Source organism: Isoptericola sp. NPDC056134, from assembly GCF_042264825.1.
Lineage (GTDB): Bacteria > Actinomycetota > Actinomycetes > Actinomycetales > Cellulomonadaceae > Isoptericola > Isoptericola nanjingensis.
In genome coordinates this window covers 1-57,671 of sequence record NZ_JBHJVM010000004.1, presented here as the reverse complement: position 1 = coordinate 57,671, position 57,671 = coordinate 1, and the positions used below count along the sequence as shown (strand labels likewise).

Here is a 57,671-nt window from a genome sequence, read left to right as displayed (position 1 = left end):
CGGTCGAGGACGACGTCGAGCTCCGGTGCCGGGGCCGGCTCGAGGGGCACCTCGTCCGGCACCGACGCGTGCTTGGCGATCACCGCGCGCAGGGCGTGGAACTTCGCGGTGGGGCCGCCGTGCTCGGACAGCGGGGCGTCGTAGTCGTACGACGTGGTGATGGGCAGGTACGTGCCCTTGTCGTTCGCCCCGTTGGTCAGCCCCAGGTTGGTGCCGCCGTGGAACATGTAGAGGTTGACCGACGCGCCCGCGCCGAGCAGGTCGTCCAGGTCCGCCGCCGTGGTCTCCGGCGCGGTGACGTGGTGCTCGAGCCCCCAGGAGTCGAACCAGCCGTCCCAGAACTCCGTGCACATCAGCGGCCCGGTGGGCTGGTGCCGCCGCAGCACGGCGAGCCGCTCCAGCGACCGCGAGCCGAAGTTCGCGGTCTTGTGCAGCTCGGGCAGGCCGCCGAGCGACAGGTGCTCGTCGTCGGCCTGGTCGCACGTGAACAGGGGCACCTCGATGCCCTGCTCCCGCGTGAGGTCGACGAGCGCCCGCAGGTAGCGGGTGCGCTCGTCGGCGGGCACGCCCGGGTAGGCGCCGTACTCGTTCTCCACCTGCACCAGGAGCACGGGGCCGCCGCGCGTCACCTGCCGCTCGGCCACCAGCGGCAGGAGGTGCGCGTAGTAGGTGCCGATGGCCGCGAGGAACGCGGGGTCGTGCCGCCGGACCCCCGCGCTCCCGCCGGCGAAGAGCCAGGCGGGCAGCCCGCCCCCGTCCCACTCCGCGCAGATGTACGGCCCGGGCCGCACGATCGCGTGCAGCCCCTCCGCGGCGACGAGGTCGAGGAAGCGGCCCAGGTCGCGGCGGCCGGTGAGGTCGAACTCGTCCGGCTCGGGCGCGTGGAAGTTCCACGGCACGTACGTCTCGATCGTGTTCAGCCCCATCAGGCGCGCCTTGCGGATCCGGTCCGCCCACTGGTCGGGGTGCACGCGGAAGTAGTGCAACGCCCCGCTGATCACCTGGAAGGCGCGGCCGTCGAGCAGGAAGTCCTGCTCGCCGATCTGGAACGTGGGCATGGGGCGGAAAACCTCTCCGGGATCGAGGAGCGCGAGGTCGCGCCGGGCGGCGCGAGCGTCTCTGCCGGTCAGGGATCCGGTCCGGGACGCTGACCGACAGAGACGATCGTCGGGACTACTTGTTGACGGTGAAGCCCTGGCCGTTGCCGTACGTGGCGGACTGCTCCTGCCACTTCGCGAGGCCGTCCGTCAGCGTGGTGCCGGAGACGTACGCCTGGCCCACCGTGTCGTTGAAGATCGAGTTCGCGTAGACCTGGAACGGCAGGTACTGCCAGCCCTCGACGACGTTGGCCGCGGAGTCGGCGAGCACCTCGTTGATCTTCTGGCCGCCGAAGTACTCGGACTCGGCGCTGCGGAACTCGTCCGACTCGAGGTCGGCCGTGGTGGCCGGGAACGCGCCGCCGTCGAGGCGGGCCTGCACGCCGTCACCGTTCGTGGCGTAGTCGACGAAGGCGTAGGCGAGCTCCGCGTTCGTGCTGGCGGCGGGCACGGTCAGCGACGAGCCGCCGTTCTCGGAGGTGGCGTGCTGCCCGGCCTCCCACTGCGGCATCTCGGCGACGCGCCACTTGCCCTTGCCCTGCGGGACGCCGGACTCGAGGTTGGCGGGCATCCACGCGCCGATGGTCAGCGTCGCGATGGTGCCGTTGCCGAGGCCCTGGTACCACTCGTCGCTCCACGAGCCGACGGGGGCCAGCAGGTCCTCGTCGATCAGCTGCTGCCACACGTCCGCGAACTTCTGCGTGCCCTGGTCGCCGGCGAAGTCGATCGTCACGTCGGTGCCGTCGACCTGGTACGGGTGCCCGCCCGCCTGCCAGATCATGCTGGTGGTGAAGCCGGCGTCGCCGATGTCGTTGGCGATGTACGCCTTCGGGTCCTTCTCGTGGATGGTCCGGGCGGCCTCGAGGTACTCGTCCCAGGTGGTCGGCACGTCGACGCCGTACTTCTCGAAGACGTCCTCGTTGTAGAAGAGGGCCATGGGGCCGGAGTCCATGGGCAGGCCGTAGACGCCGTCGCCGCTGTGCACGGAGCTCCACGGGCCGGTGCTGAACGTGCCGTCCAGGTCGTCCGCGCCGAGCGGGCCGAGGTTCGTCAGCGCCTCCGAGATGGCGAACTGCGGCACGGCGTAGTACTCGACCTGCGCGACGTCGGGCACCCCGTCGCCCGCCGAGATCGCGTTCTGCAGGGCCGTGTACTGGTCGTTGCCCGTCCCGACGTTCTCGAGGTTCACCGTGACGTTCGGGTACTTCTTCTCGAAGTCGGTCACGACCTGCTCCAGCGTGGGCTCCCACGCCCACACGGTGATCTCGCCGCCCTTCTCGAGGACGGCGGCGGTGTCGACGGGCGCGGCGTCGCCGCCGCCGGAGCCGCCGTCGTCGCCGGAGCCGCAGGCGGCCAGGCCGAGGGCGAGCACGCCGGCGAGGGCGGTACCGCGCGCCAGGTGGCGGGATCGTGCGTTCATGGGGTCCTCACTTCGTTGTCAGACGGGGGATACGCGGGGAGGTACGGGGTCACTCCTTGACGGACCCGGCGGCCAGGCCGGACTGCCAGTAGCGCTGCAGCAGCAGGAAGGCGGCGACCAGCGGCAGGATCGTCAGCAGCGCGCCGGTGATGACGAGGTTGAAGATGGCCTCGCCGCCGGCGGTGGCGGCCTGCGCGTTCCAGGCGTTCAGGCCCAGCGTCAGGGGATACCAGGACGAGTCGCGCAGCATGATCAGCGGCAGGAAGTAGTTGTTCCAGGTGGCGACCATCGTGAACAGCAGCACGGTGACGATCCCCGGCGCGAGCAGCGGCAGGCTCACCCGGAAGAAGGTGCGGAACTCCCCCGCCCCGTCGATCCGGGCCGCCTCGAGCAGCTCGCCGGGGATGGCCTCGGCCGCGAAGGTCCACATGAGGTACAGGCCGAACGGCGAGATCAGCGACGGGATGATCACGGCCCAGGGGGTGTTCGTCAGGCCCAGCTGGCTGAACATGAGGAAGGTCGGGACGGCGAGCGCCGTGCCGGGCACGGCCACCGCGCCGATGACGAGCGCGAACACCCCGCGCTTGCCCGGGAAGTCGAACTTCGCGAGGGCGTAGCCGCCCAGGATGGCGAGGAACGTCGCGCCGCCCGCGCCCACGACCACGTACAGCACGGTGTTGCCGAACCACCGCACGAAGACGCCGTCGTCGTAGGTCAGCGTGGTGACGATGTTGTCCCACAGCGAGAACGAGTCGCCGAACCAGAGGCCGAACGAGGAGAACAGGTCCTCCTGCGTCTTGGTCGCGTTGATGAGCAGCCAGGCCAGCGGCACCAGCGAGTACACGAGCACGACGGCGGTGAGCACCGTGAGCAGCGGGCTGCGGCGCGGCCGGGCCACCGAGTGGTGGCGCGGGGTGCGCAGCCTCGGGGCGGGACGGGCGGGGGCGGTCAGCGTCGACACGGGTCACGCCTCCTTGCGCATGCCGCGCAGCTGCACCACGTAGGCGATCACCATGGTGATCAGGCCCATGATGATGGCCACGGTCGCGGAGTAGTTGTACTGCTGGCCGGAGAACGACAGCGAGTAGGCGTACAGGTTGGGCGTGTACGACGTCGTGATGGCGTTCGGGGCGAGCGACTGCAGGATGCTGGGCTCGTTGAAGAGCTGGAAGCTGCCGATGATCGAGAAGATCGTCGCGATGACGAGCGCGCCGCGGATGGCGGGCAGCTTGATGGCGCTGATGACGCGCCACTGGCCGGCGCCGTCGATCTCCGCCGCCTCGTACAGCGAGTGCGGCACGACGCGCAGCGCGGAGTAGAAGATCAGCATGTTGTAGCCGACGAACTCCCAGGTCACGATGTTGCCGATCGACGCCAGGACGAGGTCCGGCGACAGAGGGTTCGGCAGGCTGACGCCGAAGGCGTCGTTGATGTTGCCCACCAGGCCGAAGCGCGTGCCGTACATGAAGCCCCACATGAGGGCCGCGACGACGGCCGGCACCGCGTAGGGCATGAAGATCGAGATCCGGAAGAAGCTCTTGCCGTACAGCCGGCCGCTGTCGATCGCGAGGGCGACCAGCAGCGCGATGCCGAGCATGATCGGCACCTGCACCAGCAGGAACAGGCTGACGCGGCCGAGGCCCTCCCAGAACTGCGGGTCGGCGAGCGCCTGCGCGTAGTTCTCGAGCCCGACGAACGTGGTGCCGCCCACCATCTGCGTGCGGAACACCGACAGGTACAGCGAGTAGGCGATCGGGGCGAGGAACACCAGCGCGAACACCAGCATGAACGGGCCGACGAACATCCATCCCGTCCAGCGCCGACGGCTGCGGCGCACGGCGGGCACGGCGGTCGGGGCGGGCGGCGAGGATGCCGGAGCGTCTGCGGTCACGAAGCAACTCCCAGGAGGACGGAGCCAAATGTTTACGTAAACATCATGGCCGGACTAGAGTGTCGCGAGGCGCCGGGGATGTCAAGCCCCGCGCGTCGGCAGAGTCACGCGATGCCGCACGAGAAGCGGCACGAGAGGCGGCGATGGTGGAGACGAACGGCGCGCCCGGCGTGCAGACCCGAGGGCGGGCACGCCCCCGGACGGCGCCCTCGATGGCCGAGGTCGCGGCGCTCGCGGGCGTCTCCTCGCAGACCGTCTCCCGCGTCTCGATGGGGCTCGACAACGTCAAGCCCGCGACGCGCGACCGCGTGCTCGCCGCCATGGCCGAGCTGGGCTACGCGCCCAACACCGCCGCCCGCGCGCTGCGGTACGGGAGCTTCCGCACGCTCGGGGTCATCGCGCACCAGCTGGCCCGCACGGGCGAGTCGCGCACCGTCGAGGCCGTCGTCGAGGCCGCCCGTGCGGAGGGCTACACCGTCACCATCGTCGACGTCGAGAGCCCGTCCCCCGACGACGTCTCCGCGGCCGTCACCCGCCTCTCCCACCAGGCGATCGACGGGCTCGTCATCGTGCGCGCCGAGTCCGCCACCCCGGACACGCTCGCCCTGCCCGCGCAGCTGCCCGTCGTCGTCTCCGACTCGCGCTTCGTCGGCACGCACCCCGCCGTGCGCGCCGACCAGACGGAGGGCGCGCGCCTCGCCGTGCAGCACCTGCTGGACCTCGGTCACCGCACCGTGCACCACGTCGCGGGCCCCGACGACTCGCTGCCCGCCCGGAGCCGCATCGACGCCTGGCGCGCCACGCTCGAGGCCGGCGGCCGAGCCGTCCCCGAGCCCCTGCACGGCGACTGGACCGCCCGGACCGGGTACGCCGTCGGCCGCGAGCTGGCCACCGACCCCGACGTCACCGCGGTGTTCTGCGCCAACGACGAGACCGCGGCCGGCGTGCTGCACGCCCTGCACGAGGCCGGGCGCCGGGTGCCGGACGACGTGTCCGTCGTCGGCTTCGACGGCATCACCCTCGCCGAGCACCTGTGGCCGCCGCTGACCACCGTGGAGCAGGACTTCGCGCGCATCGGCAGCAGCCTGGTCGACCTGCTGCTGCGCCAGGTGCGCGACGAGGTCGACCTGAGCGGCACGCACGAGACCGTGCCCGTACGGCTCGTCGTGCGGGAGAGCACCGGTCCGGCGCCGCGACGGCCGTGACGCCCGGCCCGGTCAGAGCGCGATCGCGGCCCGGGTCGTGACCAGGCCGACGTCGCCGAGGAAGCGCTCCAGCGCGATCATCGCGACCCCCGTGGCCACCGAGTTCCCCCGCACCGTCGAGATCTCCAGGCTCAGCCCGGCGGCGGACACCCCCGGCGCCTCCTCGACCAGGCGCGCGCGGGCGAGCGGCAGCAGACGGTCGCCGATGGCCCACGTCGTCCAGCCCGTGAGGGTCACCCGCTCCGGGTTCACCACCGCCACCAGGTCCGCGAGCGCGGACCCGAGGTAGCGCGCGGTCGTCGCGAGCGTCTCCTCGACCGCCGGGTCGGGCGCGTCCGCCGCGCTGGCCCTCGCGAGCGCCTGGATGAACTCCCGCTGCAGGTCCAGGTCGCACAGCGCGTGCTCGGGCGCGATCTCGCGGAGCGTCTGCTGGATGCCGGGCGCGCCGACGTACGCCTCGACGCAGCCGCTCCGCCCGCACCGGCAGCGCCGGCCGTCGACCGCGAGCAGGGAGTGCCCCCACTCCCCCGCGGCGTTGGTCGCGCCGCGCAGGATGCGGCCCTCCAGGACGATCCCCGCCCCGACCCCGGTGCCGAGGTTCACCGTCACCATCGAGTCGGCCCCGCGGCCGGTGCCGAACCACAGCTCCGCGGTCGCGATCGCCTTGAGCGGGTTGTCGAGCACCAGGGGCACGCCGATCCGGTCGCGCAGGCTGTCCAGCTCGACCGATCGCCAGCTCCAGTGCGGGACGACGACGGCGACCCCCGACGCGCGCTGCACGATGCCGGGGAGGGCCACCCCGACGCCGAGGACGTCGGCGGCGTCCACGCCGGCCCTCGCGAGGGCGGCGTCGAAGGTTCGGCCGATGCCCTCGACGACGTACTCGGGTGAGCTCTCGTGCTCGTCGCGCGGGGTCTCGGCCGCCGCCACCTCGTCGAGGGCGGCGTCGAACACGATCGCGCGCACGTACGTCTCCGCGACGTCGATGCCCACCACGCGGCCGCGGTCGGCGTTGATGCGCAGGCTGGCGGTGGGCCGCCCGACCCGGCCGGCACTGAGCCGCGACTCGGTGACGATGCCCTCGGAGAGCAGGTCGCCGACGACGGTGGCCACGGTGGCCGGGCTGAGCCCGGTCGAGCGGGCCAGCTCGTTGCGGGTGGCCTCCTCGGCCGACAGCAGGGCGTGCATCACGTCCAGCCGGGACTCGCTGCGGATGTCGCGCGACGTCCGCCTCTCGACTGCCATGGTCACTCCTGGGTGGCGACGGTGCGAAGACGCGCCAGCTGCGGTCGGTTCGGCCCGGCGGTCGCGCGCACGAGCAAGCGTAGCCCGCCCTCGTTCCAGGCCGCAGGAAGCCAGAGGCGGGTCGGCCGGCCCCCGGAGAACCGGGGCGCGGCGGGGTCGTCGAGCCAGACCCGGCCGAGCAGCTCGCCGTGCGCGAAGGCGCTCACACGCACCTGGGTGCCGGCGAACCACAGGGACCACCCGCCGGGCGGCAGCGCGACGTCGAACCACGCCTCGTCGCCGGGCTCGAGGTCCAGCGGCAGCCCCACGTCCGCGCCCGGGGCCGGCCGCGCGGCCAGCCCCACGAGCGCCGTGTCCGGCTGCGCCTCGACCTGCCAGCCGCGCACGGGGTCGAGGCGCAGCAGCTCCGCCCCGCTCAGCGCGCCCGGCGTGTGCGACAGCGTGACGACGACGTCCGCGCCCTCCCCGGGCGCCAGGTGGAGCCACGGGTCCTCCGCCGTCACCGTGCGCCGCGCGCCGTCCACCCGTACGTCGACCGCCCCGGGCACGCCGTCGAGGCGCAGGGCGTGGTGCCGGACGCCGTCCACGGGCAGCGACCGCCGGTACGTGACCGGCCGCCCGACCCGCGTGCTGCTCCAGCCGCCGAGCGTGCGCAGCGGCGCCGGGTCGCCCGCCCACTGCTCCCCGCCCCCGACGCTCCAGTGCGCGGACACGTCGTCACGGGCCGCGACCGACCAGACCCGCCCGAGGCCGCGCAGCGACCCGGCGCGCAGGCCGGGCAGCCGGGCGTCGTCGAAGTTGGCGTGGCCCCAGGTCTCGACGGTCGCGGTCAGCCGGCTCGCGCCGCCGGTCGCCACCACCGTCGTCGCGCCGAAGCGCGCGAGGGTCGGGCGGACGACGCCGTCGAGGGCGAGGTCGACCATGTCGCCCGCGCCCTCCAGCAGCAGCGCGGCGGCGCCGGTGACGTCGGCCGCGTAGTGCGTGCGGCCGCGGTGGACTCCGACCTCCTCCGACGCCGGCGGAAGGTCGTACGCCTCGGGTCGGCCGTCGCGGACGGGCAGGTCGAGCCGCACGGCCCGCGCCACGTCGGTGACGCGGACCGTCGCGTCCTGCGCGGGGTCGGCGTCCACGTCCCCCGCGGGCACGGGCGGGGCGGAGCTCTCCCCCGGCCCCGGCACGTCCTGCGGGTGGCGCAGGACGACCTCCCACCGGTCGTCGCCGGCACGCGCGGTCGCGCGGACCGGCGCTCCTGGTGCGGGCGCGGCCAGCTCCACGAGCGTCGTGCGGCCGTCGTGCGCCTCGAGGACGAGGACCGCCCGGCCCTCGCCGGCGAGCTCGAGCCCGGTGGGTCCCGCCGCGACGAGGTCGGCGGTCGACAGGCGCAGCGTCCCGGGTGCCCCGAACCGGCCGAGGGGCAGGTCCCGCAGCACCAGCAGGCACGACGCGGGCGGCAGCGCCACCTCCACGGTCGCCGAGCCTTCGGCGTCGACCGGCAGCAGCGCCTCGGCCCACGACTCCCCGAGGTTCGGCACGCCGAGGAGCGAGCCGCCGCCGTCGAGCCCGAGGCACGACGGCGACGCGCTCGTCGGCGCCGACGTCGCGTACGCGCCGGGCGCCGCCCGGGGCACGCCGCGCGCCAGGGCCGGGCCGAGGGTCCGCACGACGGCGGCCAGCACGCGCGCCTGGGCCGTCTCCGGGCGCGGGGCGCCGACCGGCGAGAGGAACCCGCCGAAGTCGTAGTCGTGCGTCATGAAGCTGCCCGGGTCGCCCCAGTTCCCCACCGACGGCGTGTACCCGAGGTCGAAGCCGGACGCCTGCAGGTAGGGCGCGAGGAGCGTCGCGCCGCTGACCAGCAGCCGGCGCAGGGTGACGTGCCGCCGGTTCGTCTCGGTGACCAGGAGCGGCAGCCCCCGGTCGGCGACGAGGTCCGCGTAGCGGCGCACCTCCGCCTCGACGTGGGGCGACCGGTCGTCCGGGTAGAAGTTGAACGCCGGCGCCACGCCGTCGACCCCGCCCGTCGCGCCGACCAGGTCGCCCTGGCCGGCGCACGCGACGAGCGGCACGGTGATGCCGTGCTCGCGCGCCGTGGCCGCGAGCGCCCCGACGTAGCCCGCCCGGTCGTCGCAGTCGAAGAAGTCGAGCTCGTTCTCCAGCTGCACGGCCACGACGCTGCCGCCGCGGCCGTGCTGGCGAGCGGCCAGGATCGGCAGCACCTGGTCGAACCACTCCCGCACCCGGGCCAGGTAGCGCGGCTCGGCCTGGCGCAGCCGCAGCCCCGGCTCGAGCGTGAGCCAGGCGGGCAGCGCGCCGCCGTCCCACTCCGAGCAGATGTACGGCCCGGGGCGGGCGACCACGAGCAGCCCCGCCTCGTGGGCGAGGTCGAGGAACGTCCCGACGTCGCGCCGCCCGGTGAAGTCCCACCGGCCGGGCTCGAGCTCGTGGAAGTTCCACGGCAGATAGACGTCGACGGCGTCGTACCCCGTCGCCCGCACCTGGGCGAGCCGCGCCGCCCACTCCTCGCGCGGCAGGCGGAAGGAGAAGAGGGAGGCGCACAGCAGCGCCTTCTCCTCGCCGTCCACCACCAGGCCCGAGGGGCCCAGCACCACGCTGCCGGTCACGCTGCCGGTCACGCTGCCGGTCACGCTGCCGGTCCCGCTGCCGGTCACGCTGCTGGTCACGCTGCTGGTCACGACCGTCACTTCACACCCGCGCTTCCGACGGAGACGTTCATCTCGTAGAGGTACTTCTGGCCGAGGTAGTACACGACGATCATCGGCAGCGTCAGCATGATCGAGCCGACCATGACGAGGTTCCACGGCGGCAGCTGCATGGCGTTGCTCGTGGAGGTCATGTACTGCAGGCCGAGCGCGAGCGGCATCGTCTCCTCGGAGTTGAGGTAGATGAGCGGCCCCATGAAGTCCCCCCACGCGTGCGTCAGCGTGAAGATCGCGATGGCCGTGAGGATCGGCCACATCATGGGCAGCACGATGCGCCGGTAGATGCCGAAGTAGCCGAGCCCGTCCACCTGCGCGGCCTCGTCCATCTCGCTCGGGATGCGGGAGACGAACTGCCGCACGAGGAACACGTTGAACGCGTTGGAGAAGAAGCTCGGCACGATGAGCGGCAGGTAGGTGTTCACCCAGCCCAGCTCCTTGAACAGCAGGAACTGGGGGATCATCGTGATCTGCGCGGGGATCATCATGGTGGCGAGCACGACGACGAACATGACGTTCTTGCCGGGCGCGCGCAGGCGGGCGAACGCGTAGCCGACCAGCGACGACGAGAGCACCTGGCCGACGGCGGACAGGGTCGCGATGATCACCGAGTTCAGGACGAACCGGCCCACGGGCAGGCCCGTGGCCGTGAAGACGTCGCTGAAGTTCGACCAGAGGAACTCCGTGGGGATCACGGTGAACGCGTTCTGCGCGCTGGTCTGGTCGCTCGCCAGCGCGATGGAGACCATGAGGATCAGCGGCACGAAGAAGACCGCCGAGACGATCAGCAGCACCGCGTAGGTGGCGGGCGACGCCTTGAACGCCTTGAGCGTGCGGGCCGTGGCGCCGCGGCCGGGCGCGACGGCCGGCTCGGCCGCGGCGGCGGGTGGGGCCTGGGTCGCTGCGGCCATCACCGCACCTCCGTCTCGTAGAACACCCAGCGCCGCGACGTGCGGAACGCGAGCGCGGTGAAGCCGATGATGACGACGAACAGCAGCCAGGCGACGGCCGACGCGTAGCCGAAGTGGTAGAAGCCGAAGGCCTGGTCGAACAGCAGCGGCACCACCATCTGGCTGGCGTTGTCGGGTCCGCCCTGGGTGAGGATGTACACCTGGGAGAAGATCTGGAACGCGCCGATCAGCCCCATGATGAGGTTGAAGAAGATGATCGGCGTGATCTGCGGGAACGTGATCGACCAGAACTGCCGGAACGGACCCGCCCCGTCGATCTCGGCGGCCTCGTAGAACTCCCGCGGGATCCCGTTCATGGCGCTGAGCAGCAGGACGGTGGCGCTCCCGGCGCCCCACGCCGACAGCACGACGAGCGCGGGCTTGACCCACAGCGGGTCGAGCAGCCAGTCGGGCCCCTGGATGCCGAGCACCCCGAGCAGGTCGTTCAGCGGGCCCGACGGCGCGAGCACCATCTTGAACACCATCGCGGTGGCCACGAGCGGCACCAGCGTGGGCAGGTAGATCATCGTGCGGAAGAACTTGCGGCCGCGGACCTTCTTGTTGAGCAGGTTGGCCAGCCAGAGGCCGACCGCCAGGCCGAGCGGGACCGAGACCGCGGCGTAGAAGAAGGTGTTCCACAGGGCCTTCCAGAACACCGGGTCGCCGGTGAGGGCCTGGACGTAGTTGTCCAGCCCGACGAACACGGGCGGCGTGAACGAGTCCCACTCGGTGAGCGAGATGTACACGGACGCGATCATCGGGCCCAGCAGGAACCCGACGAAGCCGACGAGCCAGGGCGAGATGAACAGCCAGAAGAACCGGGCCTCCGTCCGGCCCCGCCGGGACAGCTTCGGGCGGGGCAGGCGTGCGGCGCGCCGGCCCCCCGCGCGGCGCGGGCTCTGGGCCCGCGCCGCACCGAGGACGGCGCCGAGGTCGGCGGCCATCGTCAGCCCTGGCCGACGATCGACTCGAGCTTCGTCTGGATCGCGTCGAGCTGCGTCTTCGCGTCGCCGCCCTCGTTCCAGAACGTGCCCAGGTTGTCGTCGAACGTCGCCTGCATCTCGTTCCACTCGGGGATCAGGGGCGACGTGAAGACGAAGTCGGACGACTCCGCGAACGCACCCATGTTGATGTCCTTCGTGGCCCACTCCGGCTCGAGGAACGCGTCCGACTGCTGCACCTGGACGTTGGCGGGCACGTCCTGCGCGTTGTCGATGATGACCTGCTGCGCCTCGGCGTCGGTCAGGTAGTCGATCGCCTCGAACGCCTTGTCCGCGTGCTCGGAGTCGCGCGAGATCGCCAGGCCGGAGCCGAAGGCCGACACGGCCTGCTCGTCGCCCTGCCACATCGGGGCGATGTCCCAGTCGAAGTCCGACTCGAGGAGGCCGCCGATGGCCCAGAACCCGGTCGTGTTCATCGCGACCTTCTGCGCGGCGAACGCCGGGTCGCCGCCCATGTCGGGCCCCATGTCGGCGTACTCGGCCGCGGTCGGCACGACGTGCTCCTTGAAGGTGAGGTCGTTCGCCCACTGCAGCGCGTCGACGACCTCCGGGGTGTTCACCGTCGGGGCGCCCGAGTCGTCGATGATCTGGCCGCCGTTCTGGTAGGCGAAGCTCCACCACTGCGCCCACCAGCCGGCGCCGCCGTAGCCCCACTGCTCGCCCGGCACGGTGAGCTTCTCCATCGCCGCCTGGGCGTCCTCCTGCGTCCAGTCCGCCGTGGGGTAGTCCACGCCGGCGGCGTCGAAGAGGTCCTTGTTGTAGTAGACGATCATCGCGCCGGAGCGGTCCGGGATCGCGTAGACCTTGTCCTGGTAGGAGTACAGGGAGCCGGTGGGTCCGAAGCGCTCGTCGAGGTCCATGCCGGACTTCGACACGTACTCGTCCAGCGGCAGGATCTGGTTCTTGGACGAGTAGACGTTGACGCCCTCGGCGACCTGCATGATGTCCGGGCCGTTGCCGCCCGCGATCATCGTCTGCACCTTCTGCTCGTACTGGTCGCTCGGGATGAGCTGGAGCTTGACCTTGATGTCGGGGTGCGCCTTCTCGAGCATGTCGACGCGCTCCTGGTACGACGTCTTGTCGACGTCGCCGCCCCAGACCGTCATCGTCAGGGTCGTGACCCCGCCGTCGCCCGAGTCCTCGCCAGAGCCGCACGCCGCCAGCGCCGACATGCCCAGCGCGGCGAGCGCCACCCCGGCGACGCCCCTGCTCCATCGCGTCCTTGCGTTCATCGTCTCCGCCTCTCTGCGGTGGGCCGGTCGTCGTCGACCGTCCCCTCGATTACAACGTTGGTAAAACTAACCCCTGGATAAATAGATGTCGACGGTTCAGGGATCACGAAGTGGTCACGGCGGCCGGGCGACCCGGCCCGGCCCCGCGTCAGCCGCAGGTACGTGCCGCGTACCCGACGGCGACCGCCGGCCCGTCGCCCATCGCGACGGTCGCGGTGCCCGCGTCGAGCGCCCGCCCCCGCGTGCTCACCACCGCGGACCCGCTGGCGCCCGGTGCCACGCCCCGCACGGTGCGGTCCCCGACCGCCGTCCGGATCTCGACGTCGCCGGCGCGGTCCGTCGCGTTGCGGACGGTCGTCACGAGCTGGACGCGCCCCTGGCCCACGCAGCGCGCGGCCACGGACGGCTCGACCGCCGTCGGCGGCGCGTCCACCGTGAGCTCCGGGATCTTGAGGTACGAGCCCGGGGTCGCGAAGGTGATCCGCACCGCCGAGGCCCAGACCGGGTCGAGGGCGACGGCCGTCCGGGTGCCGTTCGCGCCCGGAGCCACGTCCTGTGCCGTCGTCGCGTGCCAGGCGCCGTCGGCGTCCCGGTACTCGACGCCGAACCGGGCGATCGTGCCCTCGATGTTCGTGAACGCGACCTGGTCGACGACGTGCGCCGCGGCGGGCTCCACGGTGAAGGTCACCTCGTCCTGCGTCGAGCCGCTCGCCCACGTGGACCACGACGTCGACGCCTTGCCGTCGCAGGCGCTCTCGGCCGGCATCGTCTCCCAGTCCGTCTGGTGGAAGCTCGCCGAGACGGTCGTCCCGTCGACCCCGCACAGCTCGACGACGCCGTCCTCGGACACCTCGATCGCACGGCTGAACGTGCGGCCCGCGGAGAACCGGTCGTCGGCGGCGAGGGTGCCCGTGATCGTGTGCTCGCCGCGCGTGGCGAACGACGTCGCGTCCCAGGTCACGGCCACGTCGGCGGTGACGCCGTCCACCTCGACCGGCACGGTCGCGGGCAGGTCGTCCCCGAAGTCCTCGCCGGGCCCGACCCGCTCGGGCAGGCCGTCGTCGACCACCGACCAGACGCCGTCGCCCAGGCCGCGCGCGCCCCAGTAGCTCTCGTCCCAGCCGTCACCCCAGCGCTCCGGGTCCTCCACGGCGGGGTTGCGCATCTCGGCGCGCCCGTTCTCGCCGATGGTGATCGGCAGCCACACGTACGTCGAGTCGGCAGCACCGGCGTTCCAGCGGTCGCCCATGTAGACGAACCGGCCGCCGCCCAGGTCGAGCACGTTCGTGGACTGCGAGCCGAACGTGGACCGGCGCGTGTCGCCGACGGACAGCAGCCCGTCGCCGCCCTCGGGGATGGAGCCGTACGGGACGTCCTCGTACCGGTCGTCGGGCTCGACCCCGCGGATCCACGGCCCGAGGATGCTGTCGGCCGTGTAGTACGTCTGCGGGTTGGGGTCCCACCCCGTCGCGCCGGACGCGACGGCGTAGTACCGGCCGCCGTGCTCGAACAGCGCGGGCGCCTCGAGCATCCCGCACTCCTTGACGATCTGGAAGTCCTCCCCGCGCACCGGCGCCTCGGCGGTGCCGTCCGCGAAGAGGTACGGGTACCGGCCGTCCTCCGAGTACTGCCCGGCGCCCGCCATGTCCGTGCCCGTGGTGTGCGTGACGTTCGTGTACGTCTCGTCCAGCTCGGCCACGTAGAGCGACCGGTTCTCCTCCGAGGAGTAGACGATGTACGCCGTGCCGTCGTCGTCCTGGAACACGGTCATGTCGCGCGCCTGGCCCGGCACCGCGGCGGAGATGCAGTCCTGGTAGCCCGTCCGGTTCGGCATCCGGTACACGCCCGTCATGCGGAACGGGCCGGTCGGGCTGTCCGACACCGCCACGCCCGCCATGGAGCGCGCGTACATGCTGCCGCCCGACGTCGTCTGGCCGTCCGAGTGCCACCACAGCACCCACTGGTCGGTCGCGGAGTTGTACAGCACCTTGGGCCGCTCGAAGATCGTCGTGCGGTCGGCCGCCTCGTTCGTGTCGAGGTGGTAGTCGAGCTCCGCGATCCGGTCGGCGCGCGGCTGGCCGGCGTCGTCCACGGTGTCGTAGAGCGCGTCGAAGTACTCCGACTCCAGGTCCGACGGGTCGGACACGGACCGCAGGACGACGCCCTCGTCCGTCCAGTTCTTGGTGTCGTACGACTTGTACGCGTGCACGCCGGGGCTGCCGTAGTAGCCGTTGCTGCGGTCCTCGCCGTACCAGTAGTAGACGGTGCGGCCGTCCTCCTCGCTCTGCACCACCTGGCCGCCGTGCGCCTGGACGTGCTCGCCGCCGTCGTCCAGCCAGGGCGGCGAGAAGTAGTCGTCGGCGCCGGTCCCCGGGTCGAGGACGGCGGGAAAGCGCGTGTACCCGGCGGTGTCGGCAACTCCGCCGGAGCCGTCGGAGCTGCCTGAAGGGTCGTCGGCCGCGGCGCCGGCCGTGGCCTGCAGGCCGACCAGCGCGAGGGCGAGGCCGACGCCGCCGGCGGCCGCCCGGCGGCCCAGGGGCGGCGCGGCACCGCGGTCGTCGCGGGGGTGAGGCATGTCGTTCTCCTTCGTCGTCGAAGCGAGACGTGCGTGGGCGGTCGACCGCCGTCGGTCGCCCGCACGCAGGCTGGCACGTCCGAATGTTTACGTCAACATTTGGTCGATGCGCCGTTTCGTTTCTGTTCGCTTCGGCCACACGACCGTCGCGCACCACCGCCGCGGCCCACCAGCGCGTCGGCGAGCGGAGGTTCGCGGCCCGCAGCCGGGGCGACACCGGACCGTCCTCAGCGACGCCGGGCGTCGTGATCTCGCGCGGGAGTCGAGCGGGGCCTCCGTCAGGGCAGGCGCACGGTGGTGCGCGCGCCGTCGGGCCAGACGACGACGGCGGTCGCCCCGTCGACCGTCACGGCGGCGCCGTGGGTCGACGGGTCGCCGGACCCGTCGCTGCGGCGCAGGGCGACGAGGCAGGCGGCCCAGGCGCCGGGTGCCGCGGGCAGGTCGACCCAGGGCACGCGCGCGCCCTCGCCGAGCGGGCTGACGTCGTCGCGCGCGGTGGTGCCGCCCGTCCCGTCGCCGAGCAGCGGGACGACGACGGAGCTCAGGCCGTCGCCGGCGACGGTCGGCCAGCCCGAGACGCGCAGCCGTGCTGCCGTGGCGGCACAGTCCGCACCGGCGGCGAGCGCGTCCGCCCGGACGCAGCGGACCTCCCACGGCCCGCGGACGACGGACACGACCGTCAGGACGCCCGCGTCGACGGCGTCCCCGGTCGCGCCGGACCCGTGGCCCTGCCGGTCCTCTGCGGGGAGCACCCAGTGCGCCGCGACGCGCGACGCCGCCACCGCCGCCTCCGCCTCGCCGGCGGCGGGCTCGACGACGCCCACCTCGAGGGTGGTCATCCCGGTGCGGTGCGTGGCCCGCCCGGTCGCATCGACGAGGCTGACGGACTGGTCGACGGGCGAGAGCCAGCTGTCGTCGTCGAGCCACGGGCAGGTGGCGGTGGAGTAGCCGAGCCGCGCGTACAGGGGCGAGTCGCCGGTGCGGTCGCCCTCGCGGGCGTGGTCGGTGCCGTGGTTGACCACTCGGACGACGCCGTCGGCCCGGGTGCCGCTGACCACCCAGCCGGGCGCGCGGACGACGCGCAGCACGTCGCCGCGCTCGACCGGCAGCGGCTCCTCCGGCGCGGTCCAGGCCGGGTGGTCGGCGGGCAGCGCGAGGCCGAGCAGCCCCTTGCTCGCCCAGTAGGGCGAGCCGGGGCCCGAGTACGACTGCGCCAGGCGCGGCCAGGCGTGGTGCCAGCCGAGCCTGAGCAGGCCGTCGTCGTCCGGGGCGCCCCGCTCGACGAAGTGCCCCACCACGGCGGACGCCGCGCGCCGCAGCAGGCCCGGGGGCAGCGACGGCACCTCCGCCATCGCGCCCACCCAGAACGGCGCGGCCGCCGCGAACCGATAGGTGAGGGAGCGGCCCTGCACCAGCGGCGACCCGTCGCCGCCGACCAGCGCCACCGCGTCCTGCAGGAAGCGGTCGAGCAGCGCGACGTCGCGCTCGCGGCGCGGGGCCGCGAGGTCCGCCGCGCCCGCCATCCGCGCCCACAGGGTCGGGTACAGGTGCAGCGCCCAGCCGGCGTAGTGGTCGAAGGCGCGCTCGGCGCCGTCGGACATCCAGCCGTCCGCGCGCTCGAAGGAGTCGTGCGTCGCGAGGTCCGCGGCCATCTCGTCCAGGGAGTGCGGCCCGCCGACCGAGCGCAGGAACGTCTGCACGACCAGCCGGAACCAGACCCAGTTGATCCGCGGGTAGGTGTCGTCGCCGACCGCCTCCGCGAGGTAGTCGACCACGCGCTCCTGCACGGCCGGGTCGAGCCGGTCCCAGATCCACGGCCGCGTCAGGTCCAGGACCAGCGCGATCGACGCCGCCTCCACCTTGGCCTGCCCGTGCTCGGACAGCCGCACCCAGCGCTCGGGGTGGCGGGGGTCGGTCCCGGCCGCGAGGCCCGCGGCGTACCGCTCGGCGTACCCGTGCGGGTCGGCGCCGCACTCCCCCGCCAGCCGGAACCCGGCGAGCAGGAAGGTGCGGGCGTAGCCCTCGAGACCGTCGACGGCGCGGCCGTAGCCGCCCGCCGGCCCCGGGAGCGTCACGAGCGAGCCGTCCGGCGAGGCGAACGGCCGCACCGAGTCGAGCATCGTGTCCGCGAGCGCCGCCCAGCGGCCTCGGTCCCAGCGGGAGCGGCCGCTCACGGCGTGGTGGCCGGGCGGTCGTGCGCCGCGGACCTCTCGGGTCGCGCCTGCGAGATCCATCGCACCCTTCCTCCTCGAGGGATCCGACCGCCGTGGCGATCACGCCCGACCATCCGCGATCGACCAGGAACAGAGTCAAGCGTTCCGGTTCTCGCCACGTCAAGCACGTGGCTGTACTGTCATGATCGTTTGAGTTCGTTGTCGGTCACTGATCCGAGACGAGGTCGTCGTGGACACCCCGCAGGACCGCTTCGCCGGGCCGCTCGCCGCGACCCTCCCCCTGCCACCACCCGGAGCCGAGCGCGCGGCGGCCCTGGACGCCCTGCTGCTCCCGCCCGACGCGGCGCTCCCCGTCCCGCCCGCCACCGAGCGCGGGCGGTGGGACCCCGCCCGCGGCGCGCTCGACGCGGCCACCGCGACCGCCGTCGTCGACCGCGCCGAGGCCGACCTCGGCACGCCGTGGCCCCTCCCGCTCGCGAGCACCGCGGCCCGCCTGCACCGCGACGGCGACCGCGACACGCACGAGCAGCTCGTGCACGGCCGCGAGCGGCGCCTGTCCCGCGCGGCCGTCGCCGCGGCGGTCTCGCTCGGCGCGCCGGGAGCCGACCGGTGGCTCGACGAGGTGGCGGACGGCGTCTGGCAGCTGTGCGAGCAGAGCTCCTGGTGCTGGCCGGCCCACGACGACTCCCGACTCCGCCACGGGTCGGTGCTGCCCACGGTCACCGACCCGTACCTCGACCTCGGGGCCGGCGAGGTGGTCGGTCAGCTCGCGTGGGTGGACCACCTGCTCGGGGCGGGGCTCGACGCGCGCTACCCGGGCCTGCGTGCGCGGGTGCGCCACGAGGCGCGCGCCCGCGTCGTCGAGCCGTTCCTGCGCCGCCGCGACTGGCACTGGCTGGGGCGGGACGGCGACGTGCACAACTGGAACCCGTGGATCCACGGGAACGTGCTGGTCGCCGCCCTGCGCCTGCTCGACGGCGAGCACGAGGCCGCCGAGCGCGCCCGCGTCGTGGAGCTGGTGCTGCAGGGCCTGGACCGCTACGTCGGGTGCCTGCCCGACGACGGCGCGATCGACGAGGGCTACGCCTACTGGTGGAACGGCGCCTGCCGCGCGCTCGAGGCCCTGGACGTGCTGGCGCACGCCACCGGCGGCGCGGTCGACGCCCTGGACCCCGGGCGGTCGCCCGCCGCGCTGCGCGGGACCGTCGCGTTCCCGCACCGGATGCACCTGGGCGGGGCGTGGTACCTCAACCTGGCCGACGGCCAGGCCAGGCCGCACCTGACGCCGCCCTGGCGCGCCCTGCACCGCGCGGCGCTCCGCACGGGCGACCCCGACGCGGCGGCACACGCGCTCGCGCACCGGGTGGCCGGGGCGGGCGCCGAGGAGCAGCAGGGGCTCGGGCGGCTGCTGCGCGCCCTCACCGACCGCGACTGGCAGGCGACGTCCGACGCGCTCCCGCCGCTCCCCGCCGAGACCTGGCTCGGCTCCACCGAGGTGCTCGTGGCCCGCGAACGCACGGGCGATGCGGCCGGGCTCGCGCTCGCCGTCAAGGGCGGGCACAACGCGGAGGCGCACAACCACAACGACGTCGGGTCCGTCGTCGTCGCGTCCGACGGCGTGCCCGTGGTGGTCGACGCGGGGCGTCCGACGTACACCGCGCAGACGTTCGGCCCCGACCGCTACCGGATCTGGACCATGCAGTCGTCGTGGCACTCGGTGCCCGAGGTCGCCGGGACCGCGCAGGCGGTGGGTGCCGGGGCGCGGGCGCGCCACGTCCGCCCCGCCCTCCGGGGCGACGACGCGGGGGTGCCGTCCGGCGTGACGCTGGACCTCGCCGCCGCGTACCCCGTGGCGGGGCTGCGGTCCTGGCGGCGCTCGGCACGCCTCGAGCGCGGCCCCGACGCCCGCGTCGTGGTGTCGGACGCCTGGGACCTCGACGACCGGCGCGACGACGGGCGCGACGACCCCGCGGCGACGACGGTCCGCTTCCTCCTCGCCGGCGACGTCTCGCTGACGCCGGGGAGCGCCGTCGTCGTCCCGCTCGACGGCGCCCCTCCCCTGCGCCTCACGTGGCCGCCGGACGTCCCCGCCGCGCTCGTGGACCGCCCCCTCGACGACCGGGTGCTGAGCGAGGTGTGGGGCGACCGCCTCGCACGCCTGGACCTCACCGTCACCGCCCGCGCCGACCTGCAGGTCGCCATCGCGCGGGACGTCGACGCGGAGGGGGCAGGACGACCGGGCGGCGGGCCGTCGCCCGCCGCAGCGAGGAGGAAGAGTGACCCCTGATCCGGAGCTGCGCGCCCCGCTCCCGGCCGAGCGCCGGGCCGCCCTGCTCGCCGCCCTCGACCGCGACGGCGTCGTGCGGGTCACCGACGTGTCGCGGGCCCTCGGCGTGACGGCCGTGACCGTGCGACGCGACATCACGCAGCTCGAGCGTGAGGGCCGGCTCGTGCGCGTGCACGGGGGCGCCGTGCCCGCCGCCGCGCCGGCGGGCGGCGGCGCGCCCGCCCCGTCGCCGACCTCGCAGGCCGTCGGGGTGCTCGTCCCCTCCCTGGACTACTACTGGCCCGGAGTGGTGCGCGGGATGGAGGCCGTGGCACGGGAGCACGGGCTGCGCGTCGTGCTCCGCGGCTCCTCCTACGACGCACCGGACGAGCGGCCCGCCCTGCAGCGGCTGGCCGAGGCCGACGGGGTCAGCGGGCTGATCCTCGCCCCGCGCACCGACGGCACCCGGGGGGCCGACGTCGCCCAGTGGCTCCGGGACTCCGGCCTGCCCCACGTGCTCGTCGAGCGCGAGGCCGCGCTCGCTCCCCACCGCGAGGCGCTCGAGTCCGTGGTCTCGGACCACGCCCTCGGCGCGCTCATGGCCGTGCACCACCTCGCCGACCTCGGCCACCGCCGCGTGGGACTCGTGCTGTCCCGCGAGTCGCCGACGTCTCGCAAGATCGCCGCGGGCTGGCGCGCCGCCTGCGCCGAGCTCGGGCTGTCGACCGAGGAGCACTTCGAGCGGCTCGCGCCCGACCGCCGCAACCCCGAGTTCCCGGGGGTCGTGACGGAGGTCGTCGACACCGCGGTCGCCTCCGGCACGACGGCGCTGCTGGTGCACTCCGACCCCGAGGCGTCCGCCGTCGTGCAGGAGGCGATGGACCGCGGCCTCGGCGTGCCGGGCGACCTCTCGGTGCTGTCGTACGACGACGAGGTCGCCGGGCTCTTCAGCCCGGCCCTCACCGCCGTGCGGCCGCCGCGCGCCGCCGTCGGTCACGCCGCCGTCGACCTGCTGCTCAAGCGCCTCGCCGACCCCGAGCGGCCCGTGCACCGCGTGGCGATCAGCCCGCGCCTGGTGGTGCGGGAGTCGACGGGGCCGGTGCGCCCGGGGTAGCCCGCGGCCGCGCACGAGGCGTGCTGCATCGAAAGTTCATCGCGATTCACAGAGGCGGCACGGGGTGCGGCAGGACGACGTACGTCGCGCTCGGCGGGCCGCGACGCCCCGACGAGGCGATCCTGGACCCGGAGGTGACGGCGGATGACAGCACACCGGGCGACGGCCGGCGAAGAGGCCGGCACGCCGCCGACGGGCGAGCGTGCCGTGTACTTCGTCTCCGACGGCACCGGCATCACGGCCGAGACGCTGGGCGGCGCGCTCCTCGTGAACTTCCCGGGCGTCACGTTCCGCCGCCACACCGTGCCGTTCGTCGACACCGACCGCGCCGCGCGCGCCCTCGTCGCCGAGATCGACCGGTCCGCGGCGGACGGCCTGGGCCCGATCGTCTTCACCACGGTGCGGGCGCCGGCCGTGCGCGAGGAGCTCGAACGGTCGCGCGGCGTCCTCATCGACCTCCTCGGCGGGCACCTCGTCGAGCTCGAGCGGGCGCTGGGCACGACGTCGAGCGAGCACCTCGTCCCGTCCCACGGCGTCGGCGACCTGGAGCGCTACTTCGCCCGCATGCGCGCGGTCGAGTACGCCATCGAGCACGACGACGGGCAGAGCCGCCGCGCGCTCGACCTTGCCGACGTCGTGATCATCGCGCCGTCACGCTGCGGCAAGACCCCCACCACGATGTACCTCGCGCTGCAGCACGGCCTCCTCGTCGCGAACTACCCCCTGACCGAGGACGACTTCCCGACCGACGACCTGCCGCCGGTGGTGGCGCCCTACGCCGCGCGGTGCTTCGGCCTCACCACGACGCCCCTGCGCCTGAGCCAGGTACGGCACGAGCGGCGCCCGAACTCGCAGTACGCGAGCCTCGCCCAGTGTCGGCTCGAGCTGCGCCAGGCCGAGGACCTCTACCGGCGCACGCGCGTCCCGTTCCTCAACTCCTCCACCAAGAGCGTCGAGGAGATGTCCGCCGTCATCCTCCAGACCATGAAGCTGCGCGGCTGACACCCCACGATCCGCACCCACGATCCGCACCCACGAAGGGACCGACGATGGCCCACATCCTCTGGTTCGACGAGATCGGCATGGACGACCTGGCCCGGGTCGGCGGCAAGAACGCCTCCCTCGGGGAGATGGTGTCCCGGCTCGCGGCGGCCGACGTCCGCGTGCCGCGCGGGTTCGCCACCACCGCCGAGGCCTACCGCCGGTTCCTCGAGCACGACGACCTCGCCGGCCGCATCCGCGCCACCGTCGAGGGCCTGGACACGGACGACGTCGCCGCCCTCGCACGGGTGGGGTCGACCGTGCGCGGCTGGGTCGAGGAGCAGCCGTTCCCGGCCGACGTCGAGGCGGACGTCCGCGCGGCGTTCGCGACTCTCGTGGCCGAGGACCCCGAGCCGGAGCAGGTGACGTGGGCCGTGCGTTCCAGCGCCACCGCCGAGGACCTGCCCGACGCGTCGTTCGCGGGGCAGCAGGAGACCTTCCTCAACATCGGGGGCATCGACAACGTGCTGCACGCCGTGCGCTCCGTCTTCGCGTCCCTCTACAACGACCGCGCGATCGCCTACCGGGCGCACCACGGGTTCGACCAGCACGACGTCGCGCTCTCGGCCGGGGTGCAGCGGATGGTGCGCTCCGACGTCGGCGCCTCCGGCGTCATGTTCACGGTCGACACGGAGTCCGGGTTCGACCAGGCCGTCTTCGTCACCAGCTCCTACGGGCTCGGGGAGGCCGTGGTCCAGGGCGCGGTCAACCCGGACGAGTTCTACGTCTACAAGCCCGCGCTGCGCGCCGGTCGGCCCGCCGTCCTCAAGCGCTCCGTCGGTGAGAAGGCTGTCGCCATGCGCTACGCCGCCGGCCGGCACGTCGGCGGCAGCACGGTGTTCGCCGACGTCGACCCCGCGGAGCGCGCCCGCTTCTCGCTCACCGACGCCGAGGTCACGGAGCTCGGCCGCATCGCGCTCGTCATCGAGGAGCACTACGGGCGCCCCATGGACATCGAGTGGGGCAAGGACGGGGTGGACGGCAGGCTCTACGTCCTGCAGGCGCGGCCCGAGACCGTGGTCTCGCGCGACTCGGGCAACGTCGTGCACCGCTTCACGCTCCGCGAGCGGGGCACGGTGCTGCTGGAGGGGCGCGCCATCGGGCAGAAGGTCGGCGCCGGCCGCGCGCGGGTGCTGTCCTCCGTCGACCAGATGCACGACTTCGCGCCCGGGGACGTGCTCGTCGCGGACATGACCGACCCGGACTGGGAACCCATCATGAAGCGCGCCGCGGCGATCGTGACGAACCGCGGCGGGCGCACCTGCCACGCGGCGATCATCGCGCGCGAGCTGGGCATCCCGGCCGTCGTCGGGACGGGCACCGCGACCGCCGACCTGCCCGACGGGCGCGAGGTGACCGTCTCCTGCGCCGAGGGCGACGAGGGCCGCGTCTACGAGGGCCTGCTGGCGTTCGACGACGCGGCGACCGAGCTCGACCGGATGCCCGAGCCACCCGTGAAGATCATGATGAACGTCGGCACCCCCGACCAGGCGTTCTCCTTCGCCCGGCTGCCGAACCACGGCGTCGGGCTGGCCCGCCTCGAGTTCATCATCAACCGGCAGATCGGCATCCACCCCCGCGCCCTGCTCGACGCCGACGGGCTGCCGGCCGAGCTGCGGGACGAGGTCGCGGGCCGCGTCGCCGCCTACCCCTCCCCGCGCGAGTACTTCGTGCAGCGCGTCGCCGAGGGGGTGTCCACGATCGCCGCCGCCTTCGCGCCCGAGCCCGTCATCGTACGGCTCAGCGACTTCAAGTCGAACGAGTACGCGAACCTCCTCGGCGGCACGCTGTACGAGCCCGACGAGGAGAACCCGATGATCGGCTACCGGGGCGCGTCCCGGTACCTCTCCCCGGACTTCCGCGAGTGCTTCGACATGGAGTGCGAGGCGCTGCGCCGCGTGCGCGACGACATGGGGCTCACCCACGTGCGGGTCATGATCCCGTTCGTGCGCACCGTGGCCGAGGCCGAGGGGGTCGTCGAGCTCCTCGCCGAGAACGGGCTGCGGCGCGGCGAGAACGACCTCCAGGTCGTCATGATGTGCGAGGTCCCGTCCAACGCCCTGCTCGCCGACGAGTTCCTCGAGCACGTCGACGGCTTCTCGATCGGGTCCAACGACCTGACCCAGCTCACGCTCGGCCTCGACCGCGACTCCGCGCTCGTCGCCCACGCGTTCGACGAGCGCGACGCCGCCGTCCGGGAGCTCCTCGGGCTCGCCATCGACGCCTGCCGCCGCCATGGCAAGTACATCGGCATCTGCGGCCAGGGCCCGTCCGACCACGCCGACTTCGCCCAGTGGCTCGTCGAGCGCGGCATCGAGTCCGTGTCCCTCAACCCCGACACCGTCGTCGACACCTGGCTCGCGCTCGCGGCCGCCGCCGAGGGGAGCACCCATGCCTGACGCCCCGGCCCCCGCCGCGCTCATACCCTCGACCCGACCCGAGCCGACCACCGTCCGGTTCCTCCGCAACGAGATCACGACCCGGTAGGCCTCGGCCGGCGACTACACCTCTCACGACGGCGCCCTGGGGGTGGGCCCGCCCGCGTCCCCGGCGCCGACCGACGGCTCGCGCGCGGACGTCGACGAGAGCCACCGCGTCGTCGAGGTGCCGTAGGGTCCCGCGCATGACCGACCAGCGCGGCACCGCCGCCACCGACGAACGGCCTCGGATCGCGGGGCCGGTGCGCACGATCGACTACCACACGGCGGGCGAGCCGTTCCGCATCGTGCCCGAGCCGCCCGTGCCGATCCCCGGCGCGACCGTCGCCGAGCGTCGCCGGCGCGCGATCGACGACCCGGACGTCGACGGCCTCCGCCGCCTGCTGTGCTTCGAGCCGCGCGGCCACGCCGACATGTACGGCGGCTTCGTCACCCCGCCGGACGACGAGGGCGCGCACCTCGGCGTCCTGTTCTGGCACAAGGACGGGTTCTCCACCGCGTGCGGCCACGGCACCATCGCGCTCGGCGCGTGGGCGGTGCGCTCCGGCCTGGTGCCCGCCGATCCGTCCGGGGTCACCGACGTGGTGATCGACGTGCCGTCCGGGCGGGTGACCGCCCGCGTGCGCACCGGCGAGGACGGCCGGGTGCGCGAGGTCGACTTCGTGAACGTGCCGAGCGCGCTGGTCGCCGCCGGCGTGCCGGTGGTGACGAGCCGCGGCGAGATCCGTGCCGACCTCGCCTGGGGCGGTGCCCTGTACGCGTGCGTCGACGCCGCGAGCGCGGGCCTCACGGTGGCGCCGGAGAACCTGGGCGAGCTCATCGCCCTCGGCCGCGAGGTCAAGGCCGCCCTCGCCGGCGACCCCCGCCTCGAGCACCCGACCGACCCCCGGCTGAGCGGCCTGTACGGGACGATCGTCGTCGACGACCTCGGCACGTCGCCCGACGGGGGCCCGCACCAGCGGAACGTGACGATCTTCGCCGACGGTCAGGTCGACCGCTCCCCCTGCGGGTCCGGCACGGCCGCGCGGGTCGCCGTCCTCGCCGCCACGGGGCGGCTGGGCGACGACCAGGTGCTCGTCCACGACTCGATCGTCGGCACCCGGTTCTGCGCCCGCGTCCTGGAGCACGTGACCGACCACGGCCGCGACGCCGTCGTCCCGGTCGTCACCGGCACCGCCCACCACGTCGCCACGTCGGTCTTCGAGGTCGACCCGGACGACACGTTGACCCCCGGGTTCGTGCTGCGCTGATCGGGCGGGACACGCCGCCGTCCCCCTCAGGGACGACGAAGGCCTCGCCCTCCCGAGAGGGCGAGACCTTCGTCGACGAGCCGTCCGACGCTCGGGTCAGACGTTGAACCCCAGCATCCTCAGCTGCTCACGGCCCTCGTCGGTGATCTTCTCCGGACCCCACGGCGGCATCCAGACCCAGTTGATGCGGAAGCCGTCGACGAGCCCCTCCAGCGCGGTGCCGGCCTGGTCCTCGATGACGTCCGTGAGCGGGCAGGCCGCTGACGTGAGCGTCATGTCGATCGTGGACATGTTGTTCTGGTCCACCTGGATGCCGTAGACGAGGCCCAGGTCGACGACGTTGATGCCCAGCTCGGGGTCGATGACGTCGCGCAGGGCCTCCTCGACGTCCGCCGCCGTGGTGGGCGTGGGGGCCGCGGCCGGCTCGGCGACGGGCGGGGCGGCCGCCTCGGTCGTGTTCTCGGTCATCGTGTCCTCTCAGGTTCAGGTCGGCTTCAGCCCAGCGCGCCGCTGCGCGCCAGCGAGTCCTTGAGCGCCGCCCAGCCGAGCAGCGCGCACTTGATGCGGGCGGGGTACTGCGAGACGCCGGTGAACGCGCTCGCGTCGCCGAGGGCGTCCAGCGCGTCCTCGTCGTCCAGACCCTTGCCCCGCGAGGCCATGAGGTCGTGGAAGACGGCGTCCAGGCGGGCGACGTCGGACAGGTCGTGCCCGGTGACGAGCTCCGTCATCACGGAGGCGGACGCCTGCGAGATGGAGCAGCCCTGGCCCTCCCAGGACACGCCGGACACGGTCGAGCCGTCGACGTCCACGCGCAGCGTGATCTCGTCGCCGCAGGTCGGGTTCACCTGGTGCGACTCCCCCGACCGGTGGTCGGCGGGCGGGTCGACGAGGCCCCGTCCGTGCGGGCGCTTCGCATGGTCCAGGATCACCTGCTGGTACATCTGCTCGAGCGAGCTCACTGCTGTCCTCTCCGCCTACGTCAGTCCACACCGAAGAACGCGCGCACGCCCGACAATGCTTCCCGGAACGCCGCGATCTCTTCGGCCGTGGTGTACGCGGAGGCCGACGCGCGCGCCGTCGCGGCCACGCCGAACCGGCGGTGCAGCGGCTGCGCGCAGTGGTGCCCCACCCGGACGGCGATGCCCTTGTCGTCGAGCACCTGCCCGACGTCGTGCGCGTGCACGCCGTCGACGACGAACGAGACGACCGCGAGGCGGTCGCGCGCGTCGGCCGGCCCGACGATCCGCACGCCGGGGATCTCGCCGATACGCACCAGCTCGGCCGCGAGCTCCCGCTCGTGCTCGGCCACGCGGTCCATGCCGAGCTCGTCCAGCCACTGCGCGGCCACGCCCATGCCGACGGCCTGCGCGACCATCTGCGTGCCCGCCTCGAACCGCTGCGGCGGCGGGGCGTAGGTGGTCTCGGCCATGGTCACGACCTCGACCATCGACCCGCCCGTGGTCACGGGCGGCATGGCCTCGAGCAGCTCGCGCCGCCCGTACAGCGCGCCGACGCCCGTGGGGCCGAGCATCTTGTGCGCGCTGAAGGCGGCGAGGTCGACGTCCAGGGCGTGCAGATCCACCGGCAGGTGCGGCACCGACTGGCACGCGTCGAGCACCGTGACGGCCCCGACCCTCTTCGCGGCGGCGACCAGCTCCGCCACCGGGGCGATCGCGCCCGTCACGTTCGACACGTGGCCGAACGCCACCACGCGCGTGCGCTCGGTGATCACGCTCGCGACGTCCGACAGGTCGATCCGCCCGTCGTCGTCGACGCCGAACCAGCGCAGGACGGCGCCGGTACGGGCGCACAGCTCCTGCCACGGCACGAGGTTGGCGTGGTGCTCCGCCTCGGTGACGACGATCTCGTCGCCCGGGGACAGGCGGAACCGCTCGGCGGCGGCACCGCCGCGCCCGGCCGTCGCGTTGGAGAACGCGTACGCCACGAGGTTGAGGGCCGCGGTCGCGCCCGGCGTCCAGACGATCTCGCCCTCGTCGGCCCCGACGAACCTCGCCACGGCGGCCCGGGCGTCCTCGAACGCCTCGGTCGCCTCCTCGGCGAGCTGGTGCGCGCCGCGGTGCACGGCCGCGTTGCGCTGCTCGTAGAAGTCGACCTCGGCCTCGAGCACGACGTTCGGCTTCTGCGACGTCGCGGCCGAGTCCAGGTAGACCAGCGGCCGGCCACCCCGCACCGTGCGCCCGAGCAGCGGGAAGTCCGCCCGCACGGCCGCGAGCTCCGCCGCGGTGAGCGACGGGCGCACGGTGTCGGTGGTGGTCATGCTGTCCTCCTGGTGACGGCTCCTGGTCGAATGCTCGACGGGGAGGTCAGGCCATCGTCGCGCCGGTGCCGACGTACTTGTCGTAGCCGTTCTCCTCGAGCTGCTCCGCGAGCTCGGGGCCGCCCTCCTCGGCGATCTTGCCGTCGACGAAGACGTGCACGAAGTCCGGCTTGATGTAGCGCAGGATGCGCGTGTAGTGCGTGATGAGCAGCACGCCGACGTCGGTGTTCGACTTGGCGCGGTTCACGCCCTCGGACACGACGCGCAGGGCGTCGACGTCGAGGCCGGAGTCGGTCTCGTCGAGGATCGCGAAGTGCGGCTTGAAGAGCTCCATCTGGAGGATCTCGTGGCGCTTCTTCTCACCGCCGGAGAAGCCCTCGTTGACGGAACGCTCGGCGAAGGTCGAGTCGATGCGGAGGTTCTCCATCGCACCCTTGACCTCCTTGCCCCACGTGCGCAGGGCGGGCGCCTCGCCGTCGATGGCGGTCTTGGCGGTGCGCAGGAAGTTCGCCACGGACACCCCGGGCACCTCGACCGGGTACTGCATGGCGAGGAAGAGGCCGGCGCGGGCGCGCTCGTCGACGGTCATCGCGAGGAGGTCCTCGCCGTCGAGCGTGACGGTGCCGGAGGTCACCGTGTACTTCGGGTGGCCGGCGAGGGCCGAGGCGAGGGTCGACTTGCCGGAGCCGTTCGGCCCCATGATGGCGTGCGTCTCGCCCGAGTTGATGGTCAGGTCGACGCCGCGCAGGATCGGCTTGGCGCCTTCCTTGGTCTCGACGCTGACGTGCAGGTCGCGGATCTCCAGGGTGGGCATGCTTCGTGTCTCCAGGTCTGTGTTGCGAAAGTCTGAGGCAGGTCAGGACGCGACGGCGAGCCGCTCGTCGACGTCCACGAGGATGCGGTCGCCGTCCACGGTCACCGGGTACACCGGCACGGGCTGCGTCGCGGGGAGCTGGACCGGCTTGCCGGTGCGCAGGTCGAACTGCGAGCCGTGCAGCCAGCACTCGACCAGGCAGCCCTCGACCTCCCCGTCGGACAGGGAGACCTGTCCGTGCGAGCAGATGTCCGAGAGGGCGTGCCAGCCGCCGTCGGCGTCGCGGACGACCGCGACCGGGACCGGGGCCCCGTCCGCGCCGTCGAGCTCCACGAGCATGGCCTCCTCGGGGGCGAGGTCGTCGGCCATGCAGGCCAGCTGAGAGGTCATCGCCGCGTCACTCCGCGACGCCGGTGATGGCGCTCATCGACTTCTCCAGCTCCGCCTCGATCGACGCGAGCAGGCGCTCCTCGACCGACGGGACGCCGATCTCGTCGATCAGCTCGGCGAAGAAGCCGCGCACGACGAGGCGACGGGCGTCGACCTCGGGGATGCCGCGGGCCATGAGGTAGAAGAGCTGCTCGTCGTCGAACCGGCCGGTCGCCGACGCGTGCCCCGCGCCCTCGATCTCGCCCGTCTCGATCTCCAGGTTCGGCACCGAGTCGGCGCGGGCGCCGTCGGTGAGGACCAGGTTGCGGTTGAGCTCGTAGGTGTCGGTGCCCTCGGCCTCGGCCTGGATGAGCACGTCCCCGACCCACACCACGTGCGCGCCGGCGCCCTGCAGGGCGCCCTTGTACGTGACGCGCGACTTGCAGCGCGGCACGGCGTGGTCCACGAAGAGGCGGTGCTCCTGGTGCTGGTCGGCGTCGGCGAAGTACAGGCCGACCATCTCGACCTCGCCGCCCTCGCCCGTGAACGTCGCGTCCGGCGTGAGGCGCACGACGTCGCCGCCGAAGGTCACCACGACGTGCTTGAGCTTGGCGTCGCGGCCGATGCGGGCGCGGTGGCTGGAGGCGTGCACGGCGCCGTCGGCCCAGTCCTGCACGCTGACGACGGTGAGGTGCGCGCCCTCGTCGACGACGATCTCGACCGTCTGGTTGAGGGTCGCGTCGCCGCGGTGGTCGATGACGACGACGCCCTCGGCGTGGTGCTCGGCGTGCACCAGCAGGTGCTGCGCCGTGAGGTCCTTCGTCGCGCCCTCGACGCGCACGGAGGTGACGTCGGTGGCGACGGCCTCGGCGGGGAGCGTGACGACGGTGGCCTCGGCGGCCGCGTTCCACGCGGTCACCGCGGTGCGGTCGCCCGGCTTGCCGGTCGTGCCCAGGCGCGGGTCGTCCTTGCCGACGATCTCGACCTTGGCCTCGGGGGCCTCGACGACGGTCGTCAGCACGCCGCCGGCGCCGTGCTCCTCGCCGAACAGCGGCTGGAGCCGCGCCACCGGCGAGAAGCGCCACTCCTCCTCGCGCCCGGTGGGCACGGGGATGTCGGCGAGGTCGAACGACGTCTTGCGCTCGGCGCGCGAGCCCGCCGGCACGACGCCGTGGGAGTGGGCGCCGTCGGCCACGGCGCGGGAGTGATCGGTAGTGATGGCCATCAGCCGACGGACCCTTCCATCTGCAGCTCGATGAGGCGGTTGAGCTCGAGCGCGTACTCCATGGGCAGCTCGCGCGCGATGGGCTCGACGAACCCGCGCACGATCATGGCCATCGCCTCGGTCTCCTCCATGCCTCGGGACATGAGGTAGAACAGCTGGTCCTCGCTCACCCGAGAGACCGTCGCCTCGTGCCCCATGGACACGTCGTCCTCGCGGACGTCGACGTACGGGTAGGTGTCGGACCGGGAGATCTGGTCGACGAGCAGCGCGTCGCACAGCACGGTGGACGCGGAGTGCTTGGCGCCCTCGAGCACCTGCACCAGGCCGCGGTACGACGTGCGGCCGCCGCCGCGGGCGACGGACTTCGACACGATCGACGACGACGTGCGCGGCGCGGCGTGCACCATCTTGCAGCCGGCGTCCTGGTGCTGGCCCTCGCCCGCGAAGGCGATGGACAGCGTCTCGCCGCGGGCGTGCTCGCCCAGCAGGTAGATCGCCGGGTACTTCATGGTCACCTTGGAGCCGATGTTGCCGTCGACCCACTCCATGGTGGCGCCCTCGGCGGCCGTGGCGCGCTTCGTCACCAGGTTGTACACGTTGTTCGACCAGTTCTGGATGGTCGTGTAGCGCACGCGGGCGTTCTTCTTCACGACGATCTCGACGACCGCGGAGTGCAGCGAGTCGCTCGAGTAGATCGGCGCGGTGCAGCCCTCGACGTAGTGCACGTAGGAGCCCTCGTCCGCGATGATCAGCGTCCGCTCGAACTGGCCCATGTTCTCCGTGTTGATGCGGAAGTAGGCCTGCAGCGGGATCTCCACGTGCACGCCCGGCGGCACGTAGACGAACGAGCCGCCGGACCACACGGCGGAGTTCAGCGCGGCGAACTTGTTGTCGCCCGCCGGGATGACCGTGCCGAAGTACTCCTGGAACAGCTCCGGGTAGTCGCGCAGACCGGTGTCGGTGTCGACGAAGATGACGCCCTGGGCCTCGAGGTCCTCGCGGATCTGGTGGTACACGACCTCGGACTCGTACTGCGCGGCGACGCCGGCCACGAGGCGCTGCTTCTCCGCCTCGGGGATGCCGAGCCGGTCGTAGGTGGCGCGGATGTCCTCGGGCAGGTCCTCCCAGCTGGCGGCCTGCTTCTCCGTGGAGCGCACGAAGTACTTGATCCGGTCGAAGTCGATCCCGGTGAGGTCGGCGCCCCAGTTCGGCATCGGCTTCTTGTCGAAGAGTCGCAGCGCCTTCAGGCGCGCCTTGCGCATCCACTCGGGCTCGTTCTTGAGCTCGGAGATGTTCTTGACGACGTCCTCGTTCAGACCGCGCTGCGCAGCCTCGCCCGCGGCGTCGCTGTCGCGCCAGCCGTACTCGTACGCACCGATCGAGTCGATGATCTCGTCATCGGACCGCTTCTCGGTGCCCTGCGCCGAAGCCGCCTGGGCGGCGTCCTGGGTGGGAGCGCTCATCGTGTTCCTTCCTGCGTGCCGCGGGTGCGGTGGGCCGGGGTGGGGAGGTTCTGGGGGGACGTCGGGGTGGAGACGATCGGGACGTTCGTGACGCACGCGTGCGCGCCTCCCGCGATCGTGGCGAGGCGCTGGACGTGCGTGCCGAGCAGCTCGGAGAACGCGCGGGCCTCGGCCTCGCACAGCTCGGAGAACTCCTCGGCGACGTGCTGCACCGGGCAGTGGCCCTGGCACAGCTGGACGGTGGGCAGCAGCGGGCCGCTCACCGGGCGGACCGAGGCGGCATAGCCGTCGGCCGACAACAGGTCGGCGAGCTGGGCCGCGCGCTCCTGCGGGTCGCTGGCGGTCAGGCGCGGCGCGTACCGCGCGACCACGGCGTCGTACCGGTCGGCGGCGAACCGCGCCACGGCGTCCGTTCCGCCGGTCTCGCGCAGGTAGCGCATCACCTGGGCCGCGAGCTCGGAGTAGCCGCCCGCGAGGTCGGACTGCCCGCGGGCACTCACGACGTAGCGGCGGGCGGGGCGGCCCCGGCGGCCCGACGACGGACCGGCCTCGTGCACCGCGATGGTGCCGTCCTCCTCGAGGCAGGCGAGGTGCCGGCGGACGGCGGCGGAGGTGAGGCCGAGCCTGTCGGCGAGCTCCCCCGCCGTCACGGGGCCCTCGCCGGCGACGAGCTCCAGGACGCGGCGACGGGTGGTGCCGTCGGCCTCGGGCGCGCCGTCGAGCAGGCGGGGGTCGACGCGTGCGGGCGTGCGGTCGGTCGTGCTGGTCGGCATGCGCTCACCCCCGTGCGGCTCGTGGACCACCGGGGGCAAACCTCACCCCGGCGACGACGTCGATATAGGGAACATCCTTGTTGCGTAATCCAGGATGTCAAGCAAGGCAAGCCTCACCGGGGCCCGTCGAGAGCCCCGGTGTCGCGAACGTCACTCGTCGGTGACGATGCGGCCCTCGATGACCTCGCCCGGGCGGCCGCCCGCGTCCCCGCCGGACGCCTGCTGCCCGAGCTGGCGCAGCTTGATCCCGAGGGCGATCATCACGATCCCGATGATCACCGCGAACACGCCGATCACGATGGACAGGCCCACGATCGCGTCGGCCGGGTTGACGAAGCACACCACCGCGAGCGCCACCAGCAGCAGGCCCGCGAGCAGGTTCCACACCCACGACGCCCCGCCGCGCCGACGCATGGCCGGGACGACGAACAGCTGCAGGAGGCCGAAGATCAGGGCCCAGATGGCCACGAGGATGAGGACGACGCCGAGGAACACCTTCGGCAGGAGCAGCAGCAGGGCGCCGAACACCAGCGCGACCATCCCGACGCCCGTGTTCACCGAACCCGCCGAGGTGCCGCGCCGGCGGATCCCGTCGACGATGCTCACCAGACCGTCGACCAGCACGAACACCCCGAACACCTGGACGAGCAGCGTCGGCGTCTTGTCGGGCAGGAAGATCGCCAGGAGCCCGAACAGCAGGGCGAGCACGCCACGCACGACCGGCCAGTACCAGAGCCGCCGCGCCAGGGCTGCGACGTCCTGCGGCGGCGTGAACGCGTAGAAGGTCATGTCCGTCGTGCTCCTCGGGTCGTACGAGCGTGCGCCGCCCGGCCGGGCGACGTCCGTAGAATCTTCCGGTGCCCACCTCGATCGCGCCATCGGGCGCGGACGGCGCCACGCCGTCCGCGCACTCTGCCGAGGACCCGCGCGCCGGCTCCGTCGATCCCGCTGCCGGGGCCGCCGTCCGCGTGCGGGGCCTGGTCAAACGCTACGACGGGCGCGACGTCGTCGCAGGTCTGGACCTCGTCGCCGACGCCGGGGCGGTGACGGCCGTGCTCGGGCCGAACGGCGCGGGCAAGACCACCACCGTCGAGTGCTGCGAGGGCCTGCGCTCCCCCGACGGCGGCACGGTGCGCGTCCTCGGCCTCGACCCGGTGGCCGACGCCCGCGCGCTGCGCCCCCGCGTCGGCGTCATGCTGCAGGACGGCGGGCTGCCCACCGGCGCCCGCGCCGGCGAGGTCCTGCGCCACGTCGCCTCCATGTACGCGGCGCCGCGGGACCTGGGCGAGCTCGGCGAGCGCCTGGGCCTCGGGTCGTTCGCCCGCACCACGGTGCGGCGGCTGTCCGGCGGGCAGCGGCAGCGGCTGTCCCTCGCGGCGGCGGTCGTCGGGCGGCCCGAGGTGGTGTTCCTCGACGAGCCGAGCGCGGGCATGGACCCGCAGAGCCGCCACGCCGTGTGGGACCTCGTGCGCGAGCTGCGCGACGAGGGCACCGCCGTCGTCCTCACGACGCACCTCATGGACGAGGCCGAGGACCTCGCCGACCGCGTGCACGTCGTCGACCACGGCCGCCTCATCGCCAGCGGCTCCGTGCCCGAGCTCCTCTCCCCCGACGCCCAGGACGACCGCACGCTGCGCTTCGACGCCGCCGCGGGCCTCGACCCCGCCGCCGTCGCGGCAGCCCTCGACGCCGCCGGCGAGGGGCCTTGGGTGGTCACCGAGCCGCAGCCCGGTTCGTACGTCGTCGCCGGCCCCGCCGGCCCGCGTACCCTGGCCGTCCTCACGGCCTGGCTCGCCGACCACGACGTCCTCGCGAGCCGCCTCACCGTGGGCCGGCGCACGCTGGAGGACGTCTTCCTCGACCTGACGGGACGGCACCTGCGATGACCACCACCACCCCGCACCCGACCAGCGGCACGAGCCGGCCCGGCGCCGCCGCCCCCGCGTGGCGCCGCGTGCTGTCCCAGACCGGGTTCGAGACGCGGGCCGTGCTGCGCAACGGCGAGCAGCTCCTCGTCACGATCGTGCTGCCGGTCATGGTGCTCCTCGGCCTGACGCGCACCAGCGTCGTCGAGATCGACACCGGCGGCCTGGACCGGATCGACTTCGTGACGCCGGGCGTGCTCGCGCTCGCCTGCGTCTCGACGGCGTTCACCTCGCAGGCCATCGCCACGGCGTTCGACCGCCGCAACGGCGTGCTGCGACTCCTGGCGACGACGCCGCTCGGGCGCGGCGGGCTGCTCGCCGGCAAGCTGCTCGGCGTCCTGGCCGTCGAGGTCGTGCAGGTCGTCGTCATCGGGGCGGTCGCGCTCGCGCTGGGCTGGCACCCCGCCGCGGGCGGGATCCTCGCGGCCGTCGGCGTCGGGCTGCTCGGGACGGCCTGCTTCACCGCGCTGGCGCTCCTGCTCGCTGGCACGCTGCGCGCCGAGGGCGTGCTCGCGCTCGCGAACCTCGTCCTCGTGCTGCTCGTCGTGGGTGGCGGCCTGCTGGTGCCGCCGGCCCAGCTGCCCGGTCCGCTCGAGCAGCTCGCGACGTTCCTGCCGTCGGGCGCCCTCGGCGAGGCGATGCGGGGCGCGCTGCTCGGCACCGGCGTACCCGCGCTCGCGCTGGTGGTGCTCGCCGCCTGGACCGCGCTGCTGGGGTGGGCCGCGGCCCGCTTCTTCCGCTGGCAGTGACCAGGAGCTGACAGGACCGGGCCAACGTCACACCGTGGGGCGGCCGTCGCCGCCCGAACGGCCCGGGCCGAGGGATAGCGTGGACCCGTGACCTCGCCGAGCCCCGCCGCGCCCGCCCCCGAGGCGGGTGCCGGCGCCACGCCCGACCGGACCGACCGCCCCGACCGCCTCGCCCGGTTCCGGCCCTGGACCCGCGGCGTGCTCCTGGCGAACGTCATCGGGCAGATCCTCGTCATCGGCACGGGCGGTGCGGTGCGCCTCACCGACTCCGGGCTCGGCTGCTCCACCTGGCCGATGTGCGAGCCCGGGCACTTCACGCCGGTGTTCCACGAGGCGTCCTCGATCCACTCGTTCGTCGAGTTCGGCAACCGCACCATGACGGGCGTGCTGAGCGTCATCGGCGTCATGGTGCTGGTCCTGGTGTGGACCGACCGGCGCCGGACCGAGTCGTACCGGGCCCTGGGCATCGTGCCCCTGGCGGGCGTGCTCACCCAGGCGGTCATCGGGGGCATCGTGGTGCTGCTGCACCTGCACCCCGGCTGGGTCTCCCTCCACTTCGGCGTCTCGGTCGCCCTCGTGTGGTTCAGCGCGTACCTGCTGCACCGGCACGGCGAGGGCGACGGGCCCCCGCAGCGCGTCGCGGGCCGCGGCGTCGCGACCACCGGCGCCCTGCTCGGCCTGCTGCTGATCCCGGTGGTGACGCTGGGCGTGCTCGTCACGGGCTCCGGCCCGCACTCGGGCGACACGGAGGTCGGCTACCGGCTGGCGCTCGACCCGCTGACCATGACGCGGGCGCACTCCGAGTCCGTGTGGCTGTTCCTCATCACCCTCGTCGTGCTCCTGGTGCTGCTGCACCGGGCGCCGGCCGGCCCGCGGGTCGCGGCCGCGCGCAAGGGCGCGTGGGTGCTGCTCGCGGTCACCCTGTCGCAGGGCCTCGTCGGCTACGTGCAGTACTTCACCGGCCTGCCCGAGATCCTCGTCGGCGTGCACCTGGTGGGCGCCGGCTGCCTCGCCTGGGCCACCGCGAACGCCGTCCTGAAGCTGCGCACCCGCGCCTGACGCAGGCGTCCCCGCGCTACGGTGCAGGCGTGCGCATCGAGGTCGACGGCCGCCCCGCGACGGCCGAGCAGGTCGCGTCCACGGACGGTCACTTCACCGCCATGCAGGTGCGTGGCGGCGGTGTGCAGGGCCTGGGCCACCACCTGACCCGGCTCGACGTCGCGCACCGCGAGATCTTCGGTCTCCCGCTCGACGGAGACCGCGTCCGCAGGCTCCTCCGGCACGCCCTCGCCGGTCAGGACGACGCCTCGGTCCGCGTCGTGCTGCGCGATCCGGAGCACGTCGCCGTGCAGGTGGGCGCCCCTCGCCTCGCCCCGACCCGTCCGCAGCGCCTGCGCTCCGTGCCGTACCTGCGCCCGTTCGCGCACCTCAAGCACCTGGGCGGCTTCGCGCAGGCGCAGTGGGCGCGGCAGGTCGGGCGCGAGGGGTACGACGACGCGCTGCTCGTCGGCCCGGACGGCGCCGTCGCGGAGTCGACGATCGCGAACGTCGGCGTGCTCGGGCCCGACGGCGGCGTGCTGTGGCCCGATGCCCCGCACCTGCGCGGCACCGGCCTCGCGCTGGTCGAGGAGACGACGCCGACCCGCACCGGTCCGGTGCACCTCGGCGACCTGCGCCGCGCCTCCGGGGCGTTCCTCGTCAACTCGATCGGCATCGTCGCCGTCGCGTCCGTCGACGGGACGGCCCTCCCGGACGCGACCGGGCGGGTGGAGGAGATCCGGCGCCGGGTCGCCGCCCTCCCGTGGGAGGCGCCGTAGCCGCTGGTCGGCGGGCGCATGACTGCCGAGGCGAGCGCGTGACAGCGCCGTGACAGCACGCTGGGAGCGGCGCCGCGCACGGTGGTGCCATGACCACCACCGCGATCGAGGCCGAGGGCCTCGTCAAGACCTTCGGCGACAACCGCGCCGTGGACGGGGTCGACCTCGAGGTCGCCACCGGCACGGTCTACGGGGTCCTCGGCCCGAACGGCGCCGGGAAGACCACCACGATCCGCATGCTCGCGACGCTCCTGCGGCCGGACGCCGGCCGGGCGTCCGTCTTCGGCCACGACGTGTCGCGGGAGCCGTTCGTCGTGCGCCAGCTGATCGGCGTCACGGGGCAGTACGCGTCCGTCGACGAGACGCTCAGCGCCACCGAGAACCTCCTGCTGTTCTGCCGGCTCAACGGGCTCAAGGGGTCCGCCGCGACGCGCCGCACCCGTGACCTGCTCGAGGAGTTCAGCCTCACCGACGCCGCCGCGCGCCCGCTGAAGAACTTCTCCGGCGGCATGCGGCGCCGCCTCGACCTGGCCGCGAGCCTCATCGCCCAGCCCCCGCTCCTCTTCCTGGACGAGCCGACCACCGGCCTCGACCCGCGCACCCGCGCCCAGATGTGGGAGACCATCCGCCGCCTCGTCGCGACGGGCTCGACCGTGCTGCTCACCACGCAGTACCTCGACGAGGCCGACCAGCTCGCCGACCGCATCGCCGTGATCGACCGCGGCCGCGTGGTCGCCGAGGGCACCGGGGACGAGCTCAAGTCGTCGGTCGGCCAGCAGTCGCTGCAGCTCGCCCTCGTGCGGCCCGACGACGCCCCGGCCGCCCAGGCGGCCGTGCTGGACGTGCTCGGCGTGGCCGCGACGGTCTCCCCCGAGGCGTGCCGCCTCACCGTGCCCGTCGCCGACCCCGCCCGCGTCACCGACCTGCTGGTCCGCCTGCGCGGCGCCGGCGTCGACCTCGACGGGCTGTCGATGGACAAGCCGACCCTCGACGAGGTGTTCCTGACGCTGACCGGCCACGACGCCACCGACCAGTCCACGACCGACCGAGCCGCCGGCTCCCCCGAGCCCGAGGAGATCTCCGCATGACCACCCTCACCACCGCCTCCGCGCCCGTGGCGCCCGGGGGACGCATCGTCCCCGGCGCCGAGCGCACCCTGCGCAACCGCGTGACCGCCGGGCAGGCCGTCTCCGACTCCCTGGCCATGGCGCGCCGCGGCCTCATCAAGATCCGCCGGACGCCGGAGCAGCTCATCGACGTCACGGTGCAGCCGATCATCTTCACGCTGATGTTCACGTACATCTTCGGCGGGGCGATCTCCGGCAGCATCGCGGCCTACCTGCCGGTCATCATCCCCGGCATCCTCGTGCAGACCGTCATCACGGCCTCCGCCGTCACCGGCACCCAGCTGCGCGAGGACATGGACAAGGGCGTGTTCGACCGGTTCAAGTCGTTGCCCATCGCCCGCATCGCCCCGCTCGCCGGGGCCCTGGTCGCGGACCTCGTCCGCTACCTCATCGCCACGACGCTCACGATCGTCATGGGCCTGGTCATGGGCTGGCGACCGGGCGGCGGCGTCGGCGGCGTGCTGCTCGCCGGCCTGCTGGTCATCGTGTGCGCCTGGTCCCTGAGCTGGATCTTCGCGTTCTTCGGCGTCATCGGCAGGTCCGCGTCGTCGGTGCAGGGCATCTCGTTCCTGGTGCTCTTCCCGCTGACGTTCCTGTCCAACGCGTTCGTCCCGGTGGACACGATGCCGGGCTGGCTGCAGGGCTTCGTCAACGTCAACCCGGTGTCGCACCTCGTGACCGCGGTCCGCGACCTCGCCAGCACCGGCAGCGTGACCGGTCAGGTCGGCATCGCGCTGCTGAGCTGCGCCGTCGTCGTGGCGGTCTTCGCCCCGCTCGCCGTGCGGAGCTACATGAAGAAGGCCTGACCGGGCCCGTCCGGCCCGAGCTCCTGGTCCGTCTCCGCCGCGAGACGGACCAGGAGCTCGTCCGCGCGCGCCACCAGGTCGTCCCGGTCGAGGGCCTCGGCCCGCCGCTCCCCCGCGCGCACGACGTCCGCGCCGTGCTCGGCCAGGGCGGTGGCCACCTCCGCGCGCAGCGCGTCGAGCCGGAGGGCGGGCAGGTCCTGGCGCGCCCCCAGCCGGCCCGCGATCGTCAGCAGCTCGACGCCCTCCGTCACCCGCCCGAGGTCCAGGTCGCCCGACCCCACGGGGACGAGGCAGGCCCAGTACGCGACGCCGACCGACGAGGTCGCCAGCACGGGACGGTCGACGAAGCCGCGGCCGCCGCCGCGCACCCTCCGCCCCACGTCGACGATCCGGCGAGCGAGCCCGGTCTCGTCGGCCCCCGCCTGCACCCGCCGGACCAGGGTGGCCGACGCGAGCAGGAGGAACCACGGCGCGGCGTCCCCCTCCGGCTGTCCCGCCCCGAACGTCGCCAGCGACCGCGCGAGGTGCGCGAGCGCCGCCGGGTGGTCGCCCCGCGCCCACGCCAGCTCGCCACGGCCGAGCTCGACGACGCCGCGCGCCTGGGCCTCCCGCCCGTCGTGCGCGCCCTCGGCGGTGGGGACCATCGACGCGACGACGGCTTCGGCCGCGTCGAGGTCCCCGAGGGAGAGGGCGGCGCCCAGCTCGATCCAGCGGACCTGCCACTGCATCTCCTCCGCCCCGATCGCGAGGACACCCTCCTTCGCGGCGGCGACCCAGCGGACCGCCTCCGCCTGCTCGCCCCGCTCCGCGAGGAACGACGCGAGAACCATCGCCGTCATGGCCGACGCCGCGGCGTCGTCGATCCCGCGCGCGACGTCGTGCGCGGCCCGCGCGAGCTCGACGGCACGCGCGATCTCGCCGTCGTTCTCCCGCTGCTGCGCCTCGAACATGTGCCCCAGCAGTGCCGTGTACCCGTCGTCCGACCCCTGGAGCCGGGTGAGGACGGCCTGCGCGTCCTCAGGGGTCCGGGCCAGGACGAGGTCCGCGAGCTCTCGGGTGCGCGACCCCACGGACCCGCTCGTGCGCAGCAGCCGGCGCAGGCGCGCCAGCGGGCGCGCCGCCCGACCGGGGACGCCGAAGACCGAGGACGCCGCGATCGCCTCGAGCGCGATCGCGGTGGCGTCCGCGTGCTCGTCCGGCACCACCCACCCCTCGAGGGAACGCAGCACCCCCGGCACCAGCCCGATGACGCGCTCCTCCGCGCCGCGCACGGCCCAGGTGCCGAGCAGCCCGACGAAGCCGTGCACGACGGCGTCGGGCCGGCCCAGGTCCATCGCGCGCCGCACCGCGAACAGCAGGTTCTCCTGCTCCCGGCCGAGCTCCGCGACGGCCTCGCGCTGCCGCGGGCTCAGCAGCCGCGAGGCGCACCGCCGGGACACGGTCAGCGACCACGCGAGCACGGCCGCGTCGGTGGCCGTCTCCTCCCCCGCCGCGGCGAGCCGCAGCAGCCCGAACTCCCGCACGGTCTCGACCATCCGGTACCGGGTGCCTCCGTCGGCCTCCTCGACGCGCACGAGGGACTGCAGCTCCAGCGTCGTGACGTCGTCGTCCACCTGCCACCCGGGCACGTCGGGCAGCAGGGCGCGCGCTGCCTCCGCCGAGAACCCGTCGGGCAGCGTGGCGGCACGCCGCCACAGCGCCTGCTGACCGGGCGTGAGCAGGTTCCAGCTCCAGTCGAGCACGGCCTCGAGCGTGCGGTGCCGGTCGGGCACCGAGCGGTCGCGCACGCGCAGCAGGGCGAACCGCTCGTCGAGCCGCTCCTCGACCTCGGCGACGCTGAGGGTCCGCACGCGCGCGGCCGCCAGCTCGATGGCCAGCGGGAGCCCGTCCAGGCGGTCGCACAGGCGCGCGACGGCCGCGCGGTCCAGCAGGGCGTCGGGACGCACCGCGCGGGCCCGCTCGACGAACAGGCGCACCGCGGGGCCGCCGTCCTCCTCGTCCGGGTCGGCGCCGAGCGGCGCGGGCGCGTACGTCGACTCCTCGTCCAGCAGCAGCGGCGTCCGGCTGGTGGTCAGCACCCGCAGCCGCGGCGAGACGTCCAGCAGCACGCCGGCCCAGCGGGCAGCTCCCTCGATCACGTGCTCGCAGTTGTCCAGGACGACGAGCGCGTCCGCGTCGCGCAGCCGGGCGGCGACCTGGCTCGCCAGGTCGCCGGCCTGGAGCCGGTCGGCCAGGCGCAGGGTGCTCGAGCCGGGCGCCACGCCCAGCGCGTCGGCGAGCGCCAGGACGACGTCGTCGTCGGCCCGCACGCCGACCAGCTCGACGACGACCACGAGCCCGGTGCCGGCGACCGCGCGGCGCGCCACCTCCTGCGCGAGCCGCGTCTTCCCCAGCCCGCCCGGCCCCAGGACGGTGACGAGCCGGGCCGTCCCGAGGGCATCGCGCACGGCGGCGACGTCGGCCTCCCGGCCCAGCAGGGGCGTCGGGTAGCGCCGGAGGCCGCGGGCCGTCCCGGCGGCCGCCCGGGCCGGGGTCCCGACTGCTCCCGTGCCGGTCGGAACGGGCGACGGCGGGGCCTGTGACGGCGCCGACGGCGTGCCCTCCCTGGCGACGTCGGCGGCGAGCCGCTCGTAGAGCGAGACGGTGGCGGGTCCGGGCTCGCTGGCCAGCTCGCGCACCAGGACCGACCGCAGCCGGGTGAAGACGCGCAGCGCCTCCGCCGGCCGGCCGAGCCCGCCCAGGGCGCCCATGAGCGCGCGGGCGGCGTCCTCGTCCGTGGGGTCCGCGGCGACGTCCGCCCCGGCGACCTCGGCGACGACCGCGTGCCGGCCCGCGGCCTCGGCCGCGTCGCGGCGCACGAGCCGCAGCTCGTCGCGCCAACGCTGCGCGACGGTCGCGAGCTCGCGTGCGACGTCGGCGAACTCGCCCCCCTCGAGGTCTCCGCCGGGTGTGCCCGCCCACAGGCGCAGGGCGTCCTCAGCGGTCGCCTGGGCGGCGGCCGGGTCGCCCGAGACGACCTCGCGGCGCGCCCGGGTCAGCCCGTCGCGCACCCGGTCCAGGTCGGAGACGACGCCCAGGGCGTAGCCGGTCTCTGTCGCGCGCACGACACCGCGACCGGCGACCGCCCGCAGCCGGGAGACCAGGTTCTGGAGCGCGGCCCGCGGGTCGCCGGGCAGCGACTCCTGCCACAGCCGGTCGACGAGGCCGCCGGAGGAGACACCCCGGGGCCCCGCGAGCGCGAGGAGCGCGACCAGCGCCGCGGCGCGAGCCCCGCGGGGAGCGCGCTCGGCGCCGTCCGGACCCGCGACCCGGACCGGGCCGAGGACCCGCACCGCGGGCGCGTCGTCGGCAACGGGACCGGGGTCGGTGGCGTCACGCACGCCTGTGGAGCCTACCGGCCGCTCAGGCGCCCCGCCGCGACGGCCAGGGCGCGTCCGCCGGCCGCAGCGACGCCCACCCGCCCGCACGGCTCGCGGCGGCGGCGAGGACGCCCACGACGGCCGACGGGTTGTGCAGGCTGCCGTCGAGCACCCGGGCGACCGCCTCGTCCAGCGGCACCCACCGGAGCTCGATCTCGGCCTCCTCGCCCGTGCGCATGTGGCGGTCGGCGTCGGGCACCGGACCGAGGCCGCGGGCGAGGAAGACGCGCACCGCCTCGTCGCTGCTGCCCGGCGACGACGCGAAGTCGGCCAGCACGTGCCACCGCGCCGCGGTGGTGTCGGTCTCCTCCGCGAGCTCGCGGGCAGCCGCCTCCGCGGGGGGCTCGCCGTCGACGTCGAGGAGCCCGGCCGGGACCTCCCACATCCGTGACCGCACCGGGTGCCGGTACTGCCGCAGCAGCAGGACCCGGTCGGCGTCGTCGAGGGCGACGACCGCGACCGCACCCGGGTGCACCACGTACTCCCGGGTCACGGTCCCCGCGGCGCCGAGGTCGACGTCGTCGCGCACCAGGTCGACGATGCGGCCACGCTGCAGCACCTCGTGCCGCAGCACCGGCCGCGGGGCCTGCTCGTCCGCGACGGACGGGCCCGCCCCGCCGTCGGGCGCCGTCACGCGCCCTGGCGCTCGAGCGCCGCCGCGACCAGCCCCGAGAAGAGCGGGTGCGAGCGGGTGGGGCGCGACTTGAACTCCGGGTGCGCCTGGGTGCTCACGTAGTACGGGTGCACGTCGGCGGGCAGCTCCACGAACTCCACGAGCTGCGCGTCGGGCGACGTGCCGGAGAACACCAGTCCCGCCTCCTCGAGCTGCGCGCGGTACGCGTTGTTGACCTCGTACCGGTGGCGGTGGCGCTCCGACACCCGCTCGCTGCCGTACGCCTTGGCGACGACGGAGCCGGCCCCGAGGTGGGCGTCGTACGCGCCGAGGCGCATGGTGCCGCCCAGGTCGCCCTCGCCGCCCACGATCGCGAGCTGCTCGGCCATCGTCGCGATGACCGGGTGCGTGCTGTTCGGGTCGAACTCGGTCGACGAGGCGTCCTCGAGGTCGAGCACGTTGCGCGCGTACTCGATGACCATCGACTGCAGGCCCAGGCAGATGCCCAGCGTCGGCACGAGGTTCTCGCGCGCCCAGCGCAGCGCACCGACCTTGCCGTCGATGCCGCGCACGCCGAAGCCGCCGGGCACGAGCACCGCGTCGACGCCCTCCAGCGCCTCCTGCGCGCCCTCGGGCGTCTGGCAGTCGTCGGCCGCCACCCACCGGATGCCGACCTTCGCGTCGTTGTCGAAGCCGCCGGCGCGCAGCGCCTCGGTCACCGACAGGTACGCGTCGGGCAGGTCGATGTACTTACCGACGAGCGCGATCTCGACGTTGTGCTCCGGCTCGTGCACGCGCTCCAGGAGCTGGCTCCAGCCGTCCCAGTCGACGTCGTGGAAGGGCAGGTCGAGGCGGCGCACGACGTAGGCGTCCAGGCCCTCGGCGTGCAGCACGCGCGGGATGTCGTAGATGCTCGGCGCGTCGACGGCGTTGACGACGGCCTCGTTGTCCACGTCGCACATGAGCGCGATCTTGCGCTTGATGGGCTCCGGGACCACGCGGTCGGCCCGCAGCACGATCGCGTCGGGCTGGATACCGATGGAGCGCAGCGCGGCCACCGAGTGCTGGGTCGGCTTGGTCTTCAGCTCGCCCGACGGGCCGATGTAGGGCACGAGGGAGACGTGCAGGAAGAAGCAGTCGTCACGGCCGAGCTCGTGCCGCACCTGGCGCGCGGCCTCGAGGAACGGCTGGGACTCGATGTCGCCGACGGTGCCGCCGATCTCGGTGATGATCACGTCGACGTCGGGACCCGCCTGGTCGCGCATGCGCGACTTGATCTCGTCCGTGATGTGCGGGATCACCTGGACCGTGTCGCCCAGGTACTCGCCGCGGCGCTCCTTGGCGATCACGCGGGAGTAGACCTGGCCGGTGGTGACGTTCGAGGAGGCCGGGAGCTCCACGTCGAGGAACCGCTCGTAGTGGCCGATGTCGAGGTCGGTCTCGGCGCCGTCCTCGGTGACGAAGACCTCGCCGTGCTGGAACGGGTTCATCGTGCCCGGGTCCACGTTGAGGTACGGGTCGAGCTTCTGCATGGTGACGCGCAGGCCCCGCGAGCGCAGCAGGCGCCCGAGCGAGGAGGCGGTGAGTCCCTTGCCGAGAGACGAGGCCACACCGCCCGTCACGAAGATGTGCCGCGTCTGGTGCGTCGCACCCGTACGGCTGGAGGAGCGGGGCTGGAGTCTGTTCGCGCTGTCGGCCACGGAACTCCATCCTAACAGCGGGTCGGACGGCGGCACGCGGGCCGCGCGGTGCGCCTGGTCACTCCGCGGGTCGGTCGGCCGGTTCCGCAGCCTCGGCGGGCTCGCCAGGCTCGCCAGGCTCGTCGGTGGGCGCGGGGCCGCGGCGGCGCACGATCCCCGTCACGGCGGACCGGTCGGCCAGCAGGAAGCCGCCCACGACGACGACGCCCCCGACCACGGCGGCGAGCACCCCGACGCCCAGAGCCGGGAGGATCGAGGCGTCCGCCGGGAGCAGCGCGCCCGACACCAGCGACCCGGCCCACGCACCGAGCCCGGTCGCGACGACGAGCACGACGAGGGTCCGCGGGATCCCCCGCAGCGCCTCGCGGCCGGCGTACCGGCCCACCGCCGCGAGCAGGCCCGCCCCGGCGATCGTCATGCCCAGCGCCGTGGCCAGGCCGAGCTGGGCCAGCACGCCCGCCTGGTCCCGGACTCCCGTCACGGCGGGCAGCGCGAACGCCGCCACGGCCACGACCAGCCACCCGGCCGCCGTGACGACCACCGCCACCCGTTGGTGGTCGATCGCGTACAGCGCCCGCGACAGGTGCAGGATCAGCGCGAACCCGACGATCCCCGGCGCCATCCACGCGACGGCGCCGCCGAGCCCCGCGACCGACCCGCTCGCGATGCGGGCGAACACGGCCTCCACGGCCCCTGACGCGGCGACGAGCCCACCCACGCCCAGCCCGGACACCACGAGCAGCGTGCGGGTGGTCGTGGCGAGCAGGCCGCGGAACCGGTCGTGGCGTCCGTGCGCCACGTGCTCGGCGAGCCGCGGGAACGCGCTCGTCGCGAGCGGGAACGCCAGCACGGCGTAGGGCAACAGGTAGACCTGCTGCGCGAACGTGTACGTGGGGAACGTCTGCTCCGGCCCGAACTGGAACGCCGCCCCCATCACGGCGAGCACGGACAGCTGCTGCGCCACCAGCGCACCGACGCCGGCCAGCGCGAGGTTGCGGGCACGGACGCCCTCGCCCCCGGGGAAGCGCAGCGTGGGGCGCAGCCGCGTCCCCGTCCGGAGCACCGGGAGGACGAGCGGCAGCGCGAGGAACGCGACGCCCGCCGTCGTCCCCCAGCCCAGCCAGCCGATCGCCGTCGTCGAGAGCGCCGCGACGTCGCCCTGGTCGCCGTCGGCCATGCCGACGAACACGAGGTAGACGGCGATCACGGCGAGGCTGGACAGCAGCGGCGCGAACGCCTGCCAGAAGAAGCGCTTGTGGGCCTGCAGGATGCCGCCGAGCACCACCGCGAGCCCGTACAGCGGCACCTGGAGCGCGAACGTCCGCACGAAGGTGGCGGTGACGTCCACGAGCTCGGGGTGCTTGTCGCCCATGAGGAGCGACGCGATCGGCCCGGCGAGGATCGCGAGCAGGGCGCCGAGCGGCACCAGGACGGCGAGGGTCCAGCCGAGCAGCGCCGAGGCCACCCCGGAGGTCTCCTTCGCGGAGCGCCGCGCGATCGGCCCGGCGAGCAGCGGGACGACGGCGCCCGCGAGCGCGCCGCCCGCGGCGACCTCGAACAGCACGTTCGGCAGCTGGTTCGCCGCGGTGTACGCGGGGCCGACACCCTCCGTACCCACGGCCCACGACAGCACCAGCGACCGGGCGAACCCGACTAGCCGGCTCGCCACCGTCACGACGGTGATCATCGCGGCGGCGCCGGCGAGGGTCTGGGTCGCCGCCCGCAGCCCGCCCGGGCGCGACGTCATGGGTTCACTCCCCCGAGGCGGGTTCCTGCGCCGGGCCCGGCGTCGCCGCCGGGCGGCGACCCCAGCCGTCCGCGGCGCGCAGCCACGGCGTGCGCTCGACGACGGCGGAGAAGCTCACGCGCTCGGACGCGAGCGTGAGCCCGACGACGGACGCCAGCGCGGCGAGCCGCACCGCGCGCGGGGCGCCGAACGCCCACTGCGCGCCGACCAGCGCGCCGAGCGCGTTCGCGCCGCCGTCGCCCAGCATGTCCCGCTCGGCGAGGTCGCCGGGGGCCGCGACGGCGGCCGCACCGAGGACGACCCCGGTCGCCGCGCCCGCGGTGCCGCCCGCGACGGGCAGGCTCAGGGCGGCCGACGCCTTGAGCGCCCTGCCGGGACGCAGGTCGAGGAGGTTGAGCAGGTTGGCCGTGCCCGCGACGAGGGCGCCGTTCACCGCGACGTCCAGCAGGTGCCCCGCCGCGCCACCGGTCCGTCGGGTACCGACCGCGGCACCGACCAGCGCCGTCGCGCCGATGCCGAGCACCTTGAGCCCGCCGGTCGTGAGGCGGCCCTCGGCGAGCGCGCCGAGGTGTCCTCGCAGCCCCTTGACGCGCGTGCTCGTGTCCTCGGCGAGGTCGTCCACGAGCCCGAACGCGGCCGCGCCGGCGGTCGCGAGCGCGGCACCGGCCCGCTCCCGGCCGCCGCCCGCAGCGAGCGTCCCGGCGACGAGCCCGGCCGCGACGGCCGGGCCTTCGAGCATGCTCACCGGTTCGCCGCGGTGGTTGGTGCGGGTCCAGCGCGCGGCTCCGCCGGGCGGGTCGGTGTCCAGGGCTCGCCGGGCGAGCGCCGTGCCCGCCGCCGCGACGACCGCGCCTCGCAGCAGCGCGCCCACGCCGGCCCCGCCGGCCATCAGCCGTCCCCCTGCGTCTCGCCCTGCTCGACCACCGGCGGGAGGACGGACGCGCCCTCCTCGAATCCGTACTGGTCGACGGCGCCGGCGTCCTGGGCGGCGATGGCGAGCGGCACGACGATCTGCCCCGTCGTCTGCTCCACGCCGCTGACCGTGCTCACCAGGTCCGAGAGCCCGTCGTCGGCACGGATCGTGGCGATCAGGTCGCCGTCGTGCGTCGTCGGCCCGGCCACCACCGAGGTCCCCGCGATCTCCGCGGACGTCCCCGCGAGCGCGGCGAGGGCGCCCATCCCCGTCTGCTCCGGGTCGGCGTCCTGCGTCTGCTCCTCCTCGTCGGCACCGGTGGCGCCGCTCGACAGCAGCAGGATCGCGTCCGCGGGCGCGCTCGGCTCGGCCACCTGCTCCACGAGGCCCACCTGCTCCAAGAGGTGCTGCTGCTCGAGGGCGGCCTCGCTGAACGCGGACGGGCCCGCGGAGCTCGAAGAGCCCGAGGAGTCGGTGAGCGCCACCGTGAGCGACGCGGCGAGCAGCTCGGCCGGGCCGGAGTCCTCGTCGACGACTCCCTCGACGGCGTCGGTGGGCAGCTTCTCGCGCAGCCCGTCCGCGACGGTCTCCCGCATGGTCAGCTCGTCGGCCGACGTCCACGACGCGGCCAGCCGCTCCTGCGCGACGACCGTGCTGTCCGCCGCCTCCAGCTGGTCCAGCACGGCCTTGCGGTTCGCGTCGCTCACCTCGTCCACCTCGACGACGGCGACGTTCATCCCCGCGAGCGACCCGGCGACGAGCTGGTCGCCGGCGCTCTCGATGAAGCGCCGCTGGTCCTGTGCCGTGGTCTGCGCCTGCCCGAGCTCCTCGCGCAGGGTGTTGCGCTCGGTGCGCAGCGCGTCGACCTGCTCGGTGAGCTGGTCCCCGAGGGTGCCCTGGAGCGGGCCGGCACCGAGGATGATGCCCACCGCGAGGGCGAGGAAGACGGAGATCAGCGAGACGAGGTGATACCTGAAGTCGATCACGGTCGGCAGAGGTTCCTTGTCGGGTCGGAGCGGTCGGGTCGGAGCGGTCGGGTCGGAGCGGTCGGGTCGCAGCGGTCGGGTCGGGTCGAGCAGGATGCCGGGAGGGCGCGCGGGGGGCGTCACCCGCCGAAGAGGCTACCCACCCAGGAGACGAGGTCGTCGATCCGGGCACCGATCAGCCCGAAGAGCGTCTGCCCCGCGGCGGTGGACCACAGCGCCGCGACGACGGCAGCCACGCCCGCCAGGGACAGCAGCGTGAGCTGCAGGTTCGAGATCCGGGTGCGGTACAGCCGGGACACGCCCTTGGCGTCCACGAGCTTGCCGCCCACGCGCAGCCGGGTGAGGAAGGTGCTGGCCATGCCCGCCCGCCCCTTGTCGAGGAACTCGACCAGCGTCGCGTGGGTGCCGACCGCGACGATCAGCTCGGCGCCCTTGTCGTCCGCGAGGAGCATGGCGATGTCCTCGCTGGTCCCCGTCGCGGGGAACACGACGGGCTCGACGCCGAGCGCCTGCACGCGGTCCAGCCCGGGCGAGTTGCCGTCGCGGTACGCGTGCACCACGATCTCCGCGCCCGACGACAGCGCCCGGTCGGACACCGAGTCCATGTCGCCGACGATCATGTCCGGCTTCCAGCCCGCGTCGATGACTGCGTCGGCGCCGCCGTCGACACCGACCAGCACTGGCCGGTTCTCCGTGATGTAGGACCGCAGCATCGCCAGGTCCTCGCGGTAGTGGTAGCCGCGGACGACGATCAGCACGTGCCGGCCCTCGAACTTCGTCCGCACGTCCGGCACGCCGACGCCGTCGAGCAGGAGGTCCCGCTCACGCCGCAGGTACGTCATCGTGTTCTCGGCGAAGTTCTCGATCTCCTCCGACAGCCCCTCGCGCGCCGCGACCATGTCCGCCGCGACGGTCTCCGGGGACTGGCGGACGCCCTCCGCCACGGTGGTGCCGTCGACGACCACGGTGCCGCCGTCGATCCGCACCGTGGCGCCCTCGGGCAGCGCCATCACGGCGGGGCCGAGGTCGTCGACCAGCGTGATGCCGGCGTCGACGAGGATGCCCGGCCCCGCGTTCGGGTAGCGGCCCGACGTCGAGCGGGCGGCGTTGAGCACCGCCGCCGGGCCGACCGCCACCAGCGCGTCCGCCGCGACCCGGTCGATGTCGACGTGGTCGATGACGGCCACGTCGCCGGCGTGCAGGCGCTTGGTCAGGTCCTTGGTCCGCGTACCGACCCGGGCGGGCCCTGTCACGTCGGTGCTCTCGTCGCCGGCGTCGGGCGCACGCTCGGACTTGCGCAGGATCATTCTCATCGCCCCTATCGTCCCACGGTGGAGGACTCCAGGAGCTCGACCGCGTGCTGACGGGCGGTCGCGGACTCCTCCTGCCCTGAGAGCATCCGCGCCAGCTCGCGGACCCGCGCGTCGTCCGTGACCTCGCGCACGCCCGTCACCGTGACGCCGGCCCGGTCGTCGGGAGCGTCGTCGGGAGCGCCGTCGGGGGTGGACTTCGTCACCACCAGGTGCGAGTCCGCGAACGCGGCCACCTGGGCGAGGTGCGTCACGACGACGACCTGCGTGCTGCGCGCGAGCACCGCCAGGCGCCGGCCGACCTCGACCGCCGCGCGACCGCCGACGCCGGCGTCGACCTCGTCGAAGACGAACGTCGGCAGGGGCGCCGTGGCCCGGCCCGAGCCCGCGCCGGACCCGGCCTCGACGCGCGCGGTGGCGAGCGCCACCTCGACGGCGAGCATCACCCGGGACAGCTCGCCGCCCGACGCGCCCTTGCCCAGCGGGCGGGCGGGCGCGCCGGGGTGCGGCTCGAGGAGGAACGCGACCTGGTCGGCACCCCAGGGCCCCGGCTCGTCGGCGGGCGCGACGTCGACGACGAGCCGCGCGCCCTTCATGGCCAGACCCGACAGCTCCTGCGTCACCGCGTCCGAGAGCGCCTCCGCGGCCTTGCGCCGGCCGGTCGTCAGCCGCTCCGCCGCGCCCGCGAGCTCGGCGTCCAGCTCGGCCGTGCGCTCGCGCATGCCGGCGAGCCGCTCGCCGCCGTCGTCCAGGTCGAGCAGCCGCAGCCCCGCGTCGCTCGCCCACCGCAGCACGTCGTCGATGGTCTCGCCGTAGCTCCGGGTGAGCGTCGTGAGCTCCGCGAGGCGTGCGTGCGCGGTCTCGAGGCCCGCCGGGTCCACCTGCAGGTCGTCCACGTACGACGACAGCTCGGTCGCGACATCGGCGAGGAGGTACCCCGCCTCGGCGAGCCGGGTCGCGTGGCCGCCGAGAGTCGGGTCGTCGGAGGCCGCCGCCTCCAGCGCCCGACGTGCGCGCTCGACCGCCTCCACCGCGCTGCCCGCCGTCTCCACGTCGTCGCCCGCGACGGCGTCGTGCGCCTCCTGGGCCGCCACGCGCAGCTGCTCGGCGTTGCCCAGCCGCCCGACGAGGGCCGTGAGCTCGGCGTCCTCCCCCGACTGCGGGTCCACGCGCTCCACCTCGGCCAGGCCGAGCCGCAGGAGCTCCGCCTCCCGGGCGCGCTCGGCGGCCCGCGCGGTGAGGTCGTCGATCTCGGCCTGCAGCCCGGCACGCTCGGACCACGCCGCCCGGTAGGTGTCGAGGTCGTCCTGGTGGTCGGGGCCCGCGAAGGAGTCCAGCGCCTCGCGCTGCTTGGCCGCCGTGCGCAGCCGCAGCTGGTCGGCCTGGCCGTGCACGGTCACGAGCTCGTCCGCGATCTCCGCGAGCACCGCCTGCGGCACGCCGCGCCCGCCCAGGTGGGCGCGGGAGCGGCCGGCCGCCGCGACGGTGCGGAGCACGACGACGGTCCCGTCGTCGTCGACCTCGCCGCCCGCCTCGTCGACCCGCGAGGCGACGCCCGGGTGCGCGGCGACGCGGAGCCGCCCCTCGACGACGGCGCCGTCCGCGCCCGGTCGGACCGCGGCGGGGTCGGCCTTGCCGCCCATGAGCAGGCCCAGCCCGGTGAGCACCATCGTCTTTCCCGCGCCCGTCTCGCCCGTGATGACGGTCAGCCCGTCGGCCAGGGGCACCCGGGCGGCGCGGATCACGCCCAGGTTCTCGATCGCGATCTCCTCGAGCACCTCACGCCTCCTTGTCGTGCTCGTCGAGCTTCTCGTCGTGGCCCGGCCCGGGCGCCGGCGCCCGATGGTCCGGGCGCTGGGCCGCCAGCTCGCGCCACCCGACGACCGGCAGCGAGAACTTGGACACCAGCCGGTCGGTGAACGGCGCGGGCGAGAGCCGCGCGAACCGCAGCGGCAGCGCGCCCCGCCGCACCTCCACGAACGACCCGACCGGCAGGTCGATGCGTCGCCGGCCGTCGCAGGTCAGCACCGCCGGGACCGGGCTGCGCTCGAGCACCTTGACCGTGTACGTCGACCGGGGGCCGATCACCAAAGGGCGCGCGAACAGGGCGTGCGCCGACAGCGGCACCAGCAGCACACCGTCCACCTCGGGCCACATCACCGGCCCGCCCGCGGAGAACGCGTGCGCCGTCGACCCGGTCGCCGTGGACATCACCACGCCGTCGCAGCCGAACGACGAGAGCGGGCGACCGTCGACGGCGATGCCGACCTCGACCATCCGCTCGCGCCGCGCCTTCTCCACGGTCGCCTCGTTGAGCGCCCACCCCGTCCGGGGGGTCTCCTCCCCCGGCAGGTGCACGGCGACGTCGACGACGGCGCGCTCCTCGACCTCGTAGTCGCGGGCGGCCAGACGCCGCACCGCGTGCCGCAGGTCGTCGCGCTCGCTCTCGGCGAGGAAGCCGACGTGCCCCAGGTTGACCCCCAGGAGCGGGACCCCGGTACCGTGCGTCAGCTCGGCGGCCCGCAGGATCGTGCCGTCGCCGCCCAGGACCATGACGGCCTCGGAGTCGGTGACGCCCTCGCGGACGCGCGCCGCGGCCATGTGGTCGCCGAACGACTCGGCGAGGTCGTCGTCGTGCAGGGCCACCTCGAAGCCCGCCTCGGTGAGCTCGCGCACGGCCTCGGAGAGCGCCGCCACGGCCTCCGGGCGGCCCCCGTGGGTGACGATCAGGACTCGGCGGGTCACTGTGCTCCTCCGACGGGCAGGACGGGCGGGACGGACGGCGGCGTGCCAGGGTCGCCGGGTCGCCAGGCGACGGCGGCCGCCACGGCCTCGTCGGCCGGCTCGGCGGCGGACTCGGATGCGGCCGCCGGATCCCCGCCGTCGGGTCGGAACCAGCAGAAGTACTCGCGGTTGCCGCTGGGCCCCGGCAGCGGGCTCGGCACCACCGCGCGCGCCCGCAGGCCGTGCCCCGCCGCGGCCCGCAGGACGGCGAGCACGGCCTCGGCGTGCAGGGTCGGGTCGCGGACCACGCCGCCGCTGCCGAGCCGCTCTCGGCCGACCTCGAACTGCGGCTTCACCAGCAGCAGGGCGTGACCCTCCGGGGAGAGCACCGCGGCGAGCGGCCCCAGCACGAGCGTGAGGGAGATGAAGGACAGGTCCCCCACCACGACGTCGGGTGCGCGCTCCAGGTCGGACGGCGTGAGGTCGCGCAGGTTGAACCCCTCGACGACCGTGACCCGCGGGTCGGTCCGCAGCGCCGGCACGAGCTGGTCGTGCCCGACGTCGAGGGCCACCACCTGCCGTGCACCCCGGCGCAGCAGGACGTCCGTGAAGCCGCCGGTCGAGGCGCCGACGTCCAGGCACCACCCGTCGTCGACCGCACGCAGCAGCTCCTGGCCGGCCGGGTCGGCGGCGAGCGCGTCCAGCGCACCGGCCAGCTTGCCCCCGGCGCGCGACGCGTACCCCGGGTCCTCGGGATCCGTGTGCACCGCGACGGGCGCGCCGTCGGGCACCGGCGTGGACGGCTTCGTGACCACGCGGCCGTCGAGCCGCACGCGTCCGGCGTCGATCAGCTCCACCGCCTGCCGCCTCGAGCGGGCCAGGCCGCGGCGGACGAGCTCCGCGTCCATCCGCGCGTCCGTGCGTGCCACCGCCGTCAACGCCGTGGCCCCGTGTCCTGCACCCCGTCCAGCCCGGTGGTGCCCGGCGCGCCGTCGAGGCGCGCCCGCAGGCCGTCGTGCACCGCGGTGAAGCGCTCCACGTGCTCGGCGAGGGGGAGGTCGTCCAGGCCCTCGAGCTCGTCGGTGCCGGACGCCGAGCCGGTCCCGGCAGGAGCCCGAGGGGTCGGCCGGGCCCCGACAGGGGCGTCGGCAGCGGGGTCGTCCGCCGACCCGGCCGCCGCCGCTCCGGGCGTCGACTGATCCTGTGTCATGGTCCCTCCCTACCGCTCGCGGTCTCTTCGCCAGCACCGTTGACGGGTGCGCACGGACCGCCGGTCCGAGGGGCGGCTGGTCGCGCGGGTGTGCCGCCGTCCGAGGTCCGGGTCCACGCTACCTGCTGGCACGGACGTCCCGTGCACGACGCACAGCCCGCGACCAGGTCCGTGGCCGGCGTCCGAGCCGTCGGCCGTCGTCGTGCCCGCCCGGCGGGAGCGCGTCACCCCGCGCCCGCTCGTCACGCCGCGGTCAGGCGTGCAGCTCCGGGACGGTCGACGCCGACGCCGGGGCGCCCCGGTCCGCGGCGTCCCACGCGGCCGCGCAGGCCGCGCGGACGACGTCGATCCCGTGGGGCCCCTCTCGATCGAGCTCCAGCGCTCCGTCCACGATCCGCGCCGCGCGACCCTCGCACGTCCACCAGCCCTCGGCGGTCCGCTCCGGGACGGGGTGCGGCTCGAGCAGGGCACGGAGGTCGGCACCCACGAAGTCCGGGCGCAGGCCGGGCTCGGCCAGCACGGCGTCGCGTGCCGTGGACACTCCCGTGAGCACGTGCAGGCCGGGGTAGCCGCCGGCGCGCGCGCCGGCGAGGTCCGTGTCGAGGCGGTCGCCGATCACCAACGGCCGTTCCGCGCCCGCCCGGTCGACCGCCAGGTGGTACATCGTGGGCGACGGCTTGCCGGCGCTGTCCGGCTCGACACCGGTCGCCGCCACGACCGCGCCGACGAGCGCGCCGTTGCCGGGAGCGAAGCCCCGCGCCGTCGGGAGCGACAGGTCGAGGTTGCTCGCCACGTGCCAGGCGCCGCCGGCCACGGCGTAGGCCGCCTCGGCCAGGTCGCTCCAGGCCAGGCCCGCCGCGTAGCCCTGGGCCACCGCGTCGGGGGCGTCGTCCGCGGAGTCGACGACCGTCAGCCCCGCGGCGGCGACCGCCGTCCTCAGACCCGCCCCGCCGACGACGAGGACCCGAGCGCCCGGCTCCAGCCGCGTGCGCAGCAGCGCCGCGCACGCCTGGGCCGCCGTCATGACCTCGTCCGCGCCCGTCGGGATGTCCAGGCCCGTGAGCTGGCCGGCCACCTCCTCCGGCTCGCGCGACGCGTTGTTCGTCACGAAGACCAGCCGTAGACCCGCGGTCCGTGCCGCCGTCAGGCTGTCCGCGGCGTGCGGGATGGGCAGGTGGCCCTTGTATGCGACGCCGTCGAGGTCGACCAGCGCCAGGTCGTGCGCCGACGCGAGCGGGACGGCGCTCCCCGCCAGGGTCGCCGTCATGCCTGGCTCGCGTCCGGGGCGCCGGCCTCCGTGTCCGGCTCGGCGCCCGCCGCCTGCTCCGTCCGAGCGGCCTCGGTCTCGCCGGCGTCAGCGTCGAGCTCGTCGGCGTCACCGTCGAGCTCGCCGGAGGTGTCGGCCTCGTGCGCGTCCTCGCTCGCGGTGGGCGGACCTGCAAGGACGTCGCCGTCCTCGGGGTCGTCCTCCGTGTCGAGGTCCTCGTCCACGGCGTCCTCGTCGTACGTGTCGTAGACGACGACGTCGTCGGACTCCTGCGTCAGGCCGGACGCCCGCTCGAGCTCGGCCGGGTCGACCCCTGCCAGGAGCCGCGCCGCCTCGTCCTCACGGCCCGCAGCCTCCAGGGCGGCCGCCCGTGCCTGCAGCACCCGGAGGCCCAGGTCTCCCCGCCGCTCGGCGGCGGGGATCCGGTCGAGCACGGCGATAGCGGCGTCGTGCTCCCCGAGGTCGCTCCGCGCTCCGCTCGCGACGATGGCGAGCTCGGTGCGCCCCTCGGCATCGAGCGTCCGCGCCTCCTCGCTCGCGGCGAGAGCCAGGGCACGCTCCGGGCGCCCGAGGCCGCGCTCCGCGTCCGCCATCAGCGGCAGGTGCTCGGAGGAGCCGTTGAGGCGTCGTACCGTGCGCAGCTCGCGCAGCGCCTCCGCGAACCTCCCGGTACGGTACGCCGCGATCCCCGCGGCTTCCCGCACCACGTCCACCCGACCTCCGCGACGCACCGCCGCCTGGGTGTGCTCGTAGGCACGCTCCGGGTCGACGTCGAGGAGTCGGCCCGCCATCACGAGGTGCAGGCCGATGCGCTCGGCGTTCTCCTTCGTCAGGCCGCGCAGACGCCCCCGGACGTCGCGGCTGAGCTGACCCATCGACGCGTCCTCGGCGATCTCCGGCTCGACGGCGCGCGGGCGCCGCTCGGCACCGGCCGCCGGTCGGGCGGGTCGTCCGCCGCCCGCGCGGCCCTGCCCCTCTCCGCTGCGCCGTCCGGTCGCCGGACCGCGAGAGCCGGCACCATGGGAGCCGGCACCACGGGAGTCGGCACCACGGGAGTCGGCACCACGGGAGTCGGCACCACGGGAGTCCTGCCGCGGCCCGCCGCTCCTGCCGTCGCGCGGCGCCGTACGGTCGCTCCCGTAGCCGCGGCGGTCACCCCGGTCGTCCGAGCGTCCTCGGTCCCCCGCGTAGCCACGACGGTCACCCGAACCCGCCCGGTCGTCCCGGCCGCGGCCGTCGCGGGACGACGCACGCCGGTCTCCGCGGTCGTCGCTACGCCCTCGCGCGTCGTGCTGCCCGGCCCGTCGGGAGAAGTCGCCCCGGTCACGGCCGTCACCCTGGCTCGGACGGTGCTCCGCCCCTCGGCGGGCGCCGCCACGCTCGTCCCGGCGGTCGTACCCGTCACGAGACTGCTCACGACCGCGCGAGGGCCGCTCCTCCCGGCGATCGCGGGACGCGGGTCCCCGACGGTCCCCCGTGTCGCGGGACGAACGCTCGGTGCGACGGTCGTCGCCGTACGCGCGCCCGCCCTCGGGTCGCCGTCCGGAACGCTCCTGGTCGCCTCGCTCGCGGTCGGCCGGACGGCCGCGACGCTCCGCCGTGCGGTCCGTGCGGTCCGTGCGGTCCGTGCGGTCCGCGCGACCCCGGCCGCCGTACCCGCCTCGGCCGTCTCGCGCCGCGTCACCTCGCGCCGGACGTCCCTCGCCCTGCCGGCGCTGCGTGCCCTCGCGCTGCGGACGCTCATCGCGTCCGCCCTGCGAGCCTCGGCTCCCGTTCCGCGAGCCCCCGCGCGCGCCCCCTTCACGGGACGACGGTGCACGACCCCCCGCACCGCCCTTGCTCTCGTCCCGCGGTGAATCGTTCACGGTCTTCCTTTCCGACGCCGACACGACCGGTATTCTCCCACGCCACATCCTCGGAAGAGTGGTCGCGAAGCCTCCTCCGGATGTGATGGCAGGCACGGGGCCGAGCCTCACGATCCATGCCACCACGGGCCCTGCGCCCATGCCAGGCGCACGCGCTCCGCGGCGGCGCCGAACCCGTGCTGCCGTCATGACGGGCTCCGCGGAAATGGGGGCTCGTCGAAGCCCGAGTGGCGCCGAGCGAAGCCGTCCGAGCACGACGTGCTCACCAGGAGGGCGGACCTCGTGGTCGTCCCGGCTCCACGCACGCGCGCACACGCCACCGGACACGACGCGCACACGGCGCACAATGCCCAGTGCACCGCATCCGGGTATGCGAAAGGCCCACCCCGGTGTGGGGTGGGCCTTTCGTGAATGGGTGTCCGGCGGCGTCCTACTCTCCCACCCCCTCGCGAGGGCAGTACCATCGGCGCTGAAGGGCTAAGCTTCCGGGTTCGGAATGGGACCGGGCGTTTCCCCGACGCTATGACCGCCGTAACAGTATCGAGTTTTCGGGGTGACCCCTTGCCTGCCACCAGGTTGGTATCTGGTGGTGGTGGGGGTGGTGCCCGTTTCTCGGGAACCGCACAGTGGACGCGAAGCAGTGTTATTGACCAAACAGTGTTTGGTAGGTGTGTGAAGTTGTTGGCTTATTAGTACCGGTCAGCTCCGACAGTCTTTAGTCCTGTCTTCCACATCCGGCCTATCTACCCAGTGGTCTAGCTGGGTGCCTTCACCCCGCAAGGGGGATGGAAACCTCATCTTGAAGCAGGCTTCCCGCTTAGATGCTTTCAGCGGTTATCCCTTCCGAACGTAGCTAACCAGCCGTGCTCCTGGCGGAACAACTGGCACACCAGAGGTTCGTCCGTCCCGGTCCTCTCGTACTAGGGACAGCCCTTCTCAAGTTTCCTGCGCGCGCAGC

The 57,671-nt window shown here is 74.2% G+C and carries 45 protein-coding genes and 2 rRNA genes (1 of these 47 running past the window's edge); 12 read left to right on the top strand and 35 right to left on the bottom strand.

The genetic code is table 11. From position 1 onward, the window contains the following. The 4 genes from ACFCZN_RS05445 to ACFCZN_RS05430 all read right to left on the bottom strand — a co-directional run. Window positions 1–1,058 carry the 5' portion of a beta-galactosidase gene (locus ACFCZN_RS05445; RefSeq protein ID WP_430556088.1) on the bottom strand. 751 nt of this gene lie to the left of the window's left edge, so 1,058 of the gene's 1,809 nt are visible here — the first part of the coding sequence; its start codon is at window positions 1,056–1,058; the stop codon falls past the left edge of the window. Window positions 1,059–1,173: 115 nt separating this feature from the next. Further along, on the bottom strand, window positions 1,174–2,517 hold the full coding sequence (locus ACFCZN_RS05440) for an ABC transporter substrate-binding protein (RefSeq protein WP_429763273.1): 1,344 nt from the start codon (window positions 2,515–2,517) through the stop codon (window positions 1,174–1,176). A gap of 49 nt (window positions 2,518–2,566) precedes the next feature. Next, window positions 2,567–3,478: a carbohydrate ABC transporter permease gene (locus ACFCZN_RS05435; protein WP_429763272.1), complete on the bottom strand. Its 912-nt coding sequence runs from the start codon at window positions 3,476–3,478 to the stop codon at window positions 2,567–2,569. Window positions 3,479–3,481: 3 nt separating this feature from the next. Next, a complete protein-coding gene (locus ACFCZN_RS05430; protein WP_429763782.1) occupies window positions 3,482–4,321 on the bottom strand; it encodes a carbohydrate ABC transporter permease in 840 nt (279 codons plus the stop codon). Between the two features lie 230 nt (window positions 4,322–4,551). Here ACFCZN_RS05430 and ACFCZN_RS05425 point away from each other — a divergent pair, with 230 nt between their 5' ends. Then, window positions 4,552–5,613, top strand: a complete 1,062-nt coding sequence (locus tag ACFCZN_RS05425; protein ID WP_430556087.1) for a LacI family DNA-binding transcriptional regulator — start codon at window positions 4,552–4,554, stop codon at window positions 5,611–5,613. Window positions 5,614–5,625: 12 nt separating this feature from the next. Here ACFCZN_RS05425 and ACFCZN_RS05420 read toward each other — a convergent pair whose 3' ends face one another. From ACFCZN_RS05420 to ACFCZN_RS05390, 7 genes are all read right to left on the bottom strand, one after another. Further along, window positions 5,626–6,858, bottom strand: a complete 1,233-nt coding sequence (locus tag ACFCZN_RS05420; protein ID WP_430556086.1) for an ROK family protein — start codon at window positions 6,856–6,858, stop codon at window positions 5,626–5,628. A gap of 2 nt (window positions 6,859–6,860) precedes the next feature. Then, complete coding sequence (locus ACFCZN_RS05415) at window positions 6,861–9,548, bottom strand: beta-galactosidase (RefSeq protein WP_430556085.1); 2,688 nt, start codon at window positions 9,546–9,548, stop codon at window positions 6,861–6,863. Between the two features lie 5 nt (window positions 9,549–9,553). Beyond that, the gene (locus tag ACFCZN_RS05410; protein ID WP_430556084.1) at window positions 9,554–10,483 is read right to left on the bottom strand and encodes a carbohydrate ABC transporter permease; all 930 of its coding nucleotides are present in this window, start codon (window positions 10,481–10,483) and stop codon (window positions 9,554–9,556) included. Then, complete coding sequence (locus ACFCZN_RS05405; protein WP_429763265.1) at window positions 10,483–11,466, bottom strand: carbohydrate ABC transporter permease; 984 nt, start codon at window positions 11,464–11,466, stop codon at window positions 10,483–10,485. Before ACFCZN_RS05405 ends, ACFCZN_RS05410 begins: the two co-directional genes overlap by 1 nt. A gap of 2 nt (window positions 11,467–11,468) precedes the next feature. Next, the gene (locus ACFCZN_RS05400; RefSeq protein WP_430556083.1) at window positions 11,469–12,755 is read right to left on the bottom strand and encodes an ABC transporter substrate-binding protein; all 1,287 of its coding nucleotides are present in this window, start codon (window positions 12,753–12,755) and stop codon (window positions 11,469–11,471) included. A gap of 148 nt (window positions 12,756–12,903) precedes the next feature. Continuing rightward, window positions 12,904–15,330, bottom strand: coding sequence for a family 43 glycosylhydrolase (locus ACFCZN_RS05395; protein ID WP_430556082.1), 2,427 nt, complete (start codon window positions 15,328–15,330; stop codon window positions 12,904–12,906). Window positions 15,331–15,608: 278 nt separating this feature from the next. Then, entirely contained in the window at window positions 15,609–17,564 is a 1,956-nt protein-coding gene (locus tag ACFCZN_RS05390; RefSeq protein WP_430556081.1) for a DUF2264 domain-containing protein, read from the bottom strand. A gap of 169 nt (window positions 17,565–17,733) precedes the next feature. On the opposite strand from ACFCZN_RS05390, the gene ACFCZN_RS05385 reads away from it, so the two are divergent. The 5 genes from ACFCZN_RS05385 (at window position 17,734) to ACFCZN_RS05365 (ending at window position 25,613) form a co-directional block, all read left to right on the top strand. After that, the gene (locus tag ACFCZN_RS05385) at window positions 17,734–19,791 is read left to right on the top strand and encodes a heparinase II/III family protein (protein WP_430556080.1); all 2,058 of its coding nucleotides are present in this window, start codon (window positions 17,734–17,736) and stop codon (window positions 19,789–19,791) included. Beyond that, window positions 19,781–20,884, top strand: coding sequence for a substrate-binding domain-containing protein (locus ACFCZN_RS05380; protein ID WP_430556079.1), 1,104 nt, complete (start codon window positions 19,781–19,783; stop codon window positions 20,882–20,884). Before ACFCZN_RS05385 ends, ACFCZN_RS05380 begins: the two co-directional genes overlap by 11 nt. A 144-nt stretch (window positions 20,885–21,028) precedes the next feature. Next, window positions 21,029–21,886, top strand: coding sequence for a pyruvate, water dikinase regulatory protein (locus ACFCZN_RS05375; RefSeq protein ID WP_430556078.1), 858 nt, complete (start codon window positions 21,029–21,031; stop codon window positions 21,884–21,886). Between the two features lie 47 nt (window positions 21,887–21,933). Beyond that, on the top strand, window positions 21,934–24,324 hold the full coding sequence (gene ppsA / locus ACFCZN_RS05370; RefSeq protein WP_430556077.1) for a phosphoenolpyruvate synthase: 2,391 nt from the start codon (window positions 21,934–21,936) through the stop codon (window positions 24,322–24,324). Window positions 24,325–24,548: 224 nt separating this feature from the next. Continuing rightward, window positions 24,549–25,613 (top strand): proline racemase family protein, encoded by a 1,065-nt coding sequence (locus ACFCZN_RS05365; RefSeq protein ID WP_430556076.1) that lies wholly within the window; start codon window positions 24,549–24,551, stop codon window positions 25,611–25,613. A gap of 96 nt (window positions 25,614–25,709) precedes the next feature. Here ACFCZN_RS05365 and ACFCZN_RS05360 read toward each other — a convergent pair whose 3' ends face one another. The 9 genes from ACFCZN_RS05360 to ACFCZN_RS05320 all read right to left on the bottom strand — a co-directional run bounded on the left by ACFCZN_RS05360 (window position 25,710) and on the right by ACFCZN_RS05320 (window position 33,324). Beyond that, window positions 25,710–26,081: a metal-sulfur cluster assembly factor gene (locus ACFCZN_RS05360; protein ID WP_429767164.1), complete on the bottom strand. Its 372-nt coding sequence runs from the start codon at window positions 26,079–26,081 to the stop codon at window positions 25,710–25,712. A 26-nt stretch (window positions 26,082–26,107) separates the two neighbouring features. Next, window positions 26,108–26,572 carry a Fe-S cluster assembly sulfur transfer protein SufU gene (gene sufU / locus ACFCZN_RS05355; protein ID WP_430556075.1) on the bottom strand — a complete coding sequence of 155 codons (465 nt, stop codon included), beginning with the start codon at window positions 26,570–26,572 and terminating at the stop codon, window positions 26,108–26,110. 20 nt (window positions 26,573–26,592) lie between these two features. After that, the gene (locus ACFCZN_RS05350; protein ID WP_430556074.1) at window positions 26,593–27,891 is read right to left on the bottom strand and encodes a SufS family cysteine desulfurase; all 1,299 of its coding nucleotides are present in this window, start codon (window positions 27,889–27,891) and stop codon (window positions 26,593–26,595) included. A 46-nt stretch (window positions 27,892–27,937) separates the two neighbouring features. Next, the gene (gene sufC, locus ACFCZN_RS05345; RefSeq protein ID WP_429767169.1) at window positions 27,938–28,705 is read right to left on the bottom strand and encodes a Fe-S cluster assembly ATPase SufC; all 768 of its coding nucleotides are present in this window, start codon (window positions 28,703–28,705) and stop codon (window positions 27,938–27,940) included. A 42-nt stretch (window positions 28,706–28,747) separates the two neighbouring features. Next, window positions 28,748–29,095 (bottom strand): non-heme iron oxygenase ferredoxin subunit, encoded by a 348-nt coding sequence (locus tag ACFCZN_RS05340; RefSeq protein ID WP_380316062.1) that lies wholly within the window; start codon window positions 29,093–29,095, stop codon window positions 28,748–28,750. Between the two features lie 7 nt (window positions 29,096–29,102). Then, entirely contained in the window at window positions 29,103–30,299 is a 1,197-nt protein-coding gene (gene sufD, locus ACFCZN_RS05335; protein WP_429767170.1) for a Fe-S cluster assembly protein SufD, read from the bottom strand. After that, a complete protein-coding gene (gene sufB / locus ACFCZN_RS05330) occupies window positions 30,299–31,762 on the bottom strand; it encodes a Fe-S cluster assembly protein SufB (RefSeq protein ID WP_429767171.1) in 1,464 nt (487 codons plus the stop codon). The genes sufD and sufB overlap by 1 nt, the downstream gene beginning before the upstream one ends. Further along, window positions 31,759–32,535: a helix-turn-helix transcriptional regulator gene (locus ACFCZN_RS05325; RefSeq protein ID WP_429767173.1), complete on the bottom strand. Its 777-nt coding sequence runs from the start codon at window positions 32,533–32,535 to the stop codon at window positions 31,759–31,761. Before ACFCZN_RS05325 ends, sufB begins: the two co-directional genes overlap by 4 nt. Window positions 32,536–32,685: 150 nt before the next feature. After that, entirely contained in the window at window positions 32,686–33,324 is a 639-nt protein-coding gene (locus ACFCZN_RS05320) for an HdeD family acid-resistance protein (protein ID WP_430556073.1), read from the bottom strand. A 179-nt stretch (window positions 33,325–33,503) separates the two neighbouring features. Here ACFCZN_RS05320 and ACFCZN_RS05315 point away from each other — a divergent pair, with 179 nt between their 5' ends. From ACFCZN_RS05315 to ACFCZN_RS05290, 6 genes are all read left to right on the top strand, one after another. Further along, a complete protein-coding gene (locus tag ACFCZN_RS05315; protein ID WP_429767206.1) occupies window positions 33,504–34,421 on the top strand; it encodes an ABC transporter ATP-binding protein in 918 nt (305 codons plus the stop codon). Further along, complete coding sequence (locus tag ACFCZN_RS05310) at window positions 34,418–35,209, top strand: ABC transporter permease (RefSeq protein WP_429767176.1); 792 nt, start codon at window positions 34,418–34,420, stop codon at window positions 35,207–35,209. The genes ACFCZN_RS05315 and ACFCZN_RS05310 overlap by 4 nt, the downstream gene beginning before the upstream one ends. 87 nt (window positions 35,210–35,296) lie before the next feature. Continuing rightward, entirely contained in the window at window positions 35,297–36,268 is a 972-nt protein-coding gene (locus ACFCZN_RS05305; RefSeq protein WP_429767177.1) for a COX15/CtaA family protein, read from the top strand. Between the two features lie 29 nt (window positions 36,269–36,297). Further along, window positions 36,298–37,026, top strand: coding sequence for an aminotransferase class IV (locus ACFCZN_RS05300; protein WP_429767179.1), 729 nt, complete (start codon window positions 36,298–36,300; stop codon window positions 37,024–37,026). 89 nt (window positions 37,027–37,115) lie between these two features. Further along, the gene (locus tag ACFCZN_RS05295) at window positions 37,116–38,114 is read left to right on the top strand and encodes an ATP-binding cassette domain-containing protein (RefSeq protein ID WP_429767181.1); all 999 of its coding nucleotides are present in this window, start codon (window positions 37,116–37,118) and stop codon (window positions 38,112–38,114) included. Then, window positions 38,111–38,959, top strand: coding sequence for an ABC transporter permease (locus tag ACFCZN_RS05290; protein WP_429767182.1), 849 nt, complete (start codon window positions 38,111–38,113; stop codon window positions 38,957–38,959). The genes ACFCZN_RS05295 and ACFCZN_RS05290 overlap by 4 nt, the downstream gene beginning before the upstream one ends. On the opposite strand, the gene ACFCZN_RS05285 is transcribed toward ACFCZN_RS05290, so the two are convergent. From ACFCZN_RS05285 to ACFCZN_RS05215, 15 genes are all read right to left on the bottom strand, one after another. Next, on the bottom strand, window positions 38,941–42,339 hold the full coding sequence (locus ACFCZN_RS05285; RefSeq protein WP_430556072.1) for a BTAD domain-containing putative transcriptional regulator: 3,399 nt from the start codon (window positions 42,337–42,339) through the stop codon (window positions 38,941–38,943). The genes ACFCZN_RS05290 and ACFCZN_RS05285 overlap by 19 nt on opposite strands. 22 nt (window positions 42,340–42,361) lie before the next feature. Then, the gene (locus tag ACFCZN_RS05280; protein WP_430556071.1) at window positions 42,362–43,012 is read right to left on the bottom strand and encodes an NUDIX domain-containing protein; all 651 of its coding nucleotides are present in this window, start codon (window positions 43,010–43,012) and stop codon (window positions 42,362–42,364) included. Beyond that, a complete protein-coding gene (locus ACFCZN_RS05275; protein ID WP_429767188.1) occupies window positions 43,009–44,691 on the bottom strand; it encodes a CTP synthase in 1,683 nt (560 codons plus the stop codon). The genes ACFCZN_RS05280 and ACFCZN_RS05275 overlap by 4 nt, the downstream gene beginning before the upstream one ends. Window positions 44,692–44,749: 58 nt before the next feature. Continuing rightward, complete coding sequence (gene murJ, locus ACFCZN_RS05270) at window positions 44,750–46,438, bottom strand: murein biosynthesis integral membrane protein MurJ (RefSeq protein WP_430556070.1); 1,689 nt, start codon at window positions 46,436–46,438, stop codon at window positions 44,750–44,752. Window positions 46,439–46,442: 4 nt separating this feature from the next. Further along, window positions 46,443–47,327 carry a hypothetical protein gene (locus tag ACFCZN_RS05265; protein WP_429767192.1) on the bottom strand — a complete coding sequence of 295 codons (885 nt, stop codon included), beginning with the start codon at window positions 47,325–47,327 and terminating at the stop codon, window positions 46,443–46,445. Then, on the bottom strand, window positions 47,327–48,337 hold the full coding sequence (locus ACFCZN_RS05260) for a copper transporter (RefSeq protein ID WP_430556069.1): 1,011 nt from the start codon (window positions 48,335–48,337) through the stop codon (window positions 47,327–47,329). Before ACFCZN_RS05260 ends, ACFCZN_RS05265 begins: the two co-directional genes overlap by 1 nt. 119 nt (window positions 48,338–48,456) lie before the next feature. Beyond that, a complete protein-coding gene (gene steA / locus ACFCZN_RS05255) occupies window positions 48,457–49,650 on the bottom strand; it encodes a putative cytokinetic ring protein SteA (protein ID WP_429767195.1) in 1,194 nt (397 codons plus the stop codon). A gap of 5 nt (window positions 49,651–49,655) precedes the next feature. Next, window positions 49,656–51,425 carry a DNA repair protein RecN gene (recN, locus tag ACFCZN_RS05250; RefSeq protein WP_430556068.1) on the bottom strand — a complete coding sequence of 590 codons (1,770 nt, stop codon included), beginning with the start codon at window positions 51,423–51,425 and terminating at the stop codon, window positions 49,656–49,658. A gap of 1 nt (window position 51,426) precedes the next feature. Next, the gene (locus ACFCZN_RS05245) at window positions 51,427–52,392 is read right to left on the bottom strand and encodes an NAD kinase (RefSeq protein WP_430556067.1); all 966 of its coding nucleotides are present in this window, start codon (window positions 52,390–52,392) and stop codon (window positions 51,427–51,429) included. Then, on the bottom strand, window positions 52,389–53,300 hold the full coding sequence (locus ACFCZN_RS05240) for a TlyA family RNA methyltransferase (RefSeq protein ID WP_429767200.1): 912 nt from the start codon (window positions 53,298–53,300) through the stop codon (window positions 52,389–52,391). The genes ACFCZN_RS05245 and ACFCZN_RS05240 overlap by 4 nt, the downstream gene beginning before the upstream one ends. A gap of 5 nt (window positions 53,301–53,305) precedes the next feature. Continuing rightward, entirely contained in the window at window positions 53,306–53,581 is a 276-nt protein-coding gene (locus ACFCZN_RS05235) for a hypothetical protein (RefSeq protein WP_429767202.1), read from the bottom strand. A gap of 253 nt (window positions 53,582–53,834) precedes the next feature. Next, window positions 53,835–54,848: an HAD-IIA family hydrolase gene (locus ACFCZN_RS05230; RefSeq protein WP_429767204.1), complete on the bottom strand. Its 1,014-nt coding sequence runs from the start codon at window positions 54,846–54,848 to the stop codon at window positions 53,835–53,837. Further along, on the bottom strand, window positions 54,845–55,723 hold the full coding sequence (locus tag ACFCZN_RS05225) for a hypothetical protein (protein ID WP_430556066.1): 879 nt from the start codon (window positions 55,721–55,723) through the stop codon (window positions 54,845–54,847). Before ACFCZN_RS05225 ends, ACFCZN_RS05230 begins: the two co-directional genes overlap by 4 nt. Window positions 55,724–57,130: 1,407 nt before the next feature. Continuing rightward, window positions 57,131–57,247 (bottom strand): 5S ribosomal RNA (gene rrf / locus ACFCZN_RS05220). Window positions 57,248–57,382: 135 nt separating this feature from the next. Continuing rightward, a 23S ribosomal RNA gene (locus tag ACFCZN_RS05215) occupies window positions 57,383–57,671 on the bottom strand; the annotation flags it as partial.

What these genes read in the sequence shown, in the direction of transcription:
- ppsA (WP_430556077.1), top strand. Translation starts at nt 21,934, where the DNA reads ATGGCCCACATCCTCTGGTTCGACGAGATCGGCATGGACGACCTGGCC.
- ACFCZN_RS05235 (WP_429767202.1), bottom strand. Translation starts at nt 53,581, where the DNA reads ATGACACAGGATCAGTCGACGCCCGGAGCGGCGGCGGCCGGGTCGGCG.
- ACFCZN_RS05440 (WP_429763273.1), bottom strand. Translation starts at nt 2,517, where the DNA reads ATGAACGCACGATCCCGCCACCTGGCGCGCGGTACCGCCCTCGCCGGC.
- ACFCZN_RS05400 (WP_430556083.1), bottom strand. Translation starts at nt 12,755, where the DNA reads ATGAACGCAAGGACGCGATGGAGCAGGGGCGTCGCCGGGGTGGCGCTC.
- ACFCZN_RS05230 (WP_429767204.1), bottom strand. Translation starts at nt 54,848, where the DNA reads ATGACGGCGACCCTGGCGGGGAGCGCCGTCCCGCTCGCGTCGGCGCAC.
- sufD (WP_429767170.1), bottom strand. Translation starts at nt 30,299, where the DNA reads ATGGCCATCACTACCGATCACTCCCGCGCCGTGGCCGACGGCGCCCAC.
- ACFCZN_RS05310 (WP_429767176.1), top strand. Translation starts at nt 34,418, where the DNA reads ATGACCACCACCACCCCGCACCCGACCAGCGGCACGAGCCGGCCCGGC.
- ACFCZN_RS05295 (WP_429767181.1), top strand. Translation starts at nt 37,116, where the DNA reads ATGACCACCACCGCGATCGAGGCCGAGGGCCTCGTCAAGACCTTCGGC.
- ACFCZN_RS05405 (WP_429763265.1), bottom strand. Translation starts at nt 11,466, where the DNA reads ATGGCCGCCGACCTCGGCGCCGTCCTCGGTGCGGCGCGGGCCCAGAGC.
- ACFCZN_RS05395 (WP_430556082.1), bottom strand. Translation starts at nt 15,330, where the DNA reads ATGCCTCACCCCCGCGACGACCGCGGTGCCGCGCCGCCCCTGGGCCGC.
- ACFCZN_RS05390 (WP_430556081.1), bottom strand. Translation starts at nt 17,564, where the DNA reads ATGGATCTCGCAGGCGCGACCCGAGAGGTCCGCGGCGCACGACCGCCC.
- ACFCZN_RS05420 (WP_430556086.1), bottom strand. Translation starts at nt 6,858, where the DNA reads ATGGCAGTCGAGAGGCGGACGTCGCGCGACATCCGCAGCGAGTCCCGG.
- ACFCZN_RS05425 (WP_430556087.1), top strand. Translation starts at nt 4,552, where the DNA reads ATGGTGGAGACGAACGGCGCGCCCGGCGTGCAGACCCGAGGGCGGGCA.
- ACFCZN_RS05410 (WP_430556084.1), bottom strand. Translation starts at nt 10,483, where the DNA reads ATGGCCGCAGCGACCCAGGCCCCACCCGCCGCCGCGGCCGAGCCGGCC.
- ACFCZN_RS05320 (WP_430556073.1), bottom strand. Translation starts at nt 33,324, where the DNA reads ATGACCTTCTACGCGTTCACGCCGCCGCAGGACGTCGCAGCCCTGGCG.
- ACFCZN_RS05290 (WP_429767182.1), top strand. Translation starts at nt 38,111, where the DNA reads ATGACCACCCTCACCACCGCCTCCGCGCCCGTGGCGCCCGGGGGACGC.
- ACFCZN_RS05360 (WP_429767164.1), bottom strand. Translation starts at nt 26,081, where the DNA reads ATGACCGAGAACACGACCGAGGCGGCCGCCCCGCCCGTCGCCGAGCCG.
- ACFCZN_RS05340 (WP_380316062.1), bottom strand. Translation starts at nt 29,095, where the DNA reads ATGACCTCTCAGCTGGCCTGCATGGCCGACGACCTCGCCCCCGAGGAG.
- ACFCZN_RS05325 (WP_429767173.1), bottom strand. Translation starts at nt 32,535, where the DNA reads ATGCCGACCAGCACGACCGACCGCACGCCCGCACGCGTCGACCCCCGC.
- sufC (WP_429767169.1), bottom strand. Translation starts at nt 28,705, where the DNA reads ATGCCCACCCTGGAGATCCGCGACCTGCACGTCAGCGTCGAGACCAAG.
- ACFCZN_RS05225 (WP_430556066.1), bottom strand. Translation starts at nt 55,723, where the DNA reads ATGGGTCAGCTCAGCCGCGACGTCCGGGGGCGTCTGCGCGGCCTGACG.
- steA (WP_429767195.1), bottom strand. Translation starts at nt 49,650, where the DNA reads ATGAGAATGATCCTGCGCAAGTCCGAGCGTGCGCCCGACGCCGGCGAC.
- murJ (WP_430556070.1), bottom strand. Translation starts at nt 46,438, where the DNA reads ATGACGTCGCGCCCGGGCGGGCTGCGGGCGGCGACCCAGACCCTCGCC.
- ACFCZN_RS05375 (WP_430556078.1), top strand. Translation starts at nt 21,029, where the DNA reads ATGACAGCACACCGGGCGACGGCCGGCGAAGAGGCCGGCACGCCGCCG.
- sufB (WP_429767171.1), bottom strand. Translation starts at nt 31,762, where the DNA reads ATGAGCGCTCCCACCCAGGACGCCGCCCAGGCGGCTTCGGCGCAGGGC.
- ACFCZN_RS05265 (WP_429767192.1), bottom strand. Translation starts at nt 47,327, where the DNA reads ATGGCCGGCGGGGCCGGCGTGGGCGCGCTGCTGCGAGGCGCGGTCGTC.
- ACFCZN_RS05430 (WP_429763782.1), bottom strand. Translation starts at nt 4,321, where the DNA reads ATGTTCGTCGGCCCGTTCATGCTGGTGTTCGCGCTGGTGTTCCTCGCC.
- ACFCZN_RS05350 (WP_430556074.1), bottom strand. Translation starts at nt 27,891, where the DNA reads ATGACCACCACCGACACCGTGCGCCCGTCGCTCACCGCGGCGGAGCTC.
- ACFCZN_RS05365 (WP_430556076.1), top strand. Translation starts at nt 24,549, where the DNA reads ATGACCGACCAGCGCGGCACCGCCGCCACCGACGAACGGCCTCGGATC.